Source organism: Acinetobacter sp., from assembly GCF_041919735.1.
GTDB lineage: Bacteria > Pseudomonadota > Gammaproteobacteria > Pseudomonadales > Moraxellaceae > Acinetobacter.
In genome coordinates this window covers 1-42,778 of the sequence record NZ_JAYRTF010000028.1, presented here as the reverse complement: position 1 = coordinate 42,778, position 42,778 = coordinate 1, and the positions used below count along the sequence as shown (strand labels likewise).

The window sequence follows — 42,778 nt, the reverse complement described above, 5'->3', positions numbered from 1 at the left end:
AGCTCGTAGCATTCATGGGTTTCTGAGTGGAATTTACGCATCGTTATGTGCATATCAACTTAATCATCAAAATAAACCAACAATTCAAATTATGGAATCATTGGCTTAAGCAGGATTCGGGTTAATTATCTAATTCTAAAAATCAAACAATTAAGAGAATTATACATTTATCGACTACAAGGCAATAAAAAAGTTTTTGTACCAAAGCAACCGCTTGAATTTATCAACTTCATTGAGCGTCAATTAGATCCAACATTTGGCGATGAGGATATAGTTCAAAATTTTAAAGATAATGAATATCTAGTCTTAGATGATTTTAGCTATTTCTACGACAAAATTTTCAAAGACTAAATTAAATCACATGACTAGCGACATGGATGTCGCCTGTCAGACTGTGGGGCAAGGACGCTCCATCAGTCTGACAAAGCATTTTTGTTACTTTTGATGCTTCAAAAGTAAGGCTAAACTAAACATTAACTCATTACAAAAGATCACATCTGCAACGCATAACCTAAAATCAAGAAAATCAATTGCAAGCCCAAAACAACGGCAAATAACATCCATCCTTTTTTGCGCAAAGCAGACTTATCTACTGCTTCATACTTCGCTGTTTTAATCATGTCATCACCTCATACATGAGCATTGATACTGAGTTGGTTTAGTGATCTATCTTTCTTCTATGTTGCATAATAGACTTCTTCCATAAATCAAATATAACCACTATTCAGTTCATAATGGATGTTCCCTCTCCTTTAAAAGGAGAGGGCTAGGGAGAGGATTTATATGAAAATTCCCCCTCATCCTAACCTTCTCCCAAAGGGAGAAGGAACTTTTCATTATTAATTCTGAATATTTTTGACTTTTGAAAGAGATCTAATATTTGTGCATTTATTACGCCATATCATGTTCATATCAATATAAAAGCAAAATCCAAACCAAGTCCAGCGGGAGAAGTAAAAATTTATAACCAACAAAAAACCACCCGCAGGTGGTCAAAAATTCGGATGGAATTATAGGAGCAAAATCATAGATTCACAATAATTATTATATCAACCGGTAAAATTTAAAGCATAAAAAAGCCACCCGAAGGCGGCTTTTTTAAAGATTAATTTATAAAAAATTAACCGATAAATTTACGTGCATTGCGGAACATGCGTAACCAAGCACCGTCTTCAGTCCAATCTTCAGGCTTCCAAGAATGCTGTACTGCACGGAAGTTACGTTCAGGGTGCGGCATCATAATCGTTGCACGACCATCTTTAGACGTTACACCTGAAATCGCTTCTGGCGAACCGTTCGGGTTCATTGGATAGTGCTGAGTTGGGTTACCTTGACTATCCACATAACGCAAGATCACTTGATCACCTGCATTTAATGCCGCCAAGTTATCCGCACTTGTCACCACACGGCCTTCACCATGCGCAACCGCGATCGGCAAGATCGAACCTTCCATACCTTCTAGCAATACTGAGTTTGATTTCTCAACACGTACGTTGACTGCACGCGCTTCAAACATTTCAGATGTATTGCGGTGGAAACGTGGCCAAGCTTCAGCACCCGGAATTAACGGTGCAAGCTGAGACAGCATTTGACAGCCGTTACAGATACCTAGAGAGAACGTTTCGTCACGGTTGAAGAATTTCTCAAATTGGTCACGCAGTTTCGGGTTGAACAACACTGATTTTGCCCAACCACCGCCAGCACCCATTACGTCACCGTAAGAGAAACCACCACAAGCTACAAGACCCTCAAAGTCATCAAGGCTGATACGGCCAGCAAGCAAGTCGCTCATGTGCACATCAACCGTGTTGAAGCCCACTTTGTCGAATGCCGCAGCCATTTCAACATGACCGTTTACGCCTTGTTCACGCAGAATCACCATGTTTGGACGGCGTTCGTTGATGTACGGCGCTTCGATTGGTTCGTTCAAGTCAAACGTTGGTTTTGCAATTAAACCTGCGTGTGCTTTGTCCGTGATCAAGGAAAATTCTTGATCCGCTGTTTCTACGTTGTCACGTAAACGTTGGATCTGATGTGATACCTCAGTCCAAGCCACTTGCAAGTCTGCACGTTCAAGTACTAAACCATTTACAGTCAATTGGTCAGTATTATTAACTGTACCCACCACTGCAATTGCATCTTTTAAGCTCGATGCCGCAACTTCCGCTTCTAATGCTGCCCAATCTGCTTTAGAAATTTGCAATACTGCACCAATTTCTTCTGCAAATAGACTCGCAGTTGATTGATCTTCTAGCGCAACACCTAAGCGCGCAGCGAACATCATTTCTGCAACAGTTGCCAATAAGCCACCATCACCGATGTCGTGATACGCCTTAATTAAGCCACGGTTGTTCCAGTCTTGAACCAATGCGAAGAACGCTTTGAAGTCATCGAAGCTGTCTACATCCGGGGTGACAGAACCGATCGCTTTATAAACCTGAGCTAAGATCGAACCGCCAAGACGGAATTGACCTTTAGACAAATCAATACGAACCAGTACTGATTCTTCGTTTTTCAATTCAGGCGTTAATGTCTTACGTACATCCGTCACTGGAGCAAAAGCGGTGATCACACCTGACATTGGAGAAGTTACTGATTTGTCTTCACCTTCATCATTCCAAGTGGTGCGCATAGACAATGAGTCTTTACCGACTGGAATTGCGATACCGAGTGCAGGACACATTTCCATACCGATGGCTTTAACGCCTTCGAATAGTGCTTGGTCTTCACCTTTTTGACCTGCAGCGGCCATCCAGTTTGCAGACAATTTAATGTCGCTGATCTGCTCAATTTTTGCAGACATGATGTTCGAGATTGACTCTGCAACCGATAAACGTGCAGATGCCGCAGGATTCAGCAATGCAACTGGCGGACGCTCACCCATTGCCATCGCTTCACCAGTGTAGCCGACAAGGCTGGTTGTAGTTACTGCTGCATCTGCAACAGGCACTTGCCAACGGCCGACAAACTGATCACGTGCAACCATACCAGTAATCGAACGGTCACCAATGGTGATCAGGAATGATTTAGACGCAACTGTTGGGTTCTTCAGAACACGGTAAATCGCATCTTTCAGATCAGTTACTTTTTCTGCTGTGAAGTCATCGCCTTGACGTTCAATCGTTTCATATGAACGGCTCATGCGCGGTGTGCCACCAAGCATCACTTGCATTGGCATATCCACTGCTTTGTTTTCAAACAATGGATCTTCAACCGTTAAGTGGCGCGCTTCAGTCGCTTCACCAAGAACTGCAAATGGGCAGCGTTCACGTGCGCATAGCGATTCAAAGAGTTCTAAAGATGATGGACGGATCGCCAAGACATAACGTTCTTGCGCTTCGTTTGACCAGATCTCCATTGGAGACATGCCTGGCTCTAAAGATGGAATTTTACGAAGATCAAGGATTGCGCCTAATTCATGGTCATTCACCAATTCAGGCATTGCATTGGAAATACCGCCCGCGCCCACGTCATGTACAGACACGATCGGGTTGAAATCTTCCATGCGCCAGCAGGCATCGATCACTTCTTGACAGCGGCGTTCCATTTCTGGGTTTTCACGCTGTACAGAAGCGAAGTCTAGGTTTTCACCCAATTTACCGCTGTCTACAGAAGATGCTGCACCGCCGCCAAGACCGATCAGCATTGCAGGACCGCCAAGCACGATGAGTAAATCACCCGGCTGAATCGCATCTTTTTCCACGTGGTCTGGACGGATGTTGCCGTAACCGCCGGCAATCATAATTGGCTTATGGAAGCCTTTTACATCACCATTAACATTTTGTTCAAAAGTACGGAAATAACCATTTAGCGCAGGACGTCCAAATTCGTTGTTGAATGCAGCGCCGCCCAATGGGCCCTCAATCATGATTTGAAGCGGCGATGCCATACGTGATGGCTTGCCGTAGTTTTCTTCCCAAGGCTGTTCAAAGCCCGGAATATTCAAGTTAGAAACCGTGAAGCCCGTTAAGCCTGCTTTTGGTTTACCGCCGCGGCCTGTTGCGCCTTCATCACGGATTTCACCGCCCGAACCTGTCGCTGCACCGGCAAATGGCGCAATCGCTGTTGGATGGTTGTGGGTTTCCACTTTCATCAGGATGTGAGCGGCTTGGCTCTTGTATTTATAAACGTGGTGGCCGGTTTCTTCGTCCTGTTTCGGATAGAAACGCTGTGTATCAAAGCCCACGATGACAGAGGCGTTATCTTTATAAGCAGACAACACATCTGTTGGAGATTCTTTATAAGTATTTTTAATCATTTGGAACAATGACAATGGCTGAACTTCGCCATCAATTGTCCATTCAGAACCGAAGATTTTATGACGGCAATGCTCAGAGTTCGCTTGCGCAAACATCATCAATTCGATGTCATGCGGGTTGCGGCCCATTTTTGTGAAAGCGTCAGTTAAATAGTCAATTTCTTCATCAGAAAGCGCAAAACCGAATTCAGAGTTGGCTTTTACTAATGCTTCTTTGCCTTGACCCAAAATATCAATTGAGTTTAAAGGCTTTGGTTCCGTTTCAGAGAATAATGCTGCAGCTTCTTCAATTTGATTGAATACGCTTTCAGTCATCCGGTCATGCAGTGCAAGTTTCACTCCATCTGAAACAGCATTTACACCCTTCAAAGTGAACAAAACACCGCGTTCAAGACGGTGAACCGGTGTATTGCAGTTGGCGAAAATATCTGTTGCTTTTGACGACCACGGAGAGATCGTGCCGACACGCGGCGTCACTAAAATCTGGACTTCATCACTTGCAGCTTGGCGCAGTTCAAAAGATTGACCATCGTTTAAAAGCTGTAAAGCAGATTGCTGCTGTTGCTCATTCAGCGCTTGGTCAAATAAATAAACCCATTGGCTTTCAATTTCTTGAACAGAACTAATAGAAGATAGACGTGTTAATAGTTGCGTTTTCTTAAAAGAAGAGTGTGCTGATGCACCGGCCACGATAAACATGCTGATTTTGGCTCCACGGGCTGATCTTTTGGACCATGCCGCAATGTGACTTGAAGAGAGCGCATATTCTACTGTGTATTGGCAAAATCAGCTAGATGCCAAAGCAGGTTTCTCCGCGATAATCCTGCAAGAAATACCCAGAATTTCTTTATTTTCAGATAAAAAAATTGAATATTTCTTGAATATTATATTGAATGGGCATGTATCTAAATAATTCAAACAGTGAAACTGCCGGCTTATTTCGTTTCAAGAACGCCCAGCAGATGCGTCACAGCATCAGCGGCAATTTGCAATGATTTCGGATCAACGCCATCCAAAGTGTCACATGCTTTGTGATAGCACGGCGCAAACTCCAGCTCATCTCCTTTCATTTGCTCATTGAATAAAATAATCGATGCCACAGGCACTTTGCCTAAAAATGGCGCTGTATCGCTTGCAGTCAATGTCGAAACATCTTCTCTGATTTTAAGGCCTTTGCTTTGAAAATAAGCTTTCAAAATATTTTCCAGCTGCAGATCATCCGCATGATGCGGAATGCTGCGCAGCGCATCCAGCAATGGACGGTAATCCGCTTCTGCCATGCCGCGCTCTTTCAGCATTTTTTCCATCTCCAGAACGGAAGAATGATCGGCATCTGCAATTAAAATATCTGGATTTTTCGTGCCCACCATATCGACATTAATATAGGCTTTGATGCCTTTGAGCTGCTCTGGCGTCAGTTTTTCTGCAAACGCTTGCGAGCCGGCAATGCCTTCTTCTTCTGAGTCCCAAAAAGCCAAATACACGGTATGTTTCGGTTTCTCTTTTTGTGCAGCCAATGTGTGCATCAGCTCCAGCAGCAGCGCTACGCCTGAACCGTTATCGTTGATGCCCGGCCCCATTTTCACTGAATCATAATGCGCGCCGGCAATCACCGCGCTGTCTTTGGATTTGCCTGGTATTTCAATAATAATATTTTGGCCAACAGTTTTGCTGCGGTTTTCAAACGGAATCATCTGCGCCTGCAACCCAGATTTTTTCGCCTCATCCAAAATATACTGCGCAGTGGCTAAACCGCCTGGGGTTCCTACTGCACGGTTGCCGCCATGCTGCTGCGCAATACCCTGCAGCGCCTGCAAATGCGTCATCATTTTACTGCTGTCTAAAAGCAAAGGCGGCGCAGATGCCTGCTGTACAGCTGGTGCGCTTGGATTTGACGCACACCCAGACAGATATACCGCTGAGGAAAGCGCCAACATTAAAACCGCACTGCCGATAAACTTCATACACGCACCTAAATTTATATTTTCTGATCAATTTGAAGAGTTTAAACGGCTACAGTCAGCTCCACTAGATAATTTAAGTAAGTGTAGCCAATCCTTGATGCTTCCAATATCCATCCGCCAATCTTTCGGCAGCCAAAGCAATGCCGGTTTTCTGGCTTAAAGTGACAGGATATGACGCCGGACTCTAGTGCTTTTCCTGCAAATTTGGCATGATGCTTAAAGGATATGACTGAATAATGATAAATGACTCAAATGCGTTGGCTCGAACTGCTTTCGACAGTTCGCATAGGCAGTAAAAAACAAAGTTCTGAACAGGCGCGCAGCCCTTTTCATAAAGATTATGACCGCATTATTTTTTCGCAAAGCTTCCGCCAGCTGAACCGCAAAACCCAAGTGCATCCGCTGACACAGCATGACGGCATTCACACCCGCTTGACCCATTCATTGGAAGTGTCCTGCATCGGCCGCTCACTAGGCATGCTGGCTGCAGAAAAAATCAAAGATGAATTGCCGGTGTGGATTTCACCCGCAGATGTCGGTGCGATTATTCAGGCCGCCTGCTTAGCGCATGATATTGGAAATCCCCCCTTTGGTCATGCCGGTGAATATGCGATTCGTGAATGGTTTGATGATGCCTCGCATACCGATTTTCTCAAAGACCTCAGCCCCGAACAAGAAGCTGATGTGCGCCAATTTGAAGGCAATGCGCAAGGCCTGCGCCTGCTGACCAAAATTGATTATCATCCGAATGACGGCGGCATGCGCCTAACTTACGCAACATTAGGGGCTTACTTAAAGTACCCATGGCTTTCTAAAACCATTGCATCGCAAGGCAATACGCCTGCCAGCAAGCGTGCGAAATTCGGCTGCTATCAGGCTGAAAAAGACATTTTGCAGCAAATTGCAGAGCAATTGGGCTTGATTCAATTGGGCGATTATCACTATTGCCGCCATCCGCTGACCTACTTGCTCGAAGCCGCGGATGACATGTGCTATGCGCTGATTGATCTGGAAGATGGCATTATCCTCAATATGCTGAGCTATGAAGAAGTTGAGCCGGTTTTCCTGAATTTAATCGCCGATTACGGCGTGCCTGCCGAACTGACCATGAACACCACTTGGCAGCAAAAAATTGCCGCGCTGCGCGGGCGTGTCATGAAACGTCTGGTCGATGAAGTGACCTCGGCATTTGCCAAGCATCGTTTTGAAATCCTATCGGGACAGCTGCAAGGCAGCCTGCTGGATTACTGTTCGGAAGATATTGCGCGAGGCATCAACCTTGCGAAAAACTTGGCGCGGGATAAAATTTTTGAACATCCGCACAAAGCAGGATTGGAAATCATTGCGCATCAAAGCCTGCAGAATATTTTGGATGCCTTTATTCCATTGACCACGCCGCACAAAACCTTGAGCTTTAAAGAACAGCGCCTGATGTCTATTTTACAGCGTTCTGGAGCGCATTTCAGTGATGACCACTATGACAACATCATGCTGGTTTTAGATATTATTTCTAAGTTTTCAGACCATCAGGCCTATAACCTTGCGCAGGAATTGCAAGGCAACAAGGTTGGTTTTTTTTAGAACTTAAAACCGCATGAAGGCTGGTATTTCACTGGGCTTCACGCTAATCTCACAACACATTGAAAATCTGGGTGAATGCCCATTTATGAACTGATATAAAGCGAAAAATGAAATGATCGGATGTCTCATTGGTGAAGTGCTTGCACTGGAAATTTCAACAGTGCTGTTGAATGTAAATGGCGTAGGTTATGAAGTAGATACACCGCTGTCTACATTCTGCCAATTGCAGAAAGGTCAGAAAGTGACGTTATGGACGCATTTGGTGGTGCGCGAAGATGCACAGCTTCTGTTCGGCTTTGCCAATGCGCAGGAAAAAACCATTTTCCGCACCCTGCTGAAAGTGAACGGTGTCGGTCCTAAAATGGCATTGGCAATCCTGTCTACATTAAGTGTCGAGATGCTGATTCACACTGTAGAAAATGAAGATCTGAATACTCTGGTTAAAGTCCCAGGTGTCGGTAAAAAAACCGCTGAACGCTTAATGATTGAACTGCGCGACCGCTTTAAAGCCATGTCTTCCGGTACAGCGCCGAGCAACTCGACTGCTGAACAAATTCAATTCACTGGCAACTCTGCTGTTGCAGAAGCCGAAGCCGCCCTGCAGTCCTTAGGCTATAAACCTGCCGAAGCGCAAAAACTGGTCAATGCCGCCAAAGGTGACTTTACCGAAGCCAGCGACATTATCCGTGCGGCACTTAAATCAATGAATAAGTAAAACTTTATACACTTAATCACAATGACAGAGTGATACGCGAAAATATCATTCGCAACTGTTCGAGGCAGGAAACATTTGCAGGATAATATTTCTGCGCTATAGTTGATTCAAATCAACATTCGACGAGTTTTGCGAATGACAATGGTTTTGCTTACTTTTGCCTAAACAAAAGTAAGGCGAACCGCAGGTTATTCCCGAAGTAAAAATAGTATTGAAAAGACCCCGCCATGCCTAACGCATGTTTGTTGTTTTTTTAAATCGCATTAATTGAAGCCAAACTTATGCAAGACCGTCTCATCAGTGGTTCCGAAAAACCAGAAGATCACTTTGATCGCGCCATCCGCCCAACCTCCCTCGAAGACTACATCGGGCAGCCTGTGGTCCGTGAACAAATGGAAATCTTTATCGGTGCAGCACGCGGCCGTGAAGAGGCGCTGGATCACACCCTGATTTTCGGCCCGCCGGGTTTAGGCAAAACCACACTGGCCAATATCATTGCCCGTGAGATGGGCGGCAACCTCAAATCGACCTCAGGCCCAGTGCTGGAGCGCGCAGGCGATTTGGCTGCGATGCTGACCAACCTAGAAGAAGGCGATGTGCTGTTTATTGATGAGATCCACCGTCTGTCTCCGGTCATTGAAGAAATCCTGTATCCCGCCATGGAAGATTACCAGCTGGACATCATGATTGGTGAAGGCCCTGCTGCCCGTTCAATTAAACTGGATTTGCCGCCTTTTACCTTAGTTGCGGCGACCACACGCGCAGGCCTGCTGACTTCTCCGCTGCGTGACCGTTTTGGGATTGTGCAGCGCTTAGAGTTCTACAGCGTGGCGGATCTCACGCATATTGTGACCCGCTCTGCCAATTTAATGGATGTACCGATTACCAAAGACGGCGCGCAAGAAGTCGCCCGCCGGGCGCGCGGCACACCGCGTATTGCCAACCGCCTGCTGCGCCGCGTGCGCGATTATGCGCAAGTCAAAGGCACAGGTGAAGTCACTCAAGACATGGCGCAGCGCGCACTGGATATGCTGAATGTGGATAAAGACGGTTTAGATACTTTAGACCGCCGTTATCTTTCAATGCTATTGGAACGTTTTGACGGTGGCCCTGCCGGTGTAGAAGCGTTGGCAGCAGCGATGGCAGAAGACTCAGGCACGCTTGAAGATGTGATTGAACCGTATTTGATTCAACAAGGCTATGTGATGCGTACTGCGCGCGGCCGCATTGCCACCAATATGGCCTATTTGCAGTTTGGCCTGACGCCGCCTGAACCAAAAGAGAAATAATTAAAAGGGAGACTATTCTCCCTTATTTGTTACTTTTATTAATTCTTCTTCGAAGTAATTAGCCAACTCTTGTTTAAATATTATAATTTTTTCTTTCCAATCCTCTAACTCAACTGTATGTTTTCGCCTTCTTAAGCCAGGAGTAATATCGCGAATTAACCCTCTTTTAAAGAAAAGAATATTAGCGCGTAATTGAGATCTTTCTAAATACAGCTCCAATCTTGTTCCATTTATTTCCATTAAGTCTCTTTTATCGGTTAACTCTTTTAAATAGTCGCTAGGTATATCCCCCTCTAAATTGTTTTGTAAATTTTTAGCTTCATACATTAGATACTCACATAATGAAATAAATTCAGCAGCAAGCAAACGAATTGCATTACATCTTTCCGTCATGATATCCATTCTTTTTAAGTTCTCTTGACTTTTGATCAACTTTTCCGTGGTATTCCTCTGTGTTTCTGCAGCCTGTTTAATATCCTCACTTACTGTTTTAAAAGACATTTCGGTCAATTTAAAACTCTTCTGTCCATACCAATATGCCAACCATGTTGCCAAACCTCCCAAAATCAGTGCAATCACTACTGAAAGTGCAAAAGATGAAATTGCAGTTTTATCCGTAGAAGCATTAAGGTCCATATGAGTTTTAGCAGGCTGCTGAACGACTACCGTTTGTACGTTCGGTTGCTGTGGCACTGTCCATGGTAGTTGAATTATTAAATCTGAATTTTCTAGTTGGTTCGCCAATTCCTATCCCTTAAAAATCAAAATATTATCTGAAAACATTTTAATCTAAATCATAAACTTATATTTTTATTATTGAGAATTATCACTTCAAAAAATCACATGACAGGCGACATGGATGTCGCCCGTTGGATTGACTTGCGCTACGCTTTAAAGCAATGCTTAAAGCTTGCTCAGGACATACCCTCAATCCAACAGAGGGATTTTGTTACTTTTGTCCCATCAAAAGCAAATAGACCAAACCATATAAAAAATTAATCACATACAACATTAAAAAAAGTGTCTGGAACCAAGTTCAATTAGCTCACCCTCTCCACAAAATCATATTCTTGCTTAATTCAACAAATAAAAGATCTAAGACTTAGAAATCACCCTCACATCTTCCACCAACATCAACTCACATGCACCATTTCCCGTATCTTCACGGCTTAACGAACTCCGCCAAGTCCATCCATCTTGTGCCTTGACTTCCACCAATTGCCCTTTCAAATAAATCAAATCATCTTGATCAATAGCTTTCAGCTGCTTTGCAATCTGATTGGTCGCAGGAATTAAATGCGTATTGGCGCTGTGCGTTGAAATTTCATTGACTGGAATAGGCGGTGAATTTTCATAACGCCAGTAATACCAGCGGTTGCTCTGAGTGATCGACAGCTGCTTATAAACCTCAGGATTAGCCATTGCTCCCCATCCCAGAGCAAAATCCACCGGGCTAATCTCGGATTCACGGCCAAAATTATAATTTTCCCTAGATAAAACCCGGAACTCACCGCTATAAGGTTCCAAATTGGTCATGCTATAACCCTGAAACTGATGGATGCCTGCGGCAGATTTATAATCGGACGCATCTGAAATGCCGCCGTCATCTTTCAGCCAATATGACCATAGGCCAAAGCCTAGAGCAAAGATCAGGATATATTTCAAAAAACCGCTCATTTTAAACTCAAATATTTAACAGGGCTGTTATCTCAGGCCGCAAAAATCAATCTAATAAAATCTTTATATTCCAATCACTAAAGCATTCTATATTTCATATGCATTTTAAAATACTTAAAGGGTTTTGTTCTAAATTCATGCATTGTGCCATCCTAGAACATCCTTTTAATTGATTCAAACATTTAAGGATTTTTCAAAGATATGGATATGTACAAAAAAATTTGCCTAAGCCTTCCCCTCTTCCTATGCAGCCAGCTGAGCCTTGCAGACTGGATTGATGACTCAGCCCAAAATGTCGAAAGCTATACTATTAAGTTGCGTCAGCATATTCATCAACACCCAGAATTAGGCAATATGGAGTTTAAAACTTCTGAACTTGTACAAAAGGAATTAAAATCTTATGGCATTGAAGTCCGCAAAGGCTATGCCAAAACTGGAGTGATCGGCATTTTAAAGGGCGGGCAAGCTGGGCCTGTTATGGCCCTCCGCGCAGATATGGATGCCCTGCCCATTGAAGAAAAAACTGGACTATCTTTTGCCAGTAAAGCGAAAGCTGTTTATCAGGGCAAGGAAACATCTGTCATGCATGGCTGTGGTCATGATGCGCATACGGCAATGCTTTTAGGCGCAGCCAAAGCGCTGGCAGCCAATAAAGATAAAATCGCCGGCACCGTTGTATTTGTTTTCCAGCCTGCTGAAGAAGGCGGCGCCGATGTTGATAATTTTACACAAGGCAGTCAAATCGGTTCACGCAAAATGATTGCTGATGGTGCATTGAACAATCCAAAGCCAGAAGTCATTTTCGGCATGCACGTCATGGCTGGCATGCCCAGCGGCCATATTTTCTATAAAGATGGCGCCATCTTAAACAGCGCAGACCATTTACGCATTCAAGTTAACGGCAAACAGGTGCATGGTTCCATGCCTTGGCTGGGGCGTGACCCTATTTATGCCTCTTCGCAAATGATCAGCAACATGCAAAGCTTAGTGAGCCGCAGAGCGGATTTAACCAAAGGCATGGGGGTAATCAGCATTGGCAGCATTCAAGGCGGTACAACAGGCAATGTTATTCCTGAACAAGTCAATATGGTCGGCACCATCCGCTCCAACAATGAAGACGTGCGTAAAGGCATATTAAATGAATTGCCTAAATTGATAGAACACAATGCTCAGGCCAATGATGCAACAGCAAAAGTAGAAATCGCGCCATATGCGCCTGTGACGGTTAATGACAAAACCTTAACCAAACTCATGCAGCCGGCATTAGCGAAAATCAATGGTCAAGAAAAACTGCATGTACTGGACAATAACGCCAGCGCCAGTGAAGATTTTGCGTATTATGGCCAGCTGATGCCTTCCCTATTCATATTTATTGGCGCAACACCTGCGGATCAAGATATGGCAAAAGCCGCGCCCAATCATAATCCGATGTTTATCGTCGATGATGCAACCTTAAAAACAGGCGTTAAAAGCCACATGAAATTTGTCATGGAATATCCCAAAGCAGCGGCCCAAGTTCAAAATGCATGGAATCAAAAATAAGGCTTTGCTGAGCAAATAGACCGCCATCAAAAAAGTGAGCCGATACAGCTCACTTTTTTTATTGCTGTGACTGCTTGTTCATCTGCAATCTTCAGCACAACAGTATGAAGCCCTATAATGCACAGCAGATTTTCATGAAACATAAAGCACACATGTGCCTTGGATTTGAAATCTTGTGCCATTGGAGTGAATTTTCAGAGTGCTAAACTGCCCGTCATTGATGCACTTGACGATTTAAACATTTGAAGTCATGTTTTCAACATACAGATTTCGTATTCTCAGTGCAGTCAAAACTCATCAGATTTAAAAACAGACGGAACACTCTCATGGCGAATAAATTCGAATTCAACATTCGTGTCTACATTGAAGATACAGATGCAGGCGGTATCGTTTATCATGCCAACCACATCCGCTTCATGGAACGTACACGTACAGAATGGCTTCGCGCATCAGGCGTTGATCACTATTGGCATCAAAAAGACTATAATTTTGTCGTGCATAAAATAAATGTTAAATATTCACGCCCTATATTAATGGATGACTTGATTACTGTTACAGCAAGTGTGGTTTCATGTAAATCAACGTCATTTGTATTGCAACAAAATATTTATCGTGGTGAAATCATGCTTGCTTCCGGCGAAGTGGAATTGGCCTGCATCAGCGTAGACGGCATGCGTCCAACACGGCTTCCTGAGGAAATCCGTAAACTGATTCTGAAAGAATTGGAACAAGATTAAAAAAATTAATTGGCTTAATGTAACTATGGCAACTCAACTCGAATCTACCCTTCACGTATCAGATTTAATTTTACAAGCAAGCCCCGTTGTACAGCTGGTAATGCTTCTGCTCTTATTGGCCTCGCTGTACAGCTGGTATCTGATTGCCAAGTTGCATATGAGTTATAAAAAGGCGCAGGCCGATGATGAACATTTTCAAAAAATCTTCTGGTCTGGCGCCGAACTGAATACCCTGTACAACAATGCTCAGCTCAACTCTAAACGTGTGGGGCTGGAAGATATTTTCTATCAGGGCTTGGGCGAATTTCTAAAGTTGAAAAAACGCAATGCCCCTGCTGTGCAAAGCATTGAAGGTACTGAACGCATTTTGCGTGTTGGCTTAAGCCGCGACCAAGGCGCTCTAGAGCAAGGCTTAGGCGCACTGGCCAGCATTGGTTCTGTTGCACCTTATGTCGGCCTGTTTGGCACCGTTTGGGGCATTATGAATGCCTTTATTGGTCTCGCTGATGTTGACCAAGTTACTTTAGCCACGGTTGCGCCCGGCATTGCCGAAGCCTTGATTGCCACAGCAATCGGCTTATTTGCCGCCATTCCTGCTGTTTTGGCCTTCAACCACTACACTGCCAAGGGTGAAGCGGTCTATTCCGACCGCGCGCTATTTGCTGAAGAAATGGTGGCTTTGCTGCAGCGCCAGTCATTGGGTTCTGATCAGGAACAGCACTGATGGCTATTCAACGTTCTGGACGCTTTGAGCGCATCAAAAAACCTTTAAAAAGTGACATGAACGTCGTGCCTTATATTGACGTCATGCTCGTGCTTTTGGTCATCTTCATGGTGACTGCCCCAATGATTACCACGGGTGTTAAAGTTGACTTGCCGCAAGCCAACGGCACGCCGATGCAGGCCGAAGACCGCCCGGCTATTGTGACCCTTGAAGCCGACGGCACAATTAAACTTGAAGATAAAACCCATAAAAATGACATCCTCACACTCGATGAGCTGAAAGCGGTTTTGACTGAATCGCAAAATCAGGCCGCCGAACAAAAGAAACAAATGAGTGTGCTTATCAACGGCAGTGAAACCCGTCCTTATGGCGAAGTCATGAAACTCATGTCAGCCCTTCAGGATGCAGGATTAACACAAGTAGGTTTACTGACTGAGCCATTAAAGTAATTTATGAACAATTTTAAAAAGCCGCCTTTTAAACAAAAAGCCGTTGCGATTGGCTTCACGCTTGGCGTGCATGTCATTGCAGTGGTTGGCTTGCTTTATTTGGGCATGAGTAAACCGCCTGAGCCGCCGAAAAAAATCACCACAGTTTTAGTTAAGCCGGAAGATTTAAAACCGATAACGCGCGAAGAAACTGAGTTTGATGAAACAGCGCATGAAAATGTCGCTGAGCACATCACTCAAACCGCGGAACCCAGTGTAGAACCTGCACCAGAAATTCCAACGGCTGCGCCGCCTAAGCCTGCCGAAGCGCCGAAAGCAGATCCGCAGCTCGCCGCGCAGCAAGCGCTTGCCGCAGCCAAAGCGCAGCAGCTGGCTGAACAAAAAGCCGCGGATCAGGCCAAGCGCGTTCAAGATCAAAAAGCAGCCGAAGCGGCAAAACTGAAAGCACAGCAAGAAGCCAAAGCTGAAGCCGCCCGTCAGCGCGCAGAAGACGCGGCAAAGGCCAAAACTGCGGCAGCGGCTAAAGCCAATGCAGACGCAGCAAAACGTAAAGCCGATGCAGATGCCCAAGCCAAAGCGGAAAAAATTCGTGCCGATGCGATAAGAAAAGCCGAAGCCGATAAAGCCAAAGCTGCAGCCACAGCGAAAGCAGATGCGCAAGCCAAGGCGAAAGCGGATGCTAAAGCGAAGGCTGATGCACAAGCGAAGGCCAATGCGGATGCCAAGGCGAAAGCAGACGCTAAAGCGAAAGCAGATGCACAAGCCAAAGCCAATGCGGATGCCAAGGCGAAAGCAGACGCTAAAGCGAAAGCAGATGCACAAGCCAAAGCCAATGCGGATGCCAAGGCAAAAGCAGACGCTAAAGCGAAAGCAGATGCACAAGCTAAAGCTAATGCGGATGCCAAGGCGAAAGCCGATGCACAAGCCAAGGCTGATGCTAAAGCGAAAGCCGATGCCGAAGCGCGTGAACGTGCAGCTGAAGAAGCCAAAGCATCATCTGCACGCAAAGCGGCTGAAGAAGCAGCACAGAAAAAAGCTGAAGCCAAGAAGATTGCATCAACAGCTAAAAAAGATTTTGAAAACAAGATCAAGCGCGCTTGGGATACACCTTCTGACTCTGCTGGTAAAACAGCGACAGCTCGTGTCACTCTATCTGACAGTGGTTCAGTTCGTTCGGTGATTGTAAATTCCAGCGATCCAGATATGAAAGCCAGTATTGAAGCGGCCGTCCGTGCTGCCGCGCCTTACCCGATGCCAAGTGACCCTGATGCTAGAGCTGAAGCGCGAAGCTTTACTTCAACCTTCAAATCTTCAAATTAAGTTTTGTAAATCCCTGCATGCGTTGCGGGGATTTTTTCATTTACTTGGCCGAATCATATGACATGAAAACATTCTTTTTATTTTCGACGCTAGTGCTGCTAGGCACCCAAACATTTGCTGAAAACCGTTCGATTTACCTCCCTTCTTCGGCGCTGCCCGATCATGTTTCCGCCAATCAATTCAATGCCCTGTTAAAAGAAAATGAGCCTCAAAGCACTCTTGGCACACCTGTTCAAAACATACAAATGCCGCCTAAAGCCATTTCACACGCTCCATCTAAATTATTAGATGAAGAGGCCGCAAAGAGAAAAGCTGAATCAAAAGAAATTGCGCTTTCTGCAAAAAAAGATTTTGCAAATAAAATTAGACGCGCTTGGCATGTTCCTCTTGGTTCTGCGGGTAAATCTGCAACTGCTCACATCACACTCGCTGACAACGGTTCCGTCCGTTCTATTCATATAGAGTCTAATGATCTGGATATGAAAAACAGTATTGCAACCGCAATCCGAGCTGCTGCACCCTTCCCGATGCCCTCCAACCCTGAAGCGCGCAAACAAGTGAAAAGCTTCACATCAAGCTTTTGGTCTAAATAACTAAAATACTCTCACTCATTGAACGATGAATAGGATTCAGCTCAAATAATGCATCTCTTGAATTTTTTGCTTCTATTTTCTGTAATGGCAGGCTGCTCATCATTCTGCTTTGCAAACCCTACCAGTTTTCAATCAGCTGCTCAGAATCAGCCCGAAAAAATAGCGGCGAGTTCCGCGAATGCACCCATGGCTGCAGCAAAGGCATATTCTGAGCAATATAAACGTGAACTTGAACAAAAAACAGCAACAGCTAAACGCGCAGCAACCGCTGAGGCTTCTCGTAAATCAGAAGCCAAGAGGCTTGCATCTGAGGCCAAAGCCGAAATTAAGCATTTAATCTTTAGCCATTGGGAAGTACCAGCGGATTCAAGTGAGCAGAAAGCCCATGCAAGAATTATTTTAACGCCATCAGGTTCGATTCAGTCTATCGTCATTAGCGACGCACCAAATCAGGCTTTTAAAGACAGTATTGAAAAAGCCATTCACTGTGCTGCGCCTTTTGAATTGCCTGAAAATCCGGATGCCCAACGTGAATCTCGGTTCATTTATATGTCCTTTCAATTTAAATAAGAACATCCGTTAAGCGGAACATTGTATTTTTAAAGAAAGCGTCATCATAAACTGCAGTTATTTAGACACGAATTCACAGACGAATAACAGATTAATCATAATGTTGTACTTTCAATATTTAAAAAACATGCCATTATGTGACACATTCACAGTAACAAGAAATTCTAGATTTAGAGTATTCAGCGAATGATGGAAATGACGCGAAAACATCTGCTCTGCTTAGCCGTTCTAACAGCATTAAGTCCGGTTTTAATCACACAATTACATGCGCAGCTGCATTTGGAAATTACCAAAGCGCCAGAAGAAGCGCCTAAAATTGCGATTATGCCTTTCAGCAATGACCAGAATCTTTACCCGATTGTTGAAAATGATTTGAACCGTTCTGGAAAATTCACCAGTTCATCTAAAAATCTGCCCGCTACAGCGGCAATGAATGCGCCCAATGCAGAAGCATGGCAAGCGGCTGGTGTGCCCTATGTGGTCACTGGCTCAATGAAGCCTGCCGCTGATGGATCATTCGAAGTGCATTATCAGCTGTATGATGTGCAGAAAAAAACGTATCTGCTGAATGAATTGCTGACTGTGCCCGGTTCACGCATCCGCCAAGCAGCGCATATGATCAGCGACGCAATTTATGAAGCGCTGACAGGCATTCAAGGTGATTTCAGCGGCCGCATTGCCTATGTGTTGCGCAACCCTGCAACACCGGATCAGCGCTATACGCTGCAAATTGCCGATACCGACGGCGAACAGCCGCGCACCATTTTGACCTCCCGCGATCCGATTTTGTCTCCAGCATGGACACCGGATGCAAAAAAGATTGCCTATGTATCTTTTGAAACCAAGCGCCCTGCCATCTATGTGCAGGATTTAGCAACGGGCGGCCGTGAAAAATTGGCCAGCTTCCGCGGCTTGAATGGCGCGCCAAGCTTCTCGCCAGACGGCAAAAGCATGCTGTTTACAGCCTCTATGCATGGCAACCCTGAAATCTACCAAATGAATTTGGACAATCGCCAATTGCAGCGCCTGACCAATGACAGCGCGATTGATACCGAAGCGCGCTATGCTCCAGACGGTAAATCTTTCATTTATACCTCTGACCGCGGCGGCTCACCGCAAATTTACCGTTACAGCTTTGCCGATGGCAGCAGCAAACGCCTGACGTTCCGCGGCGCATTTAACGCGCGCGGCACATTAAGCGCAGACGGTAAAAAGCTTGCGCTGGTTCACCGCCCAAGCGGCAGCAACTATAAAGTCGCTGTGCAGAGCCTTGATTCTGGCGTAACCAACATCCTGACGCCAACCAGTTTGGATGAATCGCCAAGCTTCTCGCCGAATGGGCAAATGGTGGTGTATGCGACACGCGAAGGCAATCGCGGCTTGCTGTCCATTATGTCTTTAGACGGCCGCTTCCGCGTGAACTTGCCAAGTGAGCAAGGCGAAGTGCGTGAACCGGCTTGGGCCCCAAAATAACTTTTAAATCATAATGAAATATCATGGAGAGAATCATGAACGCTGTAAAATTATTTGTTCTTCCTGTTTTAGCGACTGCCATGATTATGACAGGCTGCGCAAACCGCAAACCTGCGGCCAATGTTGACGCGACTCAAAATCCATCAAGCGCATCAACCGTCAACACTGAAGGTTTAAGCGAAGATGCTGCGCTGAATGCGCAAAATCTTGCTGGCGCATCATCAAAAGGCGTTACGGCTGCAAATAAAGCATTTTTAGCCAAACGCGTTGTGCACTTTGACTATGACAGCACAGAATTGAGCAATGAAGACCTGCAAACCCTGCAAGCGCATGCGCAATTCCTTGTTGCCAATGCCAGCTCCCGTGTAGCGTTAACCGGCCATACCGATGAGCGCGGCACACGTGAATACAACATGGCGCTCGGCGAACGCCGTGCAAAAGCTGTTGAGAGCTTCCTCATCACCAGCGGTGTAAGCGCCAATCAGCTGGAAGCTGTGAGCTATGGCAAAGAAATGCCGATCAATGCGGGCCATGATGAAAACGCTTGGAAAGAAAACCGCCGTGTAGAAATCAACTACGAAGCTGTTCCGCCGCTTTTGAAATAATCTGCCGCTATAAAGATGAATGGCGGACATCGGCAAGCTGCAGGTTTCCGCCATCTTGATTGCAGATATTTCATCCGCAATAAAAAAGCACTCCAATGAGTGCTTTTTTATTGCGGCCGCTTAAGCCTGTTCGGATTTCTTTTCTGCGCTTTCTTCAGAATTTTGCATGGATTCAATTAAATCGTGTTTATTGAATTTTTTGTACTCGGCTTTAGATTCATAGCCGCTCCAAGCTTCTTTCACTTTATCCTTGGAAATGTCATCTAAATTCAATCCTTCACTCGGTGTTGGAGTCGCATCAAATTTTTTAATGGTCATTGTTGTGCTCCTTGGTCATCCATCTGTTTCCTGCTTTCAACATAGCATGTTCTGCAAGACTTGCAAGGGTAAAATCACGGCAAATAACACAGTTTAATTGTTCTTTTGCCTCATTCTCATCTAAAATGTTGTGCAATTCTATTCCGATCATTTTTGACCGCTTTTATTTTGGAGCATCCCGGTTATGTCACGTTTAAGCTTATCCCAATTTCTACAACAACAAAGCGGAAATTTAACCCCTGCTCTAGCTCAAGTGATTGAAACAATTGGCAATACTTGCAAAGACATCGATTTGCTGCTGCAAAAAGGCGCTTTGGCCGGCGTACTGGGCAGCGCGCAGCACGAAAATGTGCAAGGTGAAGAACAAAAGAAATTAGATGTCATCTCAAATGACTATCTGATTGATGCGCTTAAAGTTCATCCGCATGTCGGCGGTTTGGCTTCTGAGGAGCTGGATGAATTCACGCCTGCGCAAGAAAATGGCGACTATCTGGTTCTTTTTGATCCACTAGACGGCTCGAGCAACATCGATATCAACATGTGTGTCGGTACAATTTTCTCCATTCTGCCTGCCAAAAATGCCGTAACGCAAGCTGAAGATTTCATGCAGCCGGGCGTAAACCAAGCTGCAGCAGGCTATGTGCTGTATGGCCCATCGACCATGATGGCTTTGACTGTCGGTGCAGGTGTAGTGTTCTTCACTTTTGATCCTGAAACTAAAGAATTTCTGCTGACTAAAGATGCCATTACAGTTGCAGCGGATACCAAAGAATATGCCATCAATGCATCGAACCAGCGCCACTGGGAAGAACCGGTAAAACGCTATATCGATGAGTTGCTTGCAGGCAAAACTGGCCCGCGTGAAAAAGACTTCAATATGCGCTGGGTTGCCTGCATGGTCGGCGATATTCACCGCATTCTGTGCCGCAGCGGGATCTTCATGTATCCATACGATTTTAAAGATCCGAAAAAAGCGGGCCGCCTGCGTTTAATGTATGAAGCAAACCCGATGAGCATGCTGATGGAACAAGCTGGCGGCGCATCAACAACTGGCCGCGTGCGTATTCTGGATATTCAGCCGACTGAATTGCATCAGCGCGTGCCTGTAATCATCGGTTCAAAAAATGAAGTCGATCTTGTAACCGGCTACCATAACTAATACATTAAACCCATCTCTCAAGCGGTGATTGGCCTGCCTGATCACCGTGGACTTATCTCCCATGGCTACAATTTTTCTTGAGTCTAAAGACAACCCGAAAATCAAGCATTTGCGCGGGCTGATCGATCAAAACGCATACCGCAAAAAGCAAGGTCAAACCGTACTGGAAGGCACACACCTATGCCTTGCATGGCTGCAGGAAAATAGAAAAATCAATTCTATTTTCACCACCGAACATGCCTTAGAACATCCAGACTTTGATGAAATTCTACGCAGCTACACCGGACATATTTTTGTCATTGGCGAATCGCTGTATAAAGATTTAAGCACGTTAGGCACGACTCTTGCCTGCTTAGCGATTATTGATCTGCCAAGCTCCAGCCAAGCGCTGAAATTCAATGCGGATACCTTAATTCTGGAAAATGTCCAAGATCCGGGCAATGTCGGCACTTTACTGCGTTCAGCTGCCGCTGCCGGCATCAAGCAAGTGGTCTGCAGCAAGGGTTCTGCATCGCTGTGGTCTCCGCGTGTGCTGCGTGCCGGCATGGGGGCGCATTTTTCACTGCACACCTTCGAAAACATCGTTTTAGAAGACATCTTGCCGCGTTTCGAAATTCCGGTGTATGTGACCAGCTCACACCGCTCAACCAGCCTGTACTCCAAAGACTTAAGCAAAGCCTGCGTATGGATTTTAGGCAATGAAGGCCAAGGCGTAAGCGAATATGCGCTGGAAAATGCAGAAGCAGTGGTGATTCCTCAGCCTGGCGGCCAGGAATCATTAAATGTCGCCATTGCCGGTTCAGTCTGTTTCTTTGAAATGGTCCGCCAACGTCTTTAATACATTATTTTATTTGAATTGGGTCCGCCCAATTCAAAAAATAGATTAGACTAGAAAAATAACAATTTATTTGTCAACCAAACCATTGTTTTCAACGTTAAACGTTATATGTATATGAACTTGGAAACGATGGTGGGTATCCAATGACGGGATTTTCCATCTCTATGGATTTAGCGCCAAAACAGTCAAACACGGCAGACCCGAGTGTTCTTAAGAGCACGGCTGAGTCGCGCCTGAAAAACTTCATGCATGAAGTAACTGGACGTGCTTTAGTGATGATGGAAAGCGCCACCCAAAACCAGCATGGCATTGCCATGGATTTGGTTCAGGAAGCTTTTATCTCCCTGCATAAATCTTATGCCGACAAATCCACTGAAGAATGGTATCCCCTGTTCTACACCATCTTAAACAACAAGCTGCAGGATTGGCGCCGTAAAGAAGCTCGGCGCGCTCAGCCTTTATCATTTTTCAGAAAAGTCAGTTTAGATGACGATGATTTAGAGCTGAACGATGTTGTCGATGAATCCACGCCCAATCCTTTCGAATTTATCGACCGTGAAGTGACTGCGGAAGAAATTCAGCAAGCGATTGCCCAACTGCCTGTCCGGCAGCAGCAGGCATTCATGCTGCGGGCTTGGGAAGGTTTTGATACGCACACCACAGCGCAGATTATGAATTGCACTGAAGGCAGTGTAAAAACACATTATCACCGTGCTATACAAGGCTTGCGCACTGCTTTAGCACATTTGAATCCACATCTGGGAGGGTCATCCGAATGAAACAAGATGATTTCTTAAAGCAAGTAACTTCCAAACTTGATGGACTCGCACAGCACCATGCTCAAAAGCCTGCTGTGATGAACAATGTTCTCGAAAATATTCATGAACGTGAAACATCACGCTACGGCTTATTGAAAATGTCAGGCTTTGCATTAGCTGCTGCGATTGCAGGCTTTGTTGTGCTGCCGAACTCGGTTACAACACTGAATGAAAAACCGCAAAATCAAGTTGTTTCAGCACCTAAACTTTCACCGCAAATGGTTGAAGATTTAGAAATGTTAATGGTTTTAGGTGAGGACAAAGCGTCTCATGGCAGCTAAAAAGTTGGCAATTGCTTTTTGCGCATTCAGTTTTCTGCAAACCAGCTTTGCGGGTTTCGAACGTTTTTGGATTTTTTCTAAAAATGCCGATAGCCATGTTGAAACATGGGATTCACTTTCTGATTCAGAACAGGCTGCGCTTATCAAGCGCTATCAATCCCTTAAAGAAATCCCTGCAGAACAGAGCGTCAGCCTGCAGCAGCGCATGGATTGGTTCAATCAGCTGCCCGAAGCCGAAAAGCAAAAAATGCGTGAAACCTGGCAGAAAATGAGCACTCAAGAACGGCGTGACCTTGGCCAGCGCCTGCAAAAAGCCTCGCCAGAAGAACGCACAGCCATTCGCGAGGAATATATGGATAAATATCTTACACCTGAAGTGATTCATCACTGAATTAACTTAAGATGCTTGGGAATTAAACCCTATTCCGTTTCTTCATTGCCTCATCAAGCTATCCTTATAAATCATGAAATAAAAAAGACCTCTATGCATAGAGGTCTTTTTTTATGGTGATTTACGCCTTTAATTTCCGCATTCTGAATAATGCCAAGCCTGCTAAAACCATAAAACCGAATATGCTGGACGATCCGCCCCCGCCGCTCGCGCTTTCATTGGTGTTTTTCGCTGGGTTTTTTAAATTAATGAAAGCCGTAGCAGATTGAGCGCCTTCAGAATCATAAATATGATAAGGCACACTAAATGAGAACTGATTGAATGCATTTTTGGATGAAAATTCAATCGTACCGCCATAACAGGTGTTTTTCTGTTGATCCGGACATGGCCCTTCGTATTCTGCATTAAACTTTAAACCAGCCGGAATGCTCTCAAAATAAATCGGCGCATCATGCCCTGCAGCATTTTTATGCCAAACCGTTTTACCCGCAGGCAATGTGGAAAGCGGCCCGTCCCCTTCATCCGAATCATTTTCCAACGGATTGACGCGAACTGTTAGGTTGTTGTCCGTCGACATTAGATATTCATCATTTACCGCAATTGGCGCAATATTGACAAAAGACGCTGTCAACATGCCGGACGATTCCAGCTTGCTTCCCGTTTTTTCTTTTAATGTATATTGGCAATAGGCGAATTGACCCGATGTGGTACTGCCGCCTGTGCGGTAGATCATAATTTTTTTAAGGCTGGCATCCCATCGGCAAACTAAATCCGAAGGATCACCCTTGATTACAGGTTTGCCAGTGCTGTCTACAGATAAATCTGTACCAATGCCTATTCGTGTTGCTATGACATCATAATGATCTGCATCCAGCGGCAGTAATTTACGTTCCTGAGTATTGCCGACATCCACTTCTTGCGGAAGAGCGAGAGCAAAAGGATCCTGATATATAGCACGATAAATCAAATTATTTTTGAGCTGAGGCAAATACGCTTCTGCCTCTTTTAAATCATATTCATTGGCATATTTATATTCTGCTAATGCTGGATTCGCAATGGCCGCTTTAAGATCATCAATATCCGCCTGCAAGTGTGCAAGCATTGCTTTCTGTGAGACATTTACAATTTCATCAATATCAGCTGCCGCAAAATTTAATTTTTCAACAGAGCCAATATCGCAAGTATTCACTATGCTTGGATTCAGCATCAATGAAGTATCAGCATCCCGTGCAATTCCACGTTGATCATATTTTGAACACCCTATAAATCCGCTATCCAGCAAGCTTACAGCCGCCGTACTTTTCAAAGGATAATATAAAGGTAAAAACCTATTATAAACAGATGCCTGCTGATAATCAGTCAGCAATTCAGAACGGGCAGTACCACTGACATCAATATTTTTAGCCGTATCCGAATCCGCAATCAGCGCCTTGGCTGGAATCACACAATTCGCATTGGATAATTCAGCAGCATTGTTGCGGAAGCCAAACTGCAGCGCTTCGTCTGGCGTTTGGCTATTCAAATAACGGCAAGACTTGCCATTACCGTTAAATGCTAAAATATTATAAGAAAAATATTTAGAAGCATTATCATCATAATACAAAGTGCTAAAAGCATTATTTTCTATGATGGTGTTGCTGCTGAAGGATATCACCGAGTAAGGGCTTAAACGGTCCAAACCATCAGAAATTGCACGGATAATACTGCCATCTGAAGCATTTGCAGTATTTTTTGCAATGGTATTCGCTTCAAAGGTCACCGTATTACTGCCGCATAAATCTATTGCGCTCAAACTTGATGCATTACCATTATTGACAATACTGCTTTGCGAAATACTGACGACAGGTTTATTGTCCTTCAGATTGCCTAGGCAGCTCATCGCCAGCACACTGCCTTTTGGTGCATTATTATTTTCAATACGCATGCTATTCAGATTAACTTCTTTTTCAGCATCAAGCGCAAGCATGTAAATTGCACCGCCGGCTTTATCAGCCTTTGCGTTTAGAATCGCACCATTACTGATGGTAAAATTACCGCCTGCATATACCGCGCCGCCATAATCTTTGGCATAGCCATTTTTGAGTGCCACACCATCTAACCGCACATCTGCACGCGTTTCAGAAGTATTAAAAAGACGTGATTTAGCATCTTTTGCTGCAATAACAGTTTTTATATCCTCAAGTTCAGGAAATTGATTATTCAGTGAACTTTTAAGATTAAAGTTGCTTCGGCTTTTCCCCCAAATAATAATAGATGACTCGGGCTTAAGTTCACCTTTCGTCAGCTCGTATGTACCTTCTTTGAGCTGAATGGCATCTGTCTGGCTTGCATACGTATTGCCTGCACTGCAGCCGCCAAATGATGCATTTTTCTTGGCCGTTATGATTGCTTCACGCAATGAACAATTACTGAGGTTCTCCCCATTTTCATCATCAAATGTATTGACATAAATGGTATTATCATTAGCCGCCATCAATGACATTGCTGATAAAACCATTATGCACAGCAGTCCTTTTTTATACTGTTTCATGGCTTGTCCTTAATTATTTTTTGAATTTCCGCAACCCAATTAAACCGAATAATACGAATAAGCTATAGAAACCTAAAGCGCCGCCAGAAGTTTCGACTGTTTTGCTTTCCATAGTTCCAGTTGTATCTTGTTTTATCGTCACCAGAGCATTGATGTATTTTGCTTCTACCTGTTCATTAAAGCGTGTAGATGATGTAATTATTTTGATATTAAAATCATCTGTACCATGCCAATTTCCATTTGGTGTATATGTTAAATCACCATTTAAATTCAGCACTGTTTTACCTTTAGACGCACCCCACTTCTGCTCAATGACTAAACAGCCATCCTGCCAAGGTATTCCAGCTGGATTTGGCCCCACTTCAGCATCGCATTGTTCTTTTGGCAATAAATCGCTGTCACCCAATGATTCCAGAATATTAAACTTCGCAATTTGGCCATAAGTAATGTCTTGACCAAGTTTAGAAATGCTTGCAGGCACTGTAACTTCGATTGCTCCGCGGTCACACCAAGCATTATCAGTCAATCGTGACGTTCCGCGCTGATCTGTCAATTCACAAGCAACAAAATTGGCATTGCCATTTGCAGTAGTTTGGCCTTTATTCAAAATTGGGCTTGAAAACATATTGACATAACTTAGCAGCATGCGCGGACGCAAATAGCCTAGAAATGCATTGCTTGGCGCCGTATATGGGCATAATAGTGATACCTTATCTTCCAGCAGATTTCTACAAACACCTTCATCGTTACCTGCAATTAAGGCAGGATCCGTTAATAGCGTATTTAAATCAGCTGCATCGCCAATCGGGCAACCTGTTTGCGAAACCAAATTATTGAACAGCACGCTTTTATCTGCCGCCGAGTCTTCAATTTTGCAATCTTGAACGGCGCCATTAGCGCCATTGCCGATTAAAATACTATTCGCAAGATAGCCCTGGCCTAGCGCCGAATCAAAGCTGATGCCGCCAGTATTTTTGACAATCGTTAAATTATTTAAGCCTATGCCGTCTTTGAGATTGATAGCAAAGCCTTTATTTTTATAAAAGGTGCTGTTTTTAATGTAATAATTGCTGGGAGGAAAAGTCAGTTTATCTGCATTTGCACTTTCATCCAAGGTAAAGACTATTGCGCTTCCAGAGGTGCTGGTATTATTTTTAAACACAGAATTATAAATGCGAAAGCTTGGCGCTAAAGAATAAATCGCGCCGCCATCGACTGACGTATTCTCTGCAATAAGTGTATTTCGCATAGCGAAACTGCTGGCTGCAGCAGTTTCACTTGCCGCCAAGCCCACATTATATATCGCGCCGCCTAAGCGTGCATAACCGCCTTGCAAAATGACGCTGTCTAAAATTAACGCCTTATTATTATAAATAATCCCGCCCAGATCTGCGCAAACGTCTTTTTTGCATCCCTGCAGGGTAATTTCTTTAAGATTCACAACAAAAGAAGCATCTTCTGAATTATCAATCGTAAAGATCCGGTTTTGGCCGGTCATTTCAATCGTGGCATTGTTTTTACCTGCGATAGCCGTCTCTGACACAGTAGTATCGTAAACGGTTCGAATATCCATCGCAGCTTTGAGGTCTAAGGACTTATCCAGTTTGTAAACTTTGCTTTTTTCGAGCGCAATAATGGCTGAAGAATCTTTACCGCCGCAGCCCATATAGCCGTCTTCGGAACGGTCTTTTTCAGGCGTATTCAGATATTCAACCGCTTCGCGCAGTGAACATTCCTTGTCGTCCTTAACGATGTCTTCTGTTGTGGTGATATTAATTTCAGCACTATAAGCATGCCCTGCAAAACACAGCACGCCTATGCCTATGCTCCGTTTGAGCATAACCTTTCTCCTTGTATCTTTTTATTTCTTTTTCTATTCTTTAGCCGCACATTCCCTGCAGCATCGAATTATTTCGTGTACTTTGTCATAGCTTGAGTAATTACTCAAGATTTTTTATAGCTTATCTATATTCATCAATCAATGCGTAAATTTGACGCAAAGCGGCATTGCTCAGTTTGGTTTTTTCCCCTTTTAAAAGCTGAATCAGCTGTTCTAAAGTCTGCAGCAAAATAGACGCCTGATGCGGCCCATGCAGCAGCAAATAATCAATAATCTGCTGGTCAATATGAATGCCTCTGCGGGACAGCACGGAAAGCACCAGCGCCTGACGGTCTGCATACAGGCTGCCGTTCGGTACTTTAACACTGACTGCCTGGGTTAAGCGTGACTGCAAGTCCGGCAATTCAAGCTTTAATTCTATCGGCGCAAATCGGGAAGAAAAAACCAGCTGCCCGCCGCCTTCATTATTGTAGTTAATCAGATGAAAAACCGCTTTTTGCCAATGCGGCACGCCGCTGATCGCCTCAATATCGTCCAAGGCAACCAAGTCATACTGATCCAGCGAGGTAATGGCTTCTGTCGGCGCATCCAGCAATTCCAGTAAGGATACTTTAATCGCCAGCTTGCCAATTTCTAAATAAGAGTCACAGATTGCAGAAAGCAGGTGGCTTTTGCCTGTTCCGGCTCCGCCATAAACATAAAAACGGTTCATTAGCCCTGCATGCAATTGACGCACGCCGTCAATTACATGCCCCCATCCTGGCCCTGAAAAATCACTGATTCGGGCATCGAGCTGAGGTTCTATGTCTAACTGCAATTGACGCATATATCTATAAAGGCCTTATCAATCTTTTGGTTCTGATTCATCGATCTTACTCGATTTTTCAGGATCTTGCTGAATTTTTACTGCAGTATCCTTCAGCTCAATATCAATATCGGCCTGAGCCGTTTCAATTGAGATGGATGTCGCGCCCTGCAAATCTAAAGGAGCCCCATACAAATGGCTCTGCTCATAATATTCACGCACATGGCGAAGCAGCACAACAATCACGGCAGCCACCGGCAAAGCAATCAGCATGCCGAGAAAACCCGCCAGCTGTGCGCCGGCTAAAACAGCAAAAACAACCGCTACCGGCGACAGGCCAATTTTATCGCCCAAAAGGAAAGGCTGCAGAATATAGCCTTCGACCGCCTGGCCGATCATGAAGACCACCAGCACGAAAAACAGCTGCATCCAGTCCAAGCCAAATTGGAACAATGTTGCAATCACTGCGGCAATGATACCGACTGCAAATCCTAAATACGGAATAATGCTGGCCAATCCAGCGACCATGCCGATGATCAGCCCAACTTCCAGCCCAATCACCTGCAAGCCTACAGCATATACAACACCAAGCAGGAACATCACTAAAAACTGGCCTTTAACAAAAGCGCCCAACACGCTGTGGCATTCCCCTGCAATTTTCAGCGCGCTTTGTTCATACGGACGCGGAATCAGGCGGCGGAAGCTCTCAAGCATGCGCTCCCAATCCAGCAGAAAATAGAAAGCAATAATCGGTATCAGCACCACGGTGCCGCCGATCTGGATGAAGTTCAGGCCAGACTGCGCCACTTTTAACACTACAGCCTGTATGCTGTCTGCACTGTAATTGGTTTGGATATAATCCATGATCGCCTTAGAAATCTGTTCGGTATCGATTTCCATTGGCACTAAATTGAAAGTATGGGACAGCCACGGCAAAAAGGTGTAATTCACCCAATGAATGCCGGCTGGAATGCTGGTTTTAGCATACATCAGCTGCTTCCAGACCAGCGGCACCACATACCAGATGGCCCAGGTCAGCACCACGCCAATGCCGATAAATACAACACTGATGGACAGCCAGCGCGGCAGACCGATGCCATGCAGCTTATTGACCAGCGGACTGAATAAATATGCGATTAAAAATGCACCTATAAAAGGCAGCACGACAGGTTTTAAAAGGTACAAGACCCAAAAGATTAATGCGATGCCTGCAAGAATAAAAATGCGGCGCAAGGTCTTATCAACCATAAAAGTTCGCCCTTTTGTCCATTTAATCGTTTTAGAAAGGAAAATATTTAAGTAAAGATAGCATTTTAGCGCATAAATAACATAAGTGTTTCGTATATTCAGGTATAATCGCCCCGCGAATGCGGAGACTTCATTATGAGCAACTCAACCTCTACCCCAAACACTGGTTTAAGCTATAAAGATGCAGGTGTCGATATTGAAGCGGGCGACGCGTTAGTCGATCGTATCAAATCTGTCGCGAAACGTACTGCACGTCCTGAAGTAATGGGCGGACTAGGCGGCTTCGGCGCACTTTGTAAAATTCCTAAAGGTTATGAAGAACCTGTTCTCGTATCTGGCACAGATGGTGTAGGTACAAAATTACGTTTGGCACTTAACTTAAACCGTCATGACACAATTGGTCAAGACTTGGTTGCAATGTGCGTAAACGACCTTCTTGTGTGCGGTGCAGAACCGTTATTCTTCCTTGACTATTATGCGACTGGCCACTTAAACGTAGATGTTGCGGCAAATGTTGTGACTGGCATTGGCGCTGGCTGTGAACTTGCAGGCTGCGCATTGGTTGGCGGTGAAACTGCTGAAATGCCGGGCATGTATGAAGGCGAAGATTATGACCTTGCAGGCTTCTGCGTAGGCGTTGTCGAACAAAGCAAAATCATTGACGGCTCTAAAGTGAAAGCGGGTGACGTTCTGGTCGGTGTAGCCTCTTCTGGCGCTCACTCAAACGGCTATTCTCTGCTTCGTAAAATTCTAGACGTAAAAAACGTTGATTTAACGCAAATTGTCGATGGCCGCCCGCTTGCTGATGCAGCGATGGAACCGACCCGCATTTATGTTAAACCGATTCTTGAATTGCTGAAACAGGTTGATGTCCACGCGATGGCGCACATCACTGGCGGCGGTTTGCCAGGCAACCTGCCACGTGTTCTTCCAAATGGCGCGCAAGCTGTTGTGAATGAATCTTCTTGGGAATGGCCTGAACTGTTCAAGCTTCTTCAAAAAGAAGGCGGCGTTGAACAATTTGAAATGTACCGCACATTTAACTGCGGCGTAGGCATGGTACTTGTTGTAGATGCAAGCGACGCTGACAAAACGGTTGAATTGCTGAACAACCTTGGCGAAAAAGCGTTCGTTATGGGCAATATCGCTGACAATGCTGAATCCGTTGCAGGCGCTGACGAAAAAATCCGTGTTGTTTTCGCATAAGCCGCACTGATGATTAAAATTGCTGTCCTCGTTTCAGGCAGCGGAAGCAACCTGCAAGCCCTGATTGATGCCAATCTGTCGGGGAAAATTGCAGGCGTGATTTCCAATAAGCCTGAAGCGTATGCTTTGGAACGAGCGAAAAACGCTGGTATTGCAACTGCAGTGATTGAGCATAAGCAATATCCAAACCGCGAAGCTTTTGATGATGTCATGCATCAGCAATTGCTGGACTGGGATGTAGATTTGGTTATTTTGGCTGGCTTTATGCGCATACTCAGCGCAAAGTTTGTCAACGCTTGGGAAGGGAAAATGATTAACATTCACCCTTCCTTGCTGCCGAATTACAAAGGCATGCATACGCATCAGCGTGTGCTCAATACCGGCGATACCCTGCATGGCTGCACGGTGCACTATGTCACAGCAGAACTGGATGCAGGGCAAGCTTTAGCGCAAGGCGTACTGAAAGTGAACACGCATGATGATGCTGAAACTTTGGCAAATCGCGTGCATGTACTGGAGCATCTCATTTATCCGCAAGTTGCGGAATGGATTTGCAGCGGCAAAATTCAGCATACTGAACACGGTGTCCTGTACCAAAATCAGCCAATGCTGGAGCCTGTACAATTCTATAAGCTTTAAAGCTCTGTGCATCAATCGAAATTAAATTTAAAAACGCCTCCACGGGGGCGTTTTTTATCATTCAGACATAAGTTTAAGGATTCAATTCATCTGATGAAAATAAAAAACCCTGATCTGGTGGGCTTAAAGAAAGAGATTCTGCAATTACTTTAAATTCTGCCAACGCTTTCGAAATATTATGCCCTTGCCCCTCATAAGAAGTTAATAAAACACCTGCATTACTCCCCAAAGATGCTATGATTAAAAATCGCTTCCCTGAATTTACCGTAAACGCATTTGCCTGAAAAATCACCCCGTCTTTGGCTTTGACTTCCACATTTTCCCGAACAAGTTTAACACCTTCCGTTTGCATCAAGTTTTGCTTTGGCACTTCAAGCGCAGACACCAAATACTGCATTCCCTCTTCAATTCCCTGAGGGTAGTAAATAGAGAGAATGAAAGCTTTTTTCTCTTTCTGCTGCAGCGCAATTAATTCATCATTTTGCCCCCGCTGAATATCCCAATGATCGCTAAAATCCAGCTGTACATTTTTATAGTTTACTTGCTGTGCATTAATACTGCTATTTATACTCAATAACATAATGAAAATAAAAAAAATTTTACTCATAAACCATTATTCCTTGCCGCTGTTCTAAGTTTTTTCAGTTTTAATATTTTTTGCATAGGCAATAAAATGGCGGTCAAATTGCTTAACCTCCATTTTATTATCAATCTTCAGATATTTCCGCAGAAAATATCCTTAAATTTTCTGATTTAAAATCAATTCCTTTATTGTTTTTACTGTCTGTTCTGGCTGCTCCAATGGGAACATATGGCTGCCTTTGGCAACGGTGTACGGTATGCCGAATTTCTTTTTCACCATTTGCGGGAAACCATGGCCAATAAACGGCCCATGTTCCGCAGCAATATAATGCGCAGGCACTTTCAGCTGCGGCTGAGGCAGCCACCACAAGGAAGGATTGGTTCTGAAGATATTCACTTCATCCATTTTTGCAATGGTCAGCTCTACGCCGCCGCGCTGCACATCATCCATCAAGGCATGGTCGATATAGGCTTGGAAACAAGCCGCATCAAAGTGCTGATAAAAGCCCTTCGGACGCAGCAGCTCTGCCGCCTGTTCACGGCTGTCCCAATGATCCCTGCGCCGCAAAGATAAAGACGCGGGCGACATGGTATCGACCGCTTTCAGTTTCAATGTTTTTGCAAGATGCAAAACCAGCGACTCTTTGCCCATGATCAATGGCGGATCAAGCATAATGACCTGCTCAAACAGTTCAGGGCGCTCTATGGCCGCCTGAAAGGTTAATACAGCGCCCAGCGAATGCCCCAAGCCGATCACTTTACGGCCATTGGCCTGACGGACAATGCTGTCAATGACCTGCTGCGTTAGGCTGGCCCAATGATTATCAATAGGATAGCGCTTGTCTGGCCCCAATAACGGCACATAGATGACATCGTATTCGTCCTGCAGAAGATCAAACAGTTTCTGATAGACCTTGGACGGCACGCCATTGGCGTGCGCAAAATGGATTAATGGTTTCATTGCAGTTTAGCATCATTCTCTGACTGAATTTGCTGTGACAGCGCCGCAGCAAAACCTTGCCCCATTGAAGAACCAAGCCGGCCTAAAACTGAATCAAACGGGCTGTATTCAATGGTGTAGTTCACGGCTTTATCCGTATTCAGTTCACGCTTTAAGGTATTCAAACTGCCCACACGGTCTGCGATGCCCAATTTGACCGCCTGCTCACCCGTCCAGAATAAGCCTGAGAAAATTGCAGGGTCGGTAGATTTCAGTTTTTTGCCGCGGCCTTGTTTCACAGCGTTGATAAAATGCTCATGCACATTATCCAGCACACCTTGCACATGCGCTTTCTGCGCAGGATCAATCGGCTGAGTCATGGATAAAATGGCTTTGTTTTCGCCCGAGGTCATGGTGCGGTCTTCAACACCCAGCTTCTGCATCAAGCCATTCACGCCATAGTTCGGCATGATCACGCCGATAGACCCGACTAGGCTGGATGGATTGACAATGATTTCATCCGCCGCAGACGCAATATAATAGGCTCCTGATGCGCCAGTATCGCCAATCACAGCATACAGTTTTTTATCCGCATGCTGTTTTTTCAGATACTGGATTTCCTGCCAAATCTCATCAGACTGAACCGGCGAGCCGCCCGGTGAGTTGATATTCAGCACGACCGCTTTGCTTTGCTTATTTTCAAAGGCTTTTTTCAAAGAACGGATGGTATTGGTGCTGTTGACGCTTTGCTTATCTGCCGCAATCGTTCCGACAATATCAACAACAGCAATATGCGAGCCTATTGAACCGACATCATCTGTCGATGCTGTGCTGCAGCTTTTACCCAATGCAACCAAAATAAATAAAATATATGCAAAGGTTAAAAATTTAAAGAAAATTCCCCAACGGCGCGCGCGGCGCTGTTCTACCACTGACGCTAAAACCACTTTCTCAAGCAGCTTCCACTCATTGCCGGTGGGCTGCTGATGATTTAAGGGCTGCTGTATATTTTGATGCGTATTTTGTGTTTCGTTTTCAGGTTTTGGTGGCCAATCGGACATAAAAAATCCAATAAAACAGTTAAGAAGTACCCCATTATATACACTGAAAGTACGGGAACTGTCTAAACATAGTATTTTATCCTATAATTAATTCATCATTTTCTTTTTGCTTTGTTGACTGCAGCCAATGACTGAACAGAATTCTCAAAATACAACATACCGTCTCTTGAAGTTTATCAGCCGTCAACCGATTCAACTCTCCCGCTTCATTGCAAAAATGCTTGCTGGCCTTGTCAACACACTCAAAATCTCCAAAACCTCAGAAACTATCCGCCTGAATTTAAAACTCGCACTGCCCGAACTCAGTGATGAAAAGCGTGAACAAATCACAGCGCAAGCCATCCGCAATGAATTGATGTCTTATTTTGAGTTTTTCAGCATCTGGGGCTCCAGCAACGAAAAAAACCTGTCCCACATTCACAAAATATATGGCGAACAGCACTTTCATGATGCTTTGGCTGAGAATAAGGGCTTGATTTTAATTGTGCCGCACTTTGGCACTTGGGAAATCATGAATGCATGGTTTGCGCAATATACGCCAATGACCATCATGTATAAGCCGGTTAAAAACCCAACGGCCGATGCTTTTGTCCGCGATGCGCGCAGCCGCGAGCGAGCCAATCTGGTTCCGACCGATGAGTCTGGCGTGCGCCAGATTTTTAAAGCGCTAAAACAAGGAGGCACGACCGTAATTCTGCCGGATCATACGCCGAATATTGGCGGTGAAATGGTCCCTTATTTTGGCCTGCCGCTCGCCACCAGCAATTTAAGCGCCAAACTGATTCAGAAAACCAAAGCAAAAGCCCTGTTTTTATATGCGATGCGCAATGAAAATGATGGCTTTGACATGCATATCGAACCGATGGATGAAGCAATTTATCAAGGCAGCGCAAATGACGGTTCACGGGTTATTTTTGAAGCATTGGAAGATTTAATCCGCAAATATCCAGAGCATTATCACTGGAGCTACAAACGCTTTAAAGCCAGCCCAGCCACAGATTCCATTTATCACCTGTCCATAGCGGAAGCAGTCGCATTGGCGCAAAAAATCCGTGCAGAAACGCAGGCTGGAACACAAGCAACCGCGCCTGCATCTACCGAAGTTCCGGCCACGGTTCCTTCGCCTTAATCTTCTGCAGCCACTTCCATTCATCACGGGCAAAGTTGATCCGGATTTTGCCATCCTGCTGTAAAAATTGGATGCTGCCTTGCCGGCTTGTGGTCAATAAAGGAATATTCAGCTGTTTTAAACGCGCTTGCGTCAGCTTGCTGGGATGCCCATAGCGGTTGAACCTCCCGGCAGATGCAATCGCTAATTTGGGCTGCAGCGCTTTTAGAAAGCTATAAGCGGAACTGTGCTGACTGCCATGATGTCCCAGCACCAAAACATCCGCATGCAAATTCGGATAATGCTGCAGCAGCTGAAACTCCGTTTCCCAGCCTGCATCCCCCATCAGCAGGAAACTTTGATAGGGCGCTGCCTGCTTGATCTGCACATACATAACGCATGAGTTTTCATTTTTACTTTGGCTTTGCCTCTGCAGCGGTTCACGCGATGGAGAGAGCACTTCTATGCTGACTTGATCCTCCCACTGCCAGCGCTGCCCTTGTGTACAATAATCAAATTGCGTCTGCACAGGCAGACTCTCCGGCCGTTCACTGGAGATCAGCTGATGAATGACGAGCTGATTTTGAATGGCAAAATAGCCGCCGCTGTGGTCTTGATCCAAATGCGTCAATACCAGCTGATCCAGCTCACTAACCGCATTCACAGCTAAAAATGGCAAAATAATCTGCTTACCGACACTGAACTTGCTTTCATCATAATTGCCGCCCATGTCCACCATCATGCTGCGCTTTGCATCACGGATAAAAATCGCCTGCCCCTGTCCGACATCGAGTACCGTCAGCTCAAAGGGATGCGGTATAAAACCCTTTAAGCACAGTGCCAGCAGCCCAATGACTACCCAGCCCTTAGGCAGTACCCCCCTCGGCAAAAATGCAATCAGCAGGCTCAGCGCCAAAAGCGCCAGCATGGGCTGATTCATCGCAATGGCAGACAGCTCCGGCTTAAACAGAAAGTCCAAGCCGTCTAAACAGGCCAGCAGCAGCGCCAATAGCCGGTCATTCAACAGGAATAATACAGCGGCCAACGGTTCTGAAATGCTGTAGCTCATGGCCGCTAAAATATCCAGCGGCACCACCAGCATGCCCAGCCACGGTATCGCGATAATATTGCTGATCGGCGTAATCCATGCAAGCTGCTTAAAGAATAAAATCATCAAGGGACAGAGCGCTGCAAAAATTTTCCACTGCGACTCCAGCAGCAACTGCACGGACAGCGCCAGCTTCTTTTTCCAATGCATTTCCTGCTGCAGTTGAAGCTGCTGTTTTTGCAGCGTTTGATAAATCCGCAATAAAATAAAACATGCGCCATATGACAGCCAAAACGCTGCCGATAAAATGCTGAATGGATCGATCAGCAGCAAAATTGCAGCGCTCAGCAAGAGCAGCTTCATCGGCTGGAGCTTTTGCTGCATCAATAAAATTACACAACCTAAGCTGCACATCAGCAAGGTTCTGACAGCAGGAATTTCAAAACCAGCAAACAGGCAATATAGAAATACACAGCTGAGAAAAGGCGCCATCAGGGCATATTGTTTCGGAATCATGAGATACAGCTGCGGCCAAAAGCGCGCAATCAGCCGCTGCAGCAGCCAGCTGACCATCAGGGCGAAAATCACCACATGCGGGCCGGAGATGGCCAGCAGATGGCTCATGCCAAACCGCTGGAACTGCATTTTGGTGTCTTTGCTCAGCAGGCTTTCATCTCCTGTCAGCAAAGCCAGCAGCAGCCCTTTATTCGGCAAGGGCTGATGCTGCAGAAAAATTCTGAAGTTTAGCCGCTGTTTTTCAATCCACAGCGGAACTTGATGTATCCAGCGCCGATGCCGTTCGATGACCTTGGCATAGCCGAGCGCTGACATGTGCTGTTCGGTCAGCGCCTCCATGTGCTTGACCCGAAAGCCTGAGGCAATGCGCTGCTGCAGATACCATTTTTCCTGATCAAAGGCGCCGCCAATCGCATAAGAATGCGCCGGCCTCAGCTCGCCCTGCAAACGGTAATATTGCCCCAGCTGCAGTTCCTGCTGCTGGGAGCGCAAATTGGCGTAAGGAATATAAGCCAGATACTGCAATTGATCATCCGAACTGGCCGTATTTGGCTGATTAAGCACCGTGACTTTTTGCTGCATGCCCTGTTCAGTCAGTTCGCTTAATTGCTCAACATAAACAATCACATCCCGGTCTTCAGGCTGATGCTCAACATGCGAAAGCCGCTGCTCTAATGCGTGATTGGCATAGCCAAATCCCAGATAGCCCGCCAAACAGATGCTCATGCAGATATTGAATATTTTCAGCGCAAGATGCTGATCTTTCAGCAGCGGCTGCATCATGCGCTGCAGCACCAGCCAAACTGCAGCGATACAGCCAACGCTCCATAGGCTGAACTGCAAATCAGCCCATGTCTTCCCAATCAATGAAATCCCGGCAATCCAGCCGAGACAAAACCATTGCAGCATTATTCTTATTCTGTATTTATCTTTATTGCGCGCAATAATAAAGCCCGCCGAGGCGGGCTTCAATCTATAGCAGAATATTCAAATGAATTAGGCCTTTTCGACCCACACCCCATCCTGCATATGCAAAATGCAATCCGCCGACTGCGCCAAATATTCATCATGGGTCACAATCAGCATCGCCATATTGAATTCTTTGCGCAGCTCAGACAGCAGTTCAAAAATTTTCACGGCCGTCTTGCGGTCTAGGTTGCCTGTCGGCTCATCCGCCATCATCAGTTTAGGCTTGGTCACCAGCGCGCGCGCCAGAGCCACACGCTGGCGCTCACCGCCGGACAATTCTCCCGGCTTATGCGTTAAACGGTGCGACAGTCCAACACGTTCCAGCAGGTATTCCGCCTGCTGCTTCACCTCTTTGTAGTTGGTGTTTTTGCGCAGCATCAATGGCATTGCCACATTTTCCAGCGCAGTAAACTCCGGCAGCAAATGGTGGAATTGATAGACAAAACCCAAATGCTCATTGCGGATATAGCCGCGCTCCGCTTCGCCCAAGGTATCAAAGCGCTGGCCATTGATCATCACCTGACCGGAGGTCGGACGGTCTAAACCGCCCAGCACATGCAGCAAGGTGCTTTTGCCTGAACCGCTGGAACCGACAATGGAGACAAACTCACCCGCCTTCACTTGCAGCGACAAACCGCGGATTACATCAACAGAAGATTTGCCATCGGTAAAAGACTTGGTGATGTTTTGCGCATCTAAAATTAAATTACTCATAGCGCAATGCCTCCGCTGGCTGAATTTTCGCTGCGCGGAAAGCAGGATAAATGGTTGCGATAAAGCTTAAACCCAATGATAAAGAGACAATAATCACCACATCCTGCCAGCGCAAATAAGAAGGCAAATAGTTGATAAAGTAAGCATCAAACATATTCAGGCCTAAGCTGGTATTGAGCCAGCCGACTAAGCCGCTGATGCTTGACGCGGCAATAATGCCCAAAATTGCCCCAGATACCGTGCCAATCACCCCAATGACCGTGCCCTGAACCATAAAGATGCGGGTAATGGTGCCCGGAGAAGCCCCCAGTGTACGCAAAATGGCGATATCCGATTTTTTATCGGTCACCACCATGACCAAGGATGAAACGATATTAAACGCCGCCACCAAGACAATTAAAAACAGCAGCAGGCTGACCATGGCCTTTTCCATCTGAATTGCGCTGAACAGGTTGCCGTGCGTATAAGTCCAATCTGATGCATAGAAGTTGGCCGGCAAATCGCGCACAATTTCTTGAGAGACTTGCGGCGCTGCAAAAATGTCATCCAGCTTCATGCGGATACCCTGCGCGCCATCGGGAAGTCTTAATAAGGTGGATGCATCATTCAAGGCAATGTAGCCCATCATTGAGTCAACTTCAGCGCCGATACTGAATATGCCGACAATCTTAAAGCGCTTAAAGCGCGGCACCACGCCTGCCGGTGACGGCGTTGCTTCAGGCAGAACCAAAGTAATATTGTCGTTCAAGCCTAAGCCCAAAGCATCTGTCAGCTGTTTGCCCAGCACAATGCCGAACTCGCCTTTTTTCAGGTTATCAATACTGCCTTCAACCATATGGTCTTGAATAATTGAAACCTTTTTCTCATACTGCGGCTCAATGCCCGTGACCATTACCCCTGAGACCTGGCCCTGCGCTGTCAGCATGCCCTGAAGCTGCGTAAATGGCGCTACGCCTTGCACGTGTTTATGGTGTTCAATTTTCTTTGCAAGTTCCGGCCAATTTGTTAAAATTTGTGTTGAAGAAACAGTGGCTTGAGGTATCATTCCCAAGACGCGGTTTTTCAATTCTCGGTCAAATCCATTCATCACAGATAAAACGGTGATGAGAACGGCGACACCTAGGGTCAAGCCGATCATAGAAACCAGAGCAATAAAAGAAATAAAGTGGTTACTGCGCCGTGCGCGAGTATATCTCAACCCTATATACAGCGAGATTGGTTTAAACATAACCATTTAGTCCGAGGTAATAATTATGGAAAATTTACAGCATCAAAGCGGTAATACGGAACGCCGCGTCATGTCGCGCATCGATGCTGCCTTGCGAATCAATTATCAGATTATTTCTGATGATGTTGCGCTGAATGATCCTTACGATCCTAATTTTGTCTTGCCGCGCTATTTTCTACTACTTGCAGAATTAGATCAATTTGATCACGCGCTAAACTACGAATTAGAACAATTAGCTGAGAAAGATCAACAAATTGCTCGAATCTTATCCTTATTTAATCAAAAGTTAAACCTGATTACGGGGTCTTTGTACGACGCAATTGTACAAAGCATGTTACCTATTCCAGAGCATGTCAATTTTTCTGAAACGGGACTGAGCTTTTTCAGCGACCGCCCTATTCAGGAAGGCACTTATGTGCACGTAACCCTCAGCCATCCTGAAAATTTTTTCCATATCGCAGCCACAGCGCAAGTGGTTTACAGCCGTCAGGAAGATAACGGCAAATACCGTACAGGCGCGTATTTTATCACTTTGCACGCGCAAGACCGCGTAAAACTGGCTGAATGCATTTCCTTAACTCAGAATAAGGACTGAAGCTTTAATCAGCCTTAAGTTTCTGCGCAAGCGCCCGGCTTGCCTTCAAATCTTGATAAAAATAGATAAATAAACCGGAAAGCATGACGGCAGCCCCTGCAAAGACCATCATGCTGACTTTTTCATTATTCAGCACGGCTCCTGCCAGCATCGCCAGCATGGGGGTCAGCACGGTGGTTAAAGACAAGGTCACTGGCCGCACATTCTGCACCAATTTAAAATAACAGAACATTGCAACCACAGATGCCATCACCACGGCATAGCCCAATCCAAACAGCGACTTAGCGCCCGGCATTTCGGTCGGCGCATAGCTCCAAATAAAAGGCAGCATGCACAGCGCAAATAGCGTCGAAACAATAATTGAACCGCTCGCCTGCGCCATCGGTTCCAGCGGCGCATTGATCTTTTTCACCCAGAAAATTGAAGCGCAGTAAATGAAGACGCTCAGCAGCATCAGGCCGATACCGATAGGCTGAATATGCTGGGTGCTGCCACCAAGGCAGATAATCACCAACCCGCCTACAGCCGTCAGCATGCCCAGCCATTGCATGCGGCGCAGCCGGATATTAAAGGCAAAAAAGCCGATCAGGCCGGTAATAATCGGCGCAAGGCCAAACATCAGGGCAATAATGCCGGAGCTGAGATAGGCGGTTGCCAAATAGGTAAAAAATTGCGATCCAATAAAGCTGCAGGCTCCTGCGGCATAACTGTGGATGCATTGCAGATTCATCGGCAATTTTGCGCGGGCGATCAGCAGCAGAACCAGCGACAGCGGCAGCGCAAGAAAAAACCGCAGCGCCAGCGCCCACAGGCTGTGCAGATCTTGCACACTCCAGACAATCGCCAGCGGCGTGGTTGACCAGATAAAAATCAGCATGCTGTAGGTCAGCATCAAATTCATTTTAGAGGGCATGTTTGCCGGCCTTATTTGGGTGCTGTTTTGCGTTTCTGCTTTTGAATGGTCTGATCCAGGCTGCTGGAAAATTCACGCTTATCGCGCTCTGAAATCGGCGGCGGGCCGCCGGTCTGCACCCCTGCGCCGCGCAAACTGTCCATAAAGTCGCGCAAATGCAGGCGCGCTTTGACATTGGCGGCGGTATAGACTTCACCGCGCGGATGAATCGCAATGCCGCCTTTTTCAATAACCTGCGCCGCCAAAGGAATATCCTGCGTCATGACAATATCGTTTTCTTTCATGCGCTCAATAATTTCTTTATCCGCCGCATCTGCGCCGCTCATGACCTGAATTGAATTGATGCGCACCGAAGGCGTAATGCCGACGTTTTGATTGGCGACAAAAGTCACTTCAAGCTGATAGCGGTCTGACGCGCGAATAATCACTTCACGCAAAATTTTAGGCAGCGCGTCGGCATCTACCCAAAGCTTAAATGGCAGCACAATTTGATCCAGTGCAAAAGTAATGCGCCATTTTAGCAAATCTATATGATAGCAATACGTGAAATTGCTCTATTTTATGTAGCGATTTCTCAAAAATTGAGAATACTCAAAGCAACAGCTGTTCATTCCATGTAAATGGATAAACACCCCAGCAAAAAATGAATAAAAACGCTTAACTCACTTGGACTTTTGTACTGGGTTCTTTCAAAGCGAATTTAAGCAATTGCTATGATGCTAGATAAGGTCGTTTTACCATATATGCTATCCTTAATATTTTTGAGGATTGCCCATGCTGCAGAAAGCGTCTGAGACCGATTTTTCTATTCTTATTGATATTTGGGAAAGGTCCGTAAGAGCTACGCATCATTTCTTGCCTGAAGAAGAAATTCAGAACTTAAAACCATTAATTCTTAATGAATATTTTCATCATGTATTGCTTCATAAATATGTTCAAGATGATCAAATAGTCGGTTTTATTGGCACAAGCAGTGACAATATCGAAATGCTGTTTATTGATCCAGAGTTTAGGGCTAAAGGAATAGGACGTGTTTTAACTCATTTTGCCATTACAGAATTAAAAATTGAGAAAGTAGATGTTAATGAGCAAAACGATCAAGCCGTTGGATTTTATAAAAAATTAGGATTTAAAGTCATAGATCGATCTGAATTAGATGGTCAAGGCAACCCCTATCCGATTTTGCATTTAAAAATGTAGTTTTCTAAATGTAATTCCACACCTAATACAACAATATTCTATTGATTTTTTATCTTTTAATTTAAAAGTTAAAATATAGGCTAGCCTTTTTTCTTTAATTTAAGCTCTATGATGTTAAACAGGTTCTTTTTTACTATTTATACGTTACTTAAGCATTGTAAATAGTCATTACAGTCATGAACCCAAATACCTTCTTTCCCTACAAAATAAGTAACCCGAATCGCGGATAAGAAATAAACTTGAAAATAAGAGGACTAGAGCCATCAGTTGAGTTACCACACAAAACTCACAACTCTAGTCCTAATGTTCAATAGTACCGAATTATTCTGCGTAA

At 45.2% G+C, this 42,778-nt stretch carries 41 protein-coding genes and 1 pseudogene; 23 read left to right on the top strand and 19 right to left on the bottom strand.

What is annotated here, in order from left to right; genetic code table 11:
* A pseudogene (locus ACE3T3_RS14170) lies at positions 1 to 109 on the top strand (IS982 family transposase); the annotation flags it as partial.
* Between the two features lie 382 nt (positions 110 to 491).
* On the opposite strand, the gene ACE3T3_RS14165 reads toward ACE3T3_RS14170, so the two are convergent.
* The 3 genes from ACE3T3_RS14165 to ACE3T3_RS14155 form a co-directional block, all read right to left on the bottom strand.
* On the bottom strand, positions 492 to 620 hold the full coding sequence (locus ACE3T3_RS14165) for a KGW motif small protein (protein ID WP_374668020.1): 129 nt from the start codon (positions 618 to 620) through the stop codon (positions 492 to 494).
* Positions 621 to 1,120: 500 nt separating this feature from the next.
* Positions 1,121 to 4,957, bottom strand: coding sequence for a phosphoribosylformylglycinamidine synthase (gene purL, locus ACE3T3_RS14160; RefSeq protein ID WP_374668018.1), 3,837 nt, complete (start codon positions 4,955 to 4,957; stop codon positions 1,121 to 1,123).
* A 236-nt stretch (positions 4,958 to 5,193) separates the two neighbouring features.
* Positions 5,194 to 6,222 carry a M20/M25/M40 family metallo-hydrolase gene (locus ACE3T3_RS14155; protein ID WP_374668016.1) on the bottom strand — a complete coding sequence of 343 codons (1,029 nt, stop codon included), beginning with the start codon at positions 6,220 to 6,222 and terminating at the stop codon, positions 5,194 to 5,196.
* A gap of 243 nt (positions 6,223 to 6,465) precedes the next feature.
* On the opposite strand from ACE3T3_RS14155, the gene ACE3T3_RS14150 reads away from it, so the two are divergent.
* From ACE3T3_RS14150 to ruvB, 3 genes are all read left to right on the top strand, one after another.
* Positions 6,466 to 7,803, top strand: a complete 1,338-nt coding sequence (locus tag ACE3T3_RS14150; protein ID WP_374668014.1) for a deoxyguanosinetriphosphate triphosphohydrolase — start codon at positions 6,466 to 6,468, stop codon at positions 7,801 to 7,803.
* 112 nt (positions 7,804 to 7,915) lie between these two features.
* Complete coding sequence (gene ruvA / locus ACE3T3_RS14145; protein ID WP_374668012.1) at positions 7,916 to 8,518, top strand: Holliday junction branch migration protein RuvA; 603 nt, start codon at positions 7,916 to 7,918, stop codon at positions 8,516 to 8,518.
* A 281-nt stretch (positions 8,519 to 8,799) separates the two neighbouring features.
* A complete protein-coding gene (ruvB, locus tag ACE3T3_RS14140; RefSeq protein WP_374668010.1) occupies positions 8,800 to 9,807 on the top strand; it encodes a Holliday junction branch migration DNA helicase RuvB in 1,008 nt (335 codons plus the stop codon).
* A gap of 12 nt (positions 9,808 to 9,819) precedes the next feature.
* On the opposite strand, the gene ACE3T3_RS14135 is transcribed toward ruvB, so the two are convergent.
* Both ACE3T3_RS14135 and ACE3T3_RS14130 read right to left on the bottom strand, forming a co-directional pair.
* Entirely contained in the window at positions 9,820 to 10,551 is a 732-nt protein-coding gene (locus ACE3T3_RS14135) for a hypothetical protein (protein WP_374668008.1), read from the bottom strand.
* A gap of 351 nt (positions 10,552 to 10,902) precedes the next feature.
* On the bottom strand, positions 10,903 to 11,484 hold the full coding sequence (locus ACE3T3_RS14130) for a hypothetical protein (protein WP_374668006.1): 582 nt from the start codon (positions 11,482 to 11,484) through the stop codon (positions 10,903 to 10,905).
* Between the two features lie 207 nt (positions 11,485 to 11,691).
* On the opposite strand from ACE3T3_RS14130, the gene ACE3T3_RS14125 reads away from it, so the two are divergent.
* From ACE3T3_RS14125 to pal, 9 genes are all read left to right on the top strand, one after another.
* Entirely contained in the window at positions 11,692 to 13,026 is a 1,335-nt protein-coding gene (locus ACE3T3_RS14125; protein ID WP_374668028.1) for an amidohydrolase, read from the top strand.
* Between the two features lie 326 nt (positions 13,027 to 13,352).
* Positions 13,353 to 13,763 carry a tol-pal system-associated acyl-CoA thioesterase gene (gene ybgC, locus ACE3T3_RS14120; RefSeq protein WP_067668753.1) on the top strand — a complete coding sequence of 137 codons (411 nt, stop codon included), beginning with the start codon at positions 13,353 to 13,355 and terminating at the stop codon, positions 13,761 to 13,763.
* Between the two features lie 25 nt (positions 13,764 to 13,788).
* On the top strand, positions 13,789 to 14,487 hold the full coding sequence (gene tolQ / locus ACE3T3_RS14115; protein ID WP_374668004.1) for a protein TolQ: 699 nt from the start codon (positions 13,789 to 13,791) through the stop codon (positions 14,485 to 14,487).
* Positions 14,487 to 14,936: a protein TolR gene (gene tolR / locus ACE3T3_RS14110; protein WP_374668002.1), complete on the top strand. Its 450-nt coding sequence runs from the start codon at positions 14,487 to 14,489 to the stop codon at positions 14,934 to 14,936. The genes tolQ and tolR overlap by 1 nt, the downstream gene beginning before the upstream one ends.
* 3 nt (positions 14,937 to 14,939) lie before the next feature.
* On the top strand, positions 14,940 to 16,256 hold the full coding sequence (gene tolA / locus ACE3T3_RS14105; RefSeq protein WP_374668000.1) for a cell envelope integrity protein TolA: 1,317 nt from the start codon (positions 14,940 to 14,942) through the stop codon (positions 16,254 to 16,256).
* A 62-nt stretch (positions 16,257 to 16,318) separates the two neighbouring features.
* The gene (locus ACE3T3_RS14100) at positions 16,319 to 16,849 is read left to right on the top strand and encodes a cell envelope integrity protein TolA (protein ID WP_374667998.1); all 531 of its coding nucleotides are present in this window, start codon (positions 16,319 to 16,321) and stop codon (positions 16,847 to 16,849) included.
* 48 nt (positions 16,850 to 16,897) lie between these two features.
* Positions 16,898 to 17,419 (top strand): TonB C-terminal domain-containing protein, encoded by a 522-nt coding sequence (locus ACE3T3_RS14095; RefSeq protein ID WP_374667996.1) that lies wholly within the window; start codon positions 16,898 to 16,900, stop codon positions 17,417 to 17,419.
* 189 nt (positions 17,420 to 17,608) lie between these two features.
* Complete coding sequence (gene tolB / locus ACE3T3_RS14090; RefSeq protein WP_374668026.1) at positions 17,609 to 18,892, top strand: Tol-Pal system beta propeller repeat protein TolB; 1,284 nt, start codon at positions 17,609 to 17,611, stop codon at positions 18,890 to 18,892.
* Positions 18,893 to 18,927: 35 nt separating this feature from the next.
* Positions 18,928 to 19,497: a peptidoglycan-associated lipoprotein Pal gene (pal, locus tag ACE3T3_RS14085; protein ID WP_374667993.1), complete on the top strand. Its 570-nt coding sequence runs from the start codon at positions 18,928 to 18,930 to the stop codon at positions 19,495 to 19,497.
* A gap of 120 nt (positions 19,498 to 19,617) precedes the next feature.
* On the opposite strand, the gene ACE3T3_RS14080 is transcribed toward pal, so the two are convergent.
* On the bottom strand, positions 19,618 to 19,815 hold the full coding sequence (locus tag ACE3T3_RS14080) for an NF038105 family protein (protein ID WP_374667991.1): 198 nt from the start codon (positions 19,813 to 19,815) through the stop codon (positions 19,618 to 19,620).
* Positions 19,805 to 19,966 (bottom strand): hypothetical protein, encoded by a 162-nt coding sequence (locus ACE3T3_RS14075; RefSeq protein ID WP_374667989.1) that lies wholly within the window; start codon positions 19,964 to 19,966, stop codon positions 19,805 to 19,807. The genes ACE3T3_RS14080 and ACE3T3_RS14075 overlap by 11 nt, the downstream gene beginning before the upstream one ends.
* Before the next feature lie 33 nt (positions 19,967 to 19,999).
* Between ACE3T3_RS14075 and ACE3T3_RS14070 the strand changes: the two genes are divergently transcribed.
* From ACE3T3_RS14070 to ACE3T3_RS14050, 5 genes are all read left to right on the top strand, one after another.
* The gene (locus tag ACE3T3_RS14070) at positions 20,000 to 20,974 is read left to right on the top strand and encodes a class 1 fructose-bisphosphatase (protein ID WP_374667987.1); all 975 of its coding nucleotides are present in this window, start codon (positions 20,000 to 20,002) and stop codon (positions 20,972 to 20,974) included.
* A 61-nt stretch (positions 20,975 to 21,035) separates the two neighbouring features.
* Positions 21,036 to 21,812, top strand: coding sequence for a TrmH family RNA methyltransferase (locus ACE3T3_RS14065; protein WP_374667985.1), 777 nt, complete (start codon positions 21,036 to 21,038; stop codon positions 21,810 to 21,812).
* A 164-nt stretch (positions 21,813 to 21,976) separates the two neighbouring features.
* Positions 21,977 to 22,591 carry an RNA polymerase sigma factor gene (locus ACE3T3_RS14060; protein WP_374668024.1) on the top strand — a complete coding sequence of 205 codons (615 nt, stop codon included), beginning with the start codon at positions 21,977 to 21,979 and terminating at the stop codon, positions 22,589 to 22,591.
* Positions 22,588 to 22,911 carry a hypothetical protein gene (locus tag ACE3T3_RS14055; protein ID WP_374667983.1) on the top strand — a complete coding sequence of 108 codons (324 nt, stop codon included), beginning with the start codon at positions 22,588 to 22,590 and terminating at the stop codon, positions 22,909 to 22,911. Before ACE3T3_RS14060 ends, ACE3T3_RS14055 begins: the two co-directional genes overlap by 4 nt.
* Positions 22,901 to 23,302, top strand: a complete 402-nt coding sequence (locus ACE3T3_RS14050) for a DUF3106 domain-containing protein (protein WP_374667981.1) — start codon at positions 22,901 to 22,903, stop codon at positions 23,300 to 23,302. Before ACE3T3_RS14055 ends, ACE3T3_RS14050 begins: the two co-directional genes overlap by 11 nt.
* Positions 23,303 to 23,423: 121 nt before the next feature.
* On the opposite strand, the gene ACE3T3_RS14045 is transcribed toward ACE3T3_RS14050, so the two are convergent.
* From ACE3T3_RS14045 to cxpE, 4 genes are all read right to left on the bottom strand, one after another.
* On the bottom strand, positions 23,424 to 25,832 hold the full coding sequence (locus ACE3T3_RS14045) for a CSLREA domain-containing protein (protein WP_374667979.1): 2,409 nt from the start codon (positions 25,830 to 25,832) through the stop codon (positions 23,424 to 23,426).
* A gap of 13 nt (positions 25,833 to 25,845) precedes the next feature.
* Complete coding sequence (rbtA, locus tag ACE3T3_RS14040) at positions 25,846 to 27,672, bottom strand: rhombotarget A (RefSeq protein WP_374667977.1); 1,827 nt, start codon at positions 27,670 to 27,672, stop codon at positions 25,846 to 25,848.
* A 121-nt stretch (positions 27,673 to 27,793) separates the two neighbouring features.
* The gene (gene hda / locus ACE3T3_RS14035; RefSeq protein ID WP_374667975.1) at positions 27,794 to 28,498 is read right to left on the bottom strand and encodes a DnaA regulatory inactivator Hda; all 705 of its coding nucleotides are present in this window, start codon (positions 28,496 to 28,498) and stop codon (positions 27,794 to 27,796) included.
* Positions 28,499 to 28,516: 18 nt separating this feature from the next.
* The gene (gene cxpE, locus ACE3T3_RS14030) at positions 28,517 to 29,725 is read right to left on the bottom strand and encodes a chloramphenicol efflux transporter CxpE (RefSeq protein WP_374667973.1); all 1,209 of its coding nucleotides are present in this window, start codon (positions 29,723 to 29,725) and stop codon (positions 28,517 to 28,519) included.
* A 135-nt stretch (positions 29,726 to 29,860) separates the two neighbouring features.
* Between cxpE and purM the strand changes: the two genes are divergently transcribed.
* Positions 29,861 to 30,931 (top strand): phosphoribosylformylglycinamidine cyclo-ligase, encoded by a 1,071-nt coding sequence (gene purM, locus ACE3T3_RS14025; RefSeq protein WP_374667971.1) that lies wholly within the window; start codon positions 29,861 to 29,863, stop codon positions 30,929 to 30,931.
* 9 nt (positions 30,932 to 30,940) lie between these two features.
* Complete coding sequence (gene purN, locus ACE3T3_RS14020; RefSeq protein ID WP_374667969.1) at positions 30,941 to 31,570, top strand: phosphoribosylglycinamide formyltransferase; 630 nt, start codon at positions 30,941 to 30,943, stop codon at positions 31,568 to 31,570.
* A 73-nt stretch (positions 31,571 to 31,643) separates the two neighbouring features.
* Here purN and ACE3T3_RS14015 read toward each other — a convergent pair whose 3' ends face one another.
* The 3 genes from ACE3T3_RS14015 to sppA all read right to left on the bottom strand — a co-directional run bounded on the left by ACE3T3_RS14015 (position 31,644) and on the right by sppA (position 34,153).
* Entirely contained in the window at positions 31,644 to 32,177 is a 534-nt protein-coding gene (locus ACE3T3_RS14015) for a hypothetical protein (RefSeq protein ID WP_374667967.1), read from the bottom strand.
* A gap of 132 nt (positions 32,178 to 32,309) precedes the next feature.
* Complete coding sequence (locus ACE3T3_RS14010) at positions 32,310 to 33,113, bottom strand: alpha/beta fold hydrolase (protein WP_374667965.1); 804 nt, start codon at positions 33,111 to 33,113, stop codon at positions 32,310 to 32,312.
* Positions 33,110 to 34,153, bottom strand: a complete 1,044-nt coding sequence (sppA, locus tag ACE3T3_RS14005) for a signal peptide peptidase SppA (protein WP_374667963.1) — start codon at positions 34,151 to 34,153, stop codon at positions 33,110 to 33,112. The genes ACE3T3_RS14010 and sppA overlap by 4 nt, the downstream gene beginning before the upstream one ends.
* A 127-nt stretch (positions 34,154 to 34,280) precedes the next feature.
* Here sppA and ACE3T3_RS14000 point away from each other — a divergent pair, with 127 nt between their 5' ends.
* Positions 34,281 to 35,282, top strand: a complete 1,002-nt coding sequence (locus ACE3T3_RS14000; RefSeq protein ID WP_374667961.1) for a lysophospholipid acyltransferase family protein — start codon at positions 34,281 to 34,283, stop codon at positions 35,280 to 35,282.
* Here the strand turns inward: ACE3T3_RS14000 and ACE3T3_RS13995 are convergent.
* The 3 genes from ACE3T3_RS13995 to ACE3T3_RS13985 all read right to left on the bottom strand — a co-directional run bounded on the left by ACE3T3_RS13995 (position 35,248) and on the right by ACE3T3_RS13985 (position 39,736).
* Positions 35,248 to 37,734, bottom strand: coding sequence for a DNA internalization-related competence protein ComEC/Rec2 (locus tag ACE3T3_RS13995; RefSeq protein WP_374667959.1), 2,487 nt, complete (start codon positions 37,732 to 37,734; stop codon positions 35,248 to 35,250). The genes ACE3T3_RS14000 and ACE3T3_RS13995 overlap by 35 nt on opposite strands.
* An 87-nt stretch (positions 37,735 to 37,821) precedes the next feature.
* Positions 37,822 to 38,508: a lipoprotein-releasing ABC transporter ATP-binding protein LolD gene (lolD, locus tag ACE3T3_RS13990; RefSeq protein WP_374667957.1), complete on the bottom strand. Its 687-nt coding sequence runs from the start codon at positions 38,506 to 38,508 to the stop codon at positions 37,822 to 37,824.
* Positions 38,501 to 39,736 (bottom strand): lipoprotein-releasing ABC transporter permease subunit, encoded by a 1,236-nt coding sequence (locus ACE3T3_RS13985; RefSeq protein ID WP_374667955.1) that lies wholly within the window; start codon positions 39,734 to 39,736, stop codon positions 38,501 to 38,503. Before ACE3T3_RS13985 ends, lolD begins: the two co-directional genes overlap by 8 nt.
* A 25-nt stretch (positions 39,737 to 39,761) precedes the next feature.
* Here ACE3T3_RS13985 and ACE3T3_RS13980 point away from each other — a divergent pair, with 25 nt between their 5' ends.
* Complete coding sequence (locus ACE3T3_RS13980) at positions 39,762 to 40,331, top strand: PilZ domain-containing protein (protein ID WP_374667953.1); 570 nt, start codon at positions 39,762 to 39,764, stop codon at positions 40,329 to 40,331.
* Positions 40,332 to 40,335: 4 nt separating this feature from the next.
* Here ACE3T3_RS13980 and ACE3T3_RS13975 read toward each other — a convergent pair whose 3' ends face one another.
* Entirely contained in the window at positions 40,336 to 41,244 is a 909-nt protein-coding gene (locus ACE3T3_RS13975; protein ID WP_374667951.1) for a DMT family transporter, read from the bottom strand.
* 11 nt (positions 41,245 to 41,255) lie between these two features.
* Positions 41,256 to 41,729: a YaiI/YqxD family protein gene (locus ACE3T3_RS13970; protein WP_374668022.1), complete on the bottom strand. Its 474-nt coding sequence runs from the start codon at positions 41,727 to 41,729 to the stop codon at positions 41,256 to 41,258.
* A 289-nt stretch (positions 41,730 to 42,018) separates the two neighbouring features.
* Here ACE3T3_RS13970 and ACE3T3_RS13965 point away from each other — a divergent pair, with 289 nt between their 5' ends.
* Complete coding sequence (locus ACE3T3_RS13965) at positions 42,019 to 42,444, top strand: GNAT family N-acetyltransferase (protein WP_374667949.1); 426 nt, start codon at positions 42,019 to 42,021, stop codon at positions 42,442 to 42,444.
* Positions 42,445 to 42,778: the final 334 nt, after the last annotated feature.

What these genes read in the sequence shown, in the direction of transcription:
- ACE3T3_RS13980 (WP_374667953.1), top strand. Translation starts at nt 39,762, where the DNA reads ATGGAAAATTTACAGCATCAAAGCGGTAATACGGAACGCCGCGTCATG.
- ruvA (WP_374668012.1), top strand. Translation starts at nt 7,916, where the DNA reads ATGATCGGATGTCTCATTGGTGAAGTGCTTGCACTGGAAATTTCAACA.
- ACE3T3_RS14095 (WP_374667996.1), top strand. Translation starts at nt 16,898, where the DNA reads ATGCATCTCTTGAATTTTTTGCTTCTATTTTCTGTAATGGCAGGCTGC.
- pal (WP_374667993.1), top strand. Translation starts at nt 18,928, where the DNA reads ATGAACGCTGTAAAATTATTTGTTCTTCCTGTTTTAGCGACTGCCATG.
- ACE3T3_RS13975 (WP_374667951.1), bottom strand. Translation starts at nt 41,244, where the DNA reads ATGCCCTCTAAAATGAATTTGATGCTGACCTACAGCATGCTGATTTTT.
- ACE3T3_RS14050 (WP_374667981.1), top strand. Translation starts at nt 22,901, where the DNA reads ATGGCAGCTAAAAAGTTGGCAATTGCTTTTTGCGCATTCAGTTTTCTG.
- ACE3T3_RS14065 (WP_374667985.1), top strand. Translation starts at nt 21,036, where the DNA reads ATGGCTACAATTTTTCTTGAGTCTAAAGACAACCCGAAAATCAAGCAT.
- sppA (WP_374667963.1), bottom strand. Translation starts at nt 34,153, where the DNA reads ATGTCCGATTGGCCACCAAAACCTGAAAACGAAACACAAAATACGCAT.
- purN (WP_374667969.1), top strand. Translation starts at nt 30,941, where the DNA reads ATGATTAAAATTGCTGTCCTCGTTTCAGGCAGCGGAAGCAACCTGCAA.
- ruvB (WP_374668010.1), top strand. Translation starts at nt 8,800, where the DNA reads ATGCAAGACCGTCTCATCAGTGGTTCCGAAAAACCAGAAGATCACTTT.
- cxpE (WP_374667973.1), bottom strand. Translation starts at nt 29,725, where the DNA reads ATGGTTGATAAGACCTTGCGCCGCATTTTTATTCTTGCAGGCATCGCA.
- ACE3T3_RS14150 (WP_374668014.1), top strand. Translation starts at nt 6,466, where the DNA reads ATGACTCAAATGCGTTGGCTCGAACTGCTTTCGACAGTTCGCATAGGC.
- lolD (WP_374667957.1), bottom strand. Translation starts at nt 38,508, where the DNA reads ATGAGTAATTTAATTTTAGATGCGCAAAACATCACCAAGTCTTTTACC.
- tolR (WP_374668002.1), top strand. Translation starts at nt 14,487, where the DNA reads ATGGCTATTCAACGTTCTGGACGCTTTGAGCGCATCAAAAAACCTTTA.
- ACE3T3_RS13985 (WP_374667955.1), bottom strand. Translation starts at nt 39,736, where the DNA reads ATGTTTAAACCAATCTCGCTGTATATAGGGTTGAGATATACTCGCGCA.
- ACE3T3_RS14000 (WP_374667961.1), top strand. Translation starts at nt 34,281, where the DNA reads ATGACTGAACAGAATTCTCAAAATACAACATACCGTCTCTTGAAGTTT.
- tolB (WP_374668026.1), top strand. Translation starts at nt 17,609, where the DNA reads ATGGAAATGACGCGAAAACATCTGCTCTGCTTAGCCGTTCTAACAGCA.
- ACE3T3_RS14125 (WP_374668028.1), top strand. Translation starts at nt 11,692, where the DNA reads ATGTACAAAAAAATTTGCCTAAGCCTTCCCCTCTTCCTATGCAGCCAG.
- ACE3T3_RS14075 (WP_374667989.1), bottom strand. Translation starts at nt 19,966, where the DNA reads ATGATCGGAATAGAATTGCACAACATTTTAGATGAGAATGAGGCAAAA.
- hda (WP_374667975.1), bottom strand. Translation starts at nt 28,498, where the DNA reads ATGCGTCAATTGCAGTTAGACATAGAACCTCAGCTCGATGCCCGAATC.
- ACE3T3_RS14100 (WP_374667998.1), top strand. Translation starts at nt 16,319, where the DNA reads ATGAAAACATTCTTTTTATTTTCGACGCTAGTGCTGCTAGGCACCCAA.
- ACE3T3_RS14080 (WP_374667991.1), bottom strand. Translation starts at nt 19,815, where the DNA reads ATGACCATTAAAAAATTTGATGCGACTCCAACACCGAGTGAAGGATTG.
- ACE3T3_RS14015 (WP_374667967.1), bottom strand. Translation starts at nt 32,177, where the DNA reads ATGAGTAAAATTTTTTTTATTTTCATTATGTTATTGAGTATAAATAGC.
- purM (WP_374667971.1), top strand. Translation starts at nt 29,861, where the DNA reads ATGAGCAACTCAACCTCTACCCCAAACACTGGTTTAAGCTATAAAGAT.
- ACE3T3_RS14155 (WP_374668016.1), bottom strand. Translation starts at nt 6,222, where the DNA reads ATGAAGTTTATCGGCAGTGCGGTTTTAATGTTGGCGCTTTCCTCAGCG.
- ACE3T3_RS14045 (WP_374667979.1), bottom strand. Translation starts at nt 25,832, where the DNA reads ATGAAACAGTATAAAAAAGGACTGCTGTGCATAATGGTTTTATCAGCA.
- purL (WP_374668018.1), bottom strand. Translation starts at nt 4,957, where the DNA reads ATGTTTATCGTGGCCGGTGCATCAGCACACTCTTCTTTTAAGAAAACG.
- ybgC (WP_067668753.1), top strand. Translation starts at nt 13,353, where the DNA reads ATGGCGAATAAATTCGAATTCAACATTCGTGTCTACATTGAAGATACA.
- tolA (WP_374668000.1), top strand. Translation starts at nt 14,940, where the DNA reads ATGAACAATTTTAAAAAGCCGCCTTTTAAACAAAAAGCCGTTGCGATT.
- ACE3T3_RS14055 (WP_374667983.1), top strand. Translation starts at nt 22,588, where the DNA reads ATGAAACAAGATGATTTCTTAAAGCAAGTAACTTCCAAACTTGATGGA.
- rbtA (WP_374667977.1), bottom strand. Translation starts at nt 27,672, where the DNA reads ATGCTCAAACGGAGCATAGGCATAGGCGTGCTGTGTTTTGCAGGGCAT.
- ACE3T3_RS13965 (WP_374667949.1), top strand. Translation starts at nt 42,019, where the DNA reads ATGCTGCAGAAAGCGTCTGAGACCGATTTTTCTATTCTTATTGATATT.
- ACE3T3_RS14070 (WP_374667987.1), top strand. Translation starts at nt 20,000, where the DNA reads ATGTCACGTTTAAGCTTATCCCAATTTCTACAACAACAAAGCGGAAAT.
- ACE3T3_RS14165 (WP_374668020.1), bottom strand. Translation starts at nt 620, where the DNA reads ATGATTAAAACAGCGAAGTATGAAGCAGTAGATAAGTCTGCTTTGCGC.
- tolQ (WP_374668004.1), top strand. Translation starts at nt 13,789, where the DNA reads ATGGCAACTCAACTCGAATCTACCCTTCACGTATCAGATTTAATTTTA.
- ACE3T3_RS14010 (WP_374667965.1), bottom strand. Translation starts at nt 33,113, where the DNA reads ATGAAACCATTAATCCATTTTGCGCACGCCAATGGCGTGCCGTCCAAG.
- ACE3T3_RS14130 (WP_374668006.1), bottom strand. Translation starts at nt 11,484, where the DNA reads ATGAGCGGTTTTTTGAAATATATCCTGATCTTTGCTCTAGGCTTTGGC.
- ACE3T3_RS13995 (WP_374667959.1), bottom strand. Translation starts at nt 37,734, where the DNA reads ATGCTGCAATGGTTTTGTCTCGGCTGGATTGCCGGGATTTCATTGATT.
- ACE3T3_RS14060 (WP_374668024.1), top strand. Translation starts at nt 21,977, where the DNA reads ATGGATTTAGCGCCAAAACAGTCAAACACGGCAGACCCGAGTGTTCTT.